Here is a 56887-nt window from a genome sequence, read left to right on the forward strand (position 1 = left end):
CGCCGTCCCCGCCGGCGTTGCCGGGCCACCCGAATACGCCCGGTATGAGGGCGGCCCGGCTGCCTTGCCGGGAACGACGTGGATCACCGGGCCCGGCGGCGCCGGATTGAGAGACACGGCCTAGGCTCGGCGGGCCTTGCGGGCGCCGATCGCCTGCAGGACGGGCGCGGCGCGCAGCAGTGGGCCGGGGGCCAGCGCGGACAGCCGCATCATCGCGCCGCGCCAGCCAGGGACCGTCTTGTAGACGCGCCCGGTGCCGAACAGGCCGACCAGCTCGGTGGCCACCCGGTCCGGGGTGAGCAGCACACCCGAGCGGACGAGGGCCCGCGCCCGCGGTTCCATGGCGTCGAGCAGGGCCGTCGCGACGCCGTCGGGGTTGAGTGCGTGCACCCGGATCCCGTCCGCCCGCACCTCGGCCGAGAGCGCGGAGGCGAGGGAGAGCACGGCCGCCTTCGTCGCGGCGTAGAGGGAGAGGCCGGGTACCGGGCCGAGCCCGGACAGCGAGGCGGTGATCGCGAGGTCGCCCCCGCCGCCCTGCTCCCGGAAGGCGGCGATCGCCGCGCGGGAGCCCCACACCGGGCCCAGCAGGTTGATCTCGACGAGCGCCCGGGCCTCCGCGTCCGTCAGCTCGGCGAGCGGGCCGCCGGTGCCGACGCCGGCGTTGCTCACCCACGCGCCCAGCGGGGCCAGCTCGCGGGCGCGCGCGGCGATCGCGTGCGCCGCGGCCGGGTCGGTCACGTCGTAGGCGGCGGACTCCCCGCCGAGGTCCGCGGCCGTGACCTTCGCCGCCGTCGCGTCGACGTCGGTCACCAGGACGCGGTAGCCGCGCCCGGCGAGCTCGCGCGCGATCGCGGCCCCGATGCCGCGCGCACCCCCGGTGACGACGGCCGAGCGGGAGCCGGTGGGAACCGAGTGGGCGACACGGCGACGGATCACGGGGGTGACCCTACCCGCGGGTAGCCCTCGGGGGAGCCCCGAACGCCGGCCCCGTGATCGTGGCCGCGGTGGTCCGCCGGCGCGCCCTCCGCCGGAAGGGGTGCGCCGGCGTAACCGCTCAGCCGTTGGCGGCGATGTCCTCGAGGAGCGCGACGAGGGTGCGCACCGGCACGCCCGTGCCGCCCTTGGGCGTGTAGCCCCACGGGCCGCCGGTGTTGAACGACGGGCCGGCGATGTCGATGTGCGCCCACGGCAGCCCGTCGGCGACGAACTCGCGCAGGAAGATCCCGGCCGCGAGCATGCCGCCGAAGCGGTTGCCCGTGACGTTGGCCAGGTCGGCGATGCGGGAGTCGAGCTCGCCGCGCAAATGCTCGGGCAGCGGCATCGCCCAGGCGTCCTCGCCCACCGACCGGCCGAGCGCCGCGACCCGGTCGCGGAAGTCGTCGCTGCCCATCACGCCCGCCGTGCGGGTGCCCAGCGCGACCATCTGCGCGCCGGTGAGGGTCGAGGTCTCGACGAGGTAGTCCGGCTCGTCCTCGGCCGCGCGGACCATGGCGTCGGCCAGGATCAGCCGGCCCTCCGCGTCCGTGTTCAGCACCTCGACGGTCTTACCGCCGTACATCGACAGCACGTCGCCCGGCCGGTACGCGGTGTCCGACGGCATGTTCTCGGCCATCGGCACCGTCGCGGTCACGGCGACCGGCAGGCCCAGCCGCGCGGCCAGCACCGTGGTCGCGATCACGGCGGCGGCCCCGGACATGTCCGAGGTCATGTGGTCCATGCCGGCCGCGGGCTTGATCGAGATGCCGCCCGTGTCGAAGGTGATGCCCTTGCCGATCAGGGCGACCTTCTTCACCGGGTTCTCCCCGCCCGACCAGCGCAGCCGGACCAGCCGCGGCAGCCGCGACGACCCCTGCCCGACCCCGAGGACGCCCCCGTACCCGCCGGCGGCCAGCGCCTCGTGGTCGAGCACCTCGACCTCCAGCCCGGCGGCCTCGCCGAGCTCGCGGGCGCGGGCGGCGAAGGTCTCGGGGTAGAGCGCGTTGGGCGGGGTGTTGACGAGGTCGCGCGCGGTGCTCACCGCCTGGGCCACGGCGAAGGCGTGCTCCAGCACGTCGGCGTCCGCCCGGGGGAACTCGACGGACTCGATCGGCTTCTTCCCGGCCGTCGGGTCACCCTTGAACGCGGTGAACCGGTAGGCGCCGAGCAGGACGCCCTCCGCGGCGGCGGCCAGGTCGACCGCGCCGAGCGTGCTGACCACCCGGCCGCTGCCCGCCAGCGCCCGGGCCACCGCGCCCGACGCGCGGCGCACCTGGTCGGCGGGGATCGCGCCGGACCCGTCGGGCTTGCCGAGCCCGACGCCGACGACGAGCGGGGAGCCGACCGCCCCGCGCGAGGGCAGCTTCACGACCTCCTCGACCTTGCCGGTGGCGCCGGCCAGCGCGAGCAGCCCGGCCAGGGTGCCGTCGAACGCCGCGTCGATCTCCTCGGCGCCCGGCGCGAGGACCGGTTCGGCCTCCTCGCCGTTCCCGCCGTTGCCGTTCGCGCCCGGGAGCACGCCGACGACGAGGACGTCGGCCTCGGCCGCCGCGGCGGGGCCCTCCAGGGCGCCGATGCGGGTGCCGGTCTGCGGGACGGTGGTCGTCAAGGCGGGTCTCCTCGGTCGGGTCGGCACGGTCGGGTCGCACCGCCGCACGGCGGCGTGACCGGGTGGGGCATCGCCGGGCCCGGGCGCCGCACCGCCCGTCGACGGGCGGTCCGAGCGCCCGGCGAGACCTCTTCGAGATGCTAATGACACCGTCGCGGGGCCGTATCGCGCAGGGTCGGATGCGATGGTGGTGCACGTGGCAACGACCCTCGGCCGTCGTCTGGGTACCGCCGACGTGGTGGTGCTCGGGCTCGTCGCCATGCTCGGATCCGGAGTCTTCGTCGTCTTCGCCCCCGCCGGGGCCGCCGCGGGGCCGTGGCTGCTCCTGGCGGTGCTGCTCGCCGCGGTCGTCGCGGGGACCTGCGTGCTGTCCACCGCGGAGCTGGTCCTCGCGGGCGGCGCGGGCGGGGCGGGCTTCTCCGCCGGGTACACGGCCGGCTACGTCGCGGCCCGGGACCGCCTGCACCCGGTCGCGGGCCGGCTCGCCGGCGTCACGCTGCTGATCGGCGGGGTCGCCTCCGCGGCGGCCGCCGCGGGCGTCTTCGGCGCGTACGTGCTGCCGTCGAACCCCCTGGCGGCCGGGATCGTCGTGATCGTCGTGGCCACGGTGCTCAACATCGTCGGGGTCCGGACCACCGCCCGGTCCTCCTGGCTGCTGGCGGGCGGGACGCTGGCGGTGCTGGTCGTGGTGGTCGTCGTCGGGCTGCTCGGGCCGGGCGGGGAGCAGACGGTGTCGGCGTCGGTGACCGCCGCGGGGGAGGCCCGCGGGGTCGCCGTGCCCGTCCCGCAGGCCTCGCCGGGTGCGCTCGGTGTGCTGTCCGCCGCGGGCCTGGTGTTCTTCGCGTTCGTGGGGTTCGCGAACGTCGCGACCTTCCGCGAGGAGGTCCGCACCCCGGCCCGGACGCTGCGCCGCGCCATCCCGATCGCCCTCGCCGTCTGCACGCTGACCTACGTCGCCGTCGCGGGGGCGCTGCTGATGGGCCTGGGCACCGACCGGATCGGCGAGGAGCACGCGCCGCTGGTCGCGCTGGTCGACACCGGCCAGGCCCCGGCGCTCGGCGTGCTCGTCCGCATCGGCGCGGCCGCGGCCGCCGGCTCCACACTGCTCGCCGTCCTGATCGGGATCAGCCGCACGGCCAGGGAGATGGGGGTCCGGGAGGACCTGCCGCGGTCGTTCGCGAAGGTGTGCGGCAGCGGCGCCCCCTGGCGGTCCGACGTCCTCGGCGCGGCCCTGGCCATCCTCGTCGCCGTGCTGGCGGGGCCGGTGGCCTCGATCGCGCTGTCGGCCTGCGCCATGCTGCTGCACTACGCGTTCGTGCACGCCGCGGCGCTGCGGGTGCCGACGCGGCGCACCCCCGCCTGGGTGGCCGCGGTCGGGCTGGTGCTGTGCCTCGGACTGGCCGCCCTGCTGCCGCGGACGACGGTGCTGATCACCCTCGGCCTCCTGGCCGTCGGCTGGGGGCTGGCCGAGCTGTCGGCACTGCGGGGCCGCCGGAGACCGCCCGCACAGCAGGAGGAGCCGCCGGGGGAGCAGGCGGCCTGATCCGGCCTGGTCCTCGGTACGGTTCCCGGCGTGGACGAGCTGATCACCGGGCCCCTGCACGACCGACACGTCGCGCTCGGGGCGACCCTGGGCGCCTTCGGCGGCTGGTCCATGCCGATCGCCTACCCGGCCGGCACGGTGGCCGAGCACACCGCGGTCCGCGGGGCCGTCGGCGTCTTCGACGTCAGCCACCTCGGCAAGCTCCTGGTCCGGGGCCCCGGCGCGGCGGACTTCGTCAACGCCTGCCTCACCGCGGACCTCGGGAGGATCACGCCGGGGAAGGCGCAGTACACGCTGTGCTGCACGGAGTCCGGGGGCGTGGTCGACGACCTCATCGCCTACCTCGACGGCCCGGACGAGGTCCTCCTCGTCCCCAACGCCGCCAACGCCGCCCGGGTCGCCGCGCTGCTGAGGGCCGCCGCCCCGGCCGGGATCGAGATCGTCGACCGGCACCGCGAGCTCGCCGTGCTCGCGGTGCAGGGGCCGCGCTCGGCCGAGCTGTTCGCGACGATGTTCGCGGGGTTCTCCGGCGTCGCGGGGCTGGACTACATGGCCTTCGCCGACGCCGGTGCCGTCCGCGTCTGCCGCACCGGCTACACCGGCGAGCACGGTTACGAGCTGCTCGTGCCGGCCGCGCAGGCCCCGGCGGTCTGGGACGCCCTGCTCGCGGGGGCGGAGCCGCTCGGCGGGCGCCCGTGCGGGCTGGGCGCGCGGGACACGTTGCGCACCGAGATGGGCTACCCGCTGCACGGCCAGGACCTCAGCGAGGAGATCACGCCGGTGCAGGCGGGCAGCTCGTGGGCGGTCGGCTGGTCGAAGCCGGCGTTCTGGGGCCGCGAGGCGCTGCTGGCCGAGCGGGAGTCCGGGCCGGCGCGCCGCCTGCGCGGGTTGCGGGCCACCGGACGCGGGATCCCGCGCGCCGGGATGACCGTGCTCTCCGGCGGCGAGCCGGTCGGGGTGACCACCTCGGGCACCTTCTCGCCGACGTTGCGGACCGGCATCGCGCTGGCGCTGATCGACACCGCGGCGGGGGTGTCGACGGACGACGTCGTGACCGTGGACGTGCGGGGCCGCGCGCTGGAGACGCAGGTGGTGAAGCCGCCGTTCGTCCCCTCGCACGTCCGATGATCGGACACCCGACCGGCTGACGCTCACCTTGCCCGGCGGGTTACCGTTCATGCATGAACGCGCCGCTGTTCACCCGCATCCCGAACCCCGCGCCGGCCTCTGACCAGCGGCGCAGCGAGATCCTGGCCGCGCCGGGGTTCGGCCGCCACTTCACCGACCACATGGTCACGATCCGCTGGACGTCGGCGGAGGGCTGGCACGACTTCCAGGTCGAGCCGTACGGCCCGATCGCGCTCGACCCGGCGACCATGGTCCTGCACTACGGCCAGGAGATCTTCGAGGGCCTCAAGGCCTACACCCAGCCGGACGGCACGGTCGCGTCGTTCCGGCCGGAGGAGAACGCGGCGCGGTTCCGCCGGTCCGCGGTGCGCCTGGGCATGCCCGAGCTGCCCGACGAGCTGTTCCTGGCCGCGCTGCGCGAGCTGGTCGACGTCGACCGCGCCTGGGTGCCCCCGGCCGGCGGCGAGGAGTCGCTGTACCTGCGCCCGTTCATGATCGCCACCGAGGTCGGGCTGGGCGTGAAGCCCGCCGACTCGTACCTCTTCCTGCTCATCGCCTCGCCCGCCGGCGCGTACTTCCCGGGCGGGGTCAAGCCCGTCGACGTCTGGCTGTGCACGGACTTCACCCGCGCCGCGGTCGGCGGGACCGGCACCGCGAAGTGCGGCGGGAACTACGCCGCCTCGCTCCTCCCGCAGGCCCAGGCCGCGCAGCACGGGTGCGCGCAGGTCGCCTACCTCGACGCCGCGGAGAAGCGGTGGGTCGAGGAGATGGGCGGGATGAACCTGTTCTTCGTGTTCGGCTCCGGGGAGTCGGCCGAGCTGGTCACGCCGGAGCTGTCCGGCAGCATCCTCGAGGGCGTCACCCGGCACTCGCTGCTCACGCTGGGCAAGGAGATCGGCTGCCAGGTCACCGAACGCAGGATCTCGGCCCGGGAGTGGCTGGTGGGGTGTGCGGACGGGGCCATCACCGAGGTGTTCGCCTGCGGCACCGCCGCGGTGATCACCCCGGTCGGCAACGTGAAGTTCAGCGAGAACGACGGCGTCGGGTCGGTTCGGGTGGCCGACGGCGAGCCCGGCGCGATCACCATGCGCCTGCGCACCCTGCTCACCGACATCCAGCGCGGCACCACCACGGACACCCACGGCTGGATGACCGCGCTCTGAGCGGACTCCTCCCTGGTCTGCGTCATGGATCCATGACGCTGTCGGGTCGGGGCGTCCAGCGCGTCATGGATCCATAACGCTGTCGGGTCCGGGCGTGGTGCGCGTTGTGGATCCATGACGCGGTCGGGTCCGGGCGTGGTGCGCGTTATGGATCCATGACGCGGTCATGCGGCGAGCAGCAGCAGGGCGGCGGCGGTGCCCAGCTCCGCCGCCGCACCCAGCACGTCGCCGGACATCCCGCCGAAGCGGCGCGCGGTGTGCGCGGACAGCGCCACGACGAGGACGGCCGCGAGCGCGACCCCGGCCGGCCCGCGCCAGCCCGCGACCGCATAGCCCGCGGGGGCCAGCACGACCCACCACAGCGGCGCGACCCACGCCGGCTGCGACTCCGCGACCATCGCGCCGAGCCCGCCCGGCCGCGCCGCGGGCACCCCGCGCCGGGCGACCCAGCAGAACCCCGCCCGGCCGCTCGCGACGGCCACGGCGGCGCCGGCGACGACCTGCCATCCGGACAGGGCCGCCAGCGAGCCCGCCTGGGCGCCGAGCACCACCAGCAGCGTCACGACGGCGAAGGGGCCCGCGCCGCCGTCCTTCATCACCGCCAGCGCCCGCTCCGGCGGGCCGAAGCAGCCCAGGCCGTCGGCGGTGTCGGCGAGCCCGTCGACGTGCATCCCGCGCGTGCCCAGCGCGAGCACCCCGACGGCGAGCAGGCCGGCGACCAGCCCGGGCACGCCGAGCGCGGTGAGGCCCCACACCACCAGCCCGGCGACGGCCCCCAGCGCGGCGCCGACCGGGGGGGCCCAGCGCAACGCCCCGGCCGCGGTCCGTTCCGAGGGGGCGCCGGTCCGCACGGGCAGGACGGTGAGCCAGGTCAACGCGAGGGCGAGCGCACTCATGCCCCGCTCATCCGCTGACCGCGCGCACCGGCGCGATCCCGCTCGCCTCGGCGGTGGCGGTCTCGCCGAGCAGCCGGGCGGCCGCCTGGACGAGCGGGAGCACCGCGACCGCGCCCGTGCCGTCGCCCTGCCGGACCTGCAGGTCCAGCACCGGGACGAGCTGCAGGTGCTGCAGCACGAGCGTCATCGCGGGCTCGGGGGAGTGCTGCGCGGCGAGCCACCACTGGTGTGCACCAGGGGCCAGCTCGTCGGCCAGCAGTCCCGCGGCGCCGACGACCAGCCCGTCGAGCAGCACGGGGGTCCGCCGCAGCGCGGCCTGCACGAGGAACCCCGTCAGGACCGCGAGGTCGGCGCCGCCGGCCGTGCGCAGCAGGGCGTGCGGGTCGCGGACGTGCGGCTTCGCCCGGCGCAGGGCGTCGCGGATGGCGGCGGCCTTGCGCATCCACGCGTCGTCGCCGATGCCGGACCCCCGCCCGACGACGGCGACCGGCTCGGCTCCCGTCACCGCCGAGACCAGCGTCGACGCCGGGGTGGTCGCGGCGACGCCCAGCGAGGCGGGGACGAGCAGGTCGGCGCCGGAGTCGACCTCCTCGTCGGCCAGGGCGCGGCCGATCCGGACCGCGTTCTCCACCTCGGTGGCGGTGAGGGCGTCCTCGCGGTCGATCCGGCCGCTGCCCCGGCGGACCTTGAACCGCTCCTGCCCGGGCAGCATCGCCTCCCGGTCCAGGCCGACGTCGACCACCCGGACCGAGGCCCCGGACACCGACGCCGCCACCGCGACCGGCGCGGACTGCTCCAGCGCGGCCGCGACCTGCCGCGCGGTGACCTCCGGCGGGTACGCCGAGACGCCGGCGTCGGCGATCCCGTGGTCGGCCGCGACCACGACCACCCGCGCCCGGGCGGGCGGCCGCGGCGGGCACACGCCCTGCATCGACGCGAGCCACAGGCCCAGGTCGGCGAGCACGCCCAGACCGCCCGCGGGCACCGCCAGCGCCTCGTACCGGGCGACGGCCTCGCGCCGCGCCTCGAGATGGGGTGCGGGGACGGCGGGGAAGGGACTCTCGCTCACGCGCCCTTCCTACCGTCCGGCCTGGGCAGGCGTCGCGGCAGCCCACCCGTCGGCGCTCCTGCCCGTGATCGCTGTCCGGACCGTCCGCGGCCGTCCGTGGCGCTCGGCGGTCCGGAGTGGCGATCACTCAGCCTGCGGTGGGCTTCAGGCGCAGCGGCAGGCCCGCCACCAGCAGCACCACCTCGTCGCAGACCGCGGCGAGAGCGGCGTTGAGCGCGCCGAGCTCGTCCCGGAAGAGTCGGCCGGCGCGGGTCGCGGGCACCACGCCCAGCCCGACCTCGGCCGAGACCAGCACGCACCGCGCCTCGGCGGACGACGGGGCCCGGCGCACGGCCTCGACCAGCGTCGCGACGGCGTCGTCGACGGCGGGCGGGGTGGTGGGCGCCTCCCAGGCCTCGGTGTCGTCGAGGACGCCGGTGAGCCAGGTGGCGAGGTCGTCGACCAGCAACGGCCCGCCGCGGGCCAGCTCGGCGACCAGGTCGGGTTCCTCGATCGTGGTCCAGCAGGCCGGGCGGCGCGCGGCGTGCCGGGCGATCCGGGCCTCCCACTCGAGGTCGTCCGGCCGGCGTCGGGCGGTGGCGGCGTAGCGGACCGGCGCGTCGGCGGGCAGCAGCGCCTCGGCATGGCCCGACTTGCCCGACCGGGTGCCGCCCAGGACGAGGGTCCTCAGACCTGCGCCCCGCGCTGCACCCGCGGCTTGGGCACCCGCAGCTTGCGGATCTGGCTGGCGCGGGTGAAGGCGTACCAACCGGTACCGAGCCCGCCGATCCGCTCGTTCGGGAACTTGGCCCGCGCCTGCTTCGTGACGCGGATCCCGAGCGTGACGCCCTCGACCACCATCACGAACAGCACGACCAGGCTGAACAGGCTCAGGTACTGCTGCACCGACGGGATCGGCAGCAGCACCGAGATCAACACCACCACGGCGAGCGGCATGAACAGGCCCATGAGGTGCGGGCGCGAGTCCACGACGTCGCGGATGTAGGCCTTGACCGGCCCGCGGTCACGGGGGAGGAGCACCCGCTCGTCGCCGGCGTCCATCCGGGCCCGGCGCTCCGCGGCCTGCGCGCGGCGGTCCTCCTTGTTCGGGCGGTTCGCCTTGGCCAGGCGGGCCGCCTCGCGCTGGGTCTTCGGCGGCGGCGGAGCGGGGCCGCGACGCTTCGTCTCGGCGTCCCGACGCTTCGGCGTGGGCCGGCCCTTGCCCTGCGTCCAGCGCGGATCGAGCGGCTTCTTCTCCTGCGTGCCCCCGGCCTCGTCCGTGTCGACGGACGCGGATGCCGGGGAATCGTCGGAGCGGCGCAGGAACCTCACGGGTCCACAGCGTACGGGCGATAGCGTGCGCGGTGTGCGTGTGGTCGTCGCTCCCGACTCCTTCGGCGGAACCCTGAGCGCGCGGGCCGCGGCCGGCGCCATCGCGGAGGGCTGGCTGCGCGCGGTGCCGGACGCCCGGATCGACCGCCTCCCCCTGGCCGACGGCGGCACCGGCTTCGTCGACGTCCTGCAGGAGCGGCTGGGCGGGACCCTGCACGAACCGCAGGTCACGGGGCCGTTCGGCGACCCGGTGACCGCCCCGTGGCTGCAGGTCGGCACCGTCGCCTACATCGAGTCGGCGGCGGCGTGCGGGCTGCACCACGTGCCCCGCGCGCGGGGCACGCCGGAGGTGGCGGGCCGCGTCACCACCCGCGGGGTCGGCGAACTGCTGCTCGACGCCCGGGCCTCCGGCTGCACCGAGGCCGTCGTCGGGCTGGGCGGGTCGGCCACGACGGACGGGGGCGCGGGCATGTTCGCGGCCCTCGGCGCCGCCCCGCTCGACGCGTCGGGCGCGGAGCTGCCGCCGGGCGGTGCGGACCTGGGGCGGTGCGACCGGCTCTCCGGTGCCCCGGAGGCCGGGATGGCGCTGGTCGCGGCCGCGGACGTCGACAACCCCCTGCTCGGCCCGCACGGCGCCGCCGCGGTGTTCGGCCCGCAGAAGGGGGCCGACGAGGCGGCGGTCGCGGCCCTCGACGCCGCGCTCGCGGTGTGGGCCGGGGTCCTCGCCGGCGCGACGGGCCGGGACGTGCGCGACGAGCCCGCCGCCGGCGCCGCCGGTGGCCTGGGGGCCGCGCTGCTGGCGCTCGGGGCGCGCCGAGAGTCCGGGGCGGGCCTGGTCCGCCGGCTCCTGGGGCTCGACGCGGCGCTCGACGCCGTCGCCGCCGAGGGCGGGCTGGCGGTCACGGGTGAGGGCAGCTTCGACTGGCAGTCGCTGCGCGGGAAGCTCATCACCGCGGTCGCGGGCGCCGCCGCCGAGCGGGGCGTGCCGTGCGTCGTCCTGGCCGGGCAGGTCGGCGTCGGGCGGCGTGAGGCAGCTGCGGCGGGTGTCGACGCCGCGTACTCGGTGTCGGAGCACGCGGGCGGGATCGAGGCCTCGATGGCCGATCCGGCGGGCACGCTGTCGGCACTGGCCGAGCACGTCGCACGCCGGTGGGGCGGGTCCCCGACGAGCCGGTGACCCGGATCACCCGCCCGGTGGACGGCGGATCCCCGCAGGCCCGGGAGGGTGTCGGCGGGAGGGCCTACTATGGGTGGCGGTACGACTCCCGGGTCGCCGGGAACAGTTCCGCCACGTGCGCTGTTGGGAGAGTTCATGACCGTCGAGAACACCGTCGAGGCCGGCGCCGCCGAGGAGACCCACGGCGTCGAGCTGACCGACAACGCCGCCCTCAAGGCGCGCTCCCTGCTCGAGCAGGAGGGCCGCGACGACATGCACCTGCGCATCGCCGTGCAGCCCGGAGGCTGCGCCGGTCTGCGCTACCAGCTCTTCTTCGACGACCGTTCGCTCGACGGTGACCTGTTCCGTGACTTCCACGGCCTCAAGGTCGGTGTGGACCGGATGAGCGCGCCGTACCTGCAGGGCGCGGTCATCGACTTCGTCGACACGATCGAGAAGCAGGGCTTCACCATCGACAACCCGAACGCGGGCGGCTCCTGCGCCTGCGGCGACTCCTTCAACTGAGTCTCGGCGTCGCGGACCCCCGGGTCGAGGAGGATCACCTCTTCCGCACCCGGGGGTCTCGTCATGTCTGACGTAAGGTGTCCCGACGTGCGCATCGCCGTCACCGGATCCCTCGCCACGGACCACCTCATGCACTTCCCGGGGAGGTTCGCCGACCAGCTGGTCGCCGACCAGCTCGACCGGGTGTCGCTGTCGTTCCTGGTCGACGAGCTGACCATCAAGCGCGGCGGCGTCGCCGGCAACATCGCCTACGCGCTCGGCGTGCTCGGGCAGTCCCCGGTACTGGTCGGGGCGGTGGGCGCAGACTTCGCCGACTACCGCTCCTGGCTCGAGCGGCACGGCGTCGACACCAGCGGCGTGCACGTGTTCGACGACGTCCACACGGCCCGGTTCGTCTGCACCACGGACGACGACATGCGCCAGATCGCCTCGTTCTACGCCGGCGCCATGGCCCGGGCCCGGCTCATCGAGCTGCAGCCCGTCGCGGAGCGGGTCGGCGGGGTGGACCTGGTGCTGATCGGCGCCAACGACCCCGAGGCGATGGTCCGGCACACGGACGAGTGCCGGCAGCGCGGCTACGCGTTCGCCGCGGACCCGTCGCAGCAGCTCGCGCGGATGGACGGCCCGGAGATCCGGAGGCTCGTCGAGGGCGCGCAGTACCTGCTGACCAACGACTACGAGTGGGAGCTCCTGCTCAGGAAGACCGGCTGGACGCCCGAGCAGGTCGGGGAGAAGGTCGGCACCCGGATCACCACGCTCGGCGAGAAGGGCGTGCAGATCGTGGGGCGGGACGGGGTCGCCCTCGAGGTCGGGGTGGTGCCGGAGACGGCGAAGGTCGACCCGACCGGCGTGGGCGACGCCTTCCGCGCCGGTTTCCTGGCCGGCACGGGGCGCGGCCTGTCGCTGGAGCGCGCCGCGCAGCTGGGCTCGCTGGTCGCGGTGCTGGTGCTGGAGACGGACGGGCCGCAGGAGTGGCGGTGGGACCGGGGGAGCGCCCTCGAACGCCTGCAGCGGGCCTACGGCCCCGAGGCCGCCGCCGAGATCGCCACCGCCGTCCCCGCCTGAGCTCTTCAGGATCCGCGAGTCGGGCTCTGACCTCCCGCGAGTCGCGAGATCCGGCAGCGCGAGTCGCGAGATCCGGCACCGCGAGTCGCGGGATCCGGCGGCGCGAGTCGCGGGATCCGGCACCGCGAGTCGCGGGATCCGGCACCGCGAGTCGCGAGATCCGGCACCGCGAGTCGGGAGTTCCGAGCGAGCGGTATCGCGGGCCTGCGACGAGGGGTTTCGTCGCGCCAGGGCAGCAGCTCGGAGCGCCGTGTCCGATACCGAGCCGGGGCTCGGCGCTGCAGCGAGTGACTCGGCGCGGGCGTCGGGACCCGGGACCCGGGACCTGTGCAGGGACCCGATGGCGACCCAGGTGCTCGCCGATGCGCGTGAGCGCTCCGGAACTCCCGACTCTCGGTGCCGGATCTCCCGACTCGCGGTGCCGGAAACCGCGACTCGCGGTGCGGAACTCCCGACTCGCGGTGCCGGAACTCCCGACTCGCGGTGCCGGACTCCCGACTCGCGGTGCCGGAACTCCCGACTCGCGGGACGGGGTCAGAGGGTGACGGGGTAGGCGGGCTCGGGGATCTCGGGCGTGATCCGGCGCTCGACGAAGATGCCGTACCAGATCAGGAAGACCAGCAGCGTCCAGATCCGCCGGCTGTGGTCGACCGGGCCTGCGCGGTGGGCGTCGAGCATCGCCCGGACCGCCGGCAGGTCGACGAGGTGGCCGGCTCCGGAGTCGCGGATGATCTCGCGCGCCCAGGCGTACATCTCGTCCCGCAGCCAGTGCCGGATCGGCACCGGGAAGCCCAGCTTGCGCCGGTTGAGCACATGCGACGGCACGATCTGCGACAACGCCCCGCGCAGTGCGTACTTGGTGGTGCCGCTCGCCCCGCCGGTGATCTTCTGCGCGAGCGGCAGCGCCGAGGCGACCCGGAACACCTCCGGGTCGAGGAACGGCACGCGCAGCTCCAGCGAGTTGGCCATGGTCATCTTGTCGGCCTTGACCAGGATGTCCCCGCGCAGCCAGGTGAACAGGTCGACGTGCTGCATCCGCGCCACCGGGTCCCACTTCTCGGACGCCGCGTAGTGCGCAGCGGTGACGTCGGTGTGCGAGACCCGCGGGTCGTACTGGCGCAGGATCTCGTGCAGCTGGTCGTCCCGGAAGATCCGGGCGTTGCCGTAGTAGCGCTCCTCGAGCCGCAGCGAGCCCCGGCGCAGCAGGTCCTTGCCCCGCATGCCCTCCGGCAGCCGGCGCGACGCCCGGCCGAGCAGCGGCCGCAGCGTGCCCGGCACCTTCTCGAAGGGCGCCAGCGACAGCGGCTCACGGTAGATCGTGTAGCCGCCGAACAGCTCGTCGGCCCCCTCGCCGGACAGCACGACCTTGACGTGCTGGCGGGCCTCGCGGGCGATGAACCACAGCGGGACGAGCGCCGGGTCGGCCACCGGGTCGTCGAGGTACCAGACGATGAGGGGCAGGGCCTCCATCATCTCGTCCGGTTTGACGGTGCGGACCACGTGCCGCACGCCGATCGCCGCCGCGGACTCGGCGGCCACGTCGACCTCCGAGTAGCCCTCGCGCTCGAACCCGGTGGTGAAGGTGATGAGGTCCGGGTTGTGCTCCTTGGCCAGCGCCGCGATGGCCGTGGAGTCGATGCCGCCGGAGAGGAAGGCACCCACGGTGACGTCGGCGCGCATGTGCTTGGCCACCGAGTCCCGCAGGACCTCGGTGATCTCGCCGTGCACGATCGCCTCCGCCTCGGCGCTGGCCGGGGCGTGCGAGGGCAGCGACACGAACTGCGGGTGGAAGTAGCGGTGGTGCACGGGCTGCTGCCCGGCCTTGACCGTGACGTAGGTGCCGGACTCGACGCGCCCGATCGCGCGGTGCAGCGTCTCCGGCTCCGGGACGTACTGCAGGATCAGGTAGTGCTGCAGGGCGGCCGGGTCCAACTCGTCCGACCCGGCGATGCCCAGCTCGGGGGCCAGCTCGAGGAGGCTCTTCTTCTCGCTTGCGAACGCGACGCCGGTCGGCCCGGACGCGAGGAACAGCGGCTTGATGCCGAACGGGTCCCGCGCGACGAACAGCTGCCGCTCCCGGGCGTCCCAGATCGCGAAGGCGAACATCCCGCGCAGCCGGGTGACGGCCTCGGCCCCCCAGTGGTGGAAGGCCGCGACGACGGCCTCGGTGTCGCCCTCGGTCGCGAACTCCGCGCCCAGCCCCGCGAGCTCCTCGCGCAGCTCCAGGTAGTTGTAGACCTCGCCGTTGAAGACGATGGTGTAGCGCCCGGCGTCCTCGGCCGGGGCCGGCGGCCAGTGCAGCGGCTGGTGGGAGCCCGCCACGTCGATGATCGAGAGGCGGTTGAAGCCCAGCACCACGTCGTCGTCGTTCCAGGTGCCGCTCTCGTCCGGCCCGCGGTGCCGAGCGCACCTCAGGGCGCCGGCGATGGCCTCGGTCCGGTCGGCCGCGTCAGCGCCGGCGGTCAGCAGTCCCAGCAGTCCGCACACAGCGAGCAAGTATGGCGGTTCCGGACCGGGGACCCCCGGACGGGTCATGCAGCGCTGGCCCGACCCCGGGGGCGCGTCGGACGGATCTGCTCGGCTAGTCTCTACGCGTGGTCGAAGGTCCGCCCCGTCCCGGGCGTCCGGACCCTCGGCCTGGCCGGCCGGGCCCGATCGGGTTTGCGCTGGTCGGAACGAGGAAAGGGTGTGGTGGGAACACCACGCGGACGAGGGGAAGGCGGCGGGCAGTGAGCCGATCGGAGCGCGGCGGCACGACCGTGCGTGGCCGTACCGGGTACGTCCGGGCGGTGAAGCTCGCCGGTCTCGGGCTGCTGACGATTCCGCTCCTGGCCGGGTGCTCGGTCCAGGACGTCATCCGCTTCGGGTGGCCGGTGGGCGTCACGCCCGAGGCCGAGCAGATGCGCCACCTGTGGACCTGGGCGGCGATCGCCGCCCTCTGCGTCGGCGTGATCACCTGGGGCGCGATGTTCTGGGCGGTGGCGTTCCACCGCAAGAAGAAGGGCGACGACGAGTCGGTCCCGCGCCAGACGCAGTACAACCTGCCGGTCGAGATCGTCTTCACCGTGATCCCGACGATCATCGTGGCGGTGCTCTTCGGCTTCACGGTCGCCGTGCAGCAGTACGTCGACAAGGACAAGCCGGCCGACGTCGCCGTCGACGTCACCGGCTTCCAGTGGAACTGGGCGTTCAGCTACCCCGACCAGGTCGCGGCCGACGGCAAGCCCGTCCAGACGATCGGGACGTCGAACACCATCCCGCTGCTGGTCCTGCCGACGCAGCGGTCGATCGAGTTCACCATCGCGTCCAACGACGTGATCCACAGCTTCTACGTGCCGGAGTTCCTCTTCAAGCGGGACGTCTTCCCGATGCCGGAGAAGAACGACACGGACAACACCTTCGTGATCGACCGGATCGACCGGGAGGGCGCGTTCGTCGGCCGCTGCGCCGAGCTCTGCGGCACCTACCACGCGTCGATGAACTTCGAGGTCCGCGCGCTCGCCCCGGACCTGTACGACCGGTACATCGGGCTCCGCAAGGCGAACAACCCGGCCACGGGCGTGCCGTACACCGCCCAGGAGGCGCTGGCCACCCTGAACTGCGGCCAGTGGTGCGCCCCCGAGGCCATCACGACCCGTCCGTTCACCGACCGCGGGCAGCGCGCCCAGGCCGAGGCCCAGCCCGTCGCGGCCGGGAACTGAGGGAGGACCAGCCATGAAGGTCGAATCCCGGATCTTCGAGATCTGCACCGCCTTCTTCTTCGTCGCCGCGATCGTCTACACGATCCTGACGCACGAGGCCGTGGGCATCGCCGCGCTGTTCCTCACCGGCGGGCTGTCGCTGATCATCGGCACGTACTTCCGGTTCGTGTCCCGCCGGCTCGAGGAGCGGCCCGAGGACAACCCGGAGGCCGAGGTCTCCGACGGCGCCGGCGAGGTCGGCTTCTTCTCGCCCGGCAGCTACTGGCCGATCGCCGTGGCGGGTTGCGCCGCGCTGGTCGGCGTCGGCCTGGCGTTCTTCTTCTGGTGGCTGATCGTGATCGCCGGCGTGATGCTGCTGATCGCGGTCGGCGGGCTGGTCTTCGAGTACCACATCCGCCCCGCGGACCACTGAGCTCCCGCTCGACGTTCCCGCTCGACGGCGCCGCACCCCTCGGGGTCCGGCGCCGTCGGCGTTCTCGGGTCTCGGCGTCCTCGGGGGGCTCAGAGGGTGCGGTGCATGATGTGCAGCCCGACCAGCCCGTCCCGCGGGTGGCGGAAGGCCTCGGGGACGGTGCCGACGATCGCGAAGCCGAGGGACTCCCACAGCCCGACGGCCCGGACGTTCGACGCGACGACCGCCGAGAACTGCATCGCCCGGTAGCCGCGGCGCCGGGCCTCGTCGAGGGTGAACTCGGCGAGCGCACGGCCGATGCCGCCGCCGGCCCGGTCGGGGTCGACCATGAACCCGGCGTTAGCGACGTGGTCGCCGAGCCCGGGCTGCACGGGCTTGAGCAGGGCGGTCCCCACGACGGCCGCGTCCCGCTCGGCGACGATCGTGACGGCGGGCGGCGGGGGCATCCAGAGGACCCGGGCCTGCTCCTCGGAGGTCGCAGGGTCCCACGTGTAGGTGTCGCCGGCCGCGACGACGCGGTGCCAGATCGGCCAGATCGCGGGCCAGTCCTCCCGGCCCGCGATCCGGAACGTCACGTCAGCCACGGGCCGCCGGGCCGAGCGCGTCGCGCGCGATGATGACCTGCTGGATCTGGCTGGTGCCCTCGTAGATCCGGAAGAGCCGCACGTCGCGGTAGAAGCGCTCCACCGGCACCCCGCGCATGTACCCGGCGCCGCCGTGCACCTGCACCGCCCGGTCGGCCACCCGGCCCACCATCTCCGAGCAGAAGTACTTGGCGGCGGCGGGCCCGGCGATCCGGTCCGTGCCGGCGTCGAAGGCCTTGGCGGTCTCGAGCACCAGCGCCCGGCCGGCGTAGTGGTCCGTGACCGAGTCGGCCACCAGGCCCTGGATCAGCTGGAAGCGCGCGATCGGGGCACCGCCCTGCTCGCGGGTCCTCGCGAACTCGGTGGTCTCGTGGACCAGCCGGGCCGCCATGCCCGCGCACACCGCGGCGATGTGCAGCCGGCCGTGGGCCAGGCACTTCGCGGCGATCCGGAAGCCCTGGTCCACCCCCTCCTCGCCGCCGACGACGGCGTCGGCCGGGACACGGACGTCGTCGAGGTGCACGTCGGCGGTCCAGGCGCCGGACTGCCCCATCTTCTTGTCCTTGGGCCCGATCGAGAGCCCCGGCGTGCCCTTGGGCACCAGGAAGGTGGAGATGCCGCGGTTGCCCTTGGCCTCGGGGTTGGTCCGCGCGAAGACCATGATCACGTCGGCGACGGGCGAGTTGGTGATGTACCGCTTCGAGCCGTTGAGCACCCAGTGGTCGCCGTCGCGCTTCGCGGTGGTGGCCAGCGCGGACGGGTCGGAGCCGGCATCGGCCTCCGTGAGCCCGAACGACGCCGTGACCTCGCCCGACGCCAGCCGCGGCAGCCAGGTCTTCTTCTGCTCCTCGGTGGCGCCCTCGAGCAGCACGTGCCCGGCGATGCCGTTGTTGGTGCCGAACAGCGACCGCAGCGCCGGGGTGGTCCAGCCGAGCTCCATGGCCAGCTGCACCTCCTCGTACGCCGAGAGCCCCAGCCCGCCGTACTGCTCGGGGATGGTGAAGCCGTAGAGGCCCATCTCCTTGCACTGCGTGACGATCCGCTCCGGGATGACGTCCTGCTCGTCGATCTGCTCCTCGAGCGGCACGACCTCGGTGCGGATGAAATCCCGCACCGACTCCAGCACGTGTGTCAGGTCGTCGGCGTCCACCCCTGCTCCTTTCGTTCCTTCCCCACCGACGCTAGCTCAGCGCACCCGGGCGACGACGAACCCGTCGTACCCCTTGGCCCCGACCGTCTGCAGCGCGGTCGCCTCGACACGGTCCTCCTGCTCCAGGGCCGCGAACATCCGCCGCGTGCCGTCCGTGGCCGGGTCGCCGCCGGCGAGGACCCGGCCGCCGCGCACCACGTTGTCGACGACGATCACCGTGCCCGGACGGCCGAGCCGGATCGCGTGGTCGAGGTAGGCGGCGTTGTTCTGCTTGTCCGCGTCGACGAACACGAGGTCGAAGGGGCCCGCGACCCTCGGCAGGGTGTCGAGCGCCGCCCCGACCCGGATCTCGACGCGGTCGGCGAGGCCCGCCTGCTCGAGGTTGGCCCGCGCGACCGCCGCGTGCTCGGGCGAGTACTCGCAGGTCACGAGCGTGCCGTCGGCGGGGAGGGCACGGGCGAGCTCGATCGTGGAGTAGCCGCCGAGCGTGCCGATCTCGAGGATCCGGCGGGCGCCCGCGATCCGGGCGAGCAGGTGGAGGAAGCGGCCCTGGACGGGGGAGACGTCGATCGCCGGCAGCCCGGCCTCGGCGTTGCGGGCGAGTGCCGCGGCGAGCACCGGGTCCTCGGGCAGGAGGGCGGCCTCCAGGTAGTCGTCGACCCGGCCCCAGACGTCGCCGTCCCGCGCGCCGTCCTGCGCACTCTCGCTCATGCCTCCAGCCTGGCCCTCCGATGCGCAGCGGGCCAACGGGACGGGCGGCCACGGGCACCGAACGTGTCGGGTCGGACACGCCTCCCGTCGACGGGCGGCGGAGCGCCTAGGGTGCGTTGCATGGCGGAAGCGAACGATCCGGGGTCGGCGGGACGGGTCGCGGGCGGTGAGCGGGTGGTGTTCGACGGCGCCGCCGGCAAGCTGGTCGGCGACCGGTGGCCCGCGGTCGGGGAGCGTCGCGGGCCCGCCCTGCTGCTGCACGGCGGGGGCCAGACGCGGCACTCCTGGTTCCGGACGGCCGCCGCGCTGGCCGAGGCCGGCTGGGAGGCGATCGCGCTCGACGCCCGCGGGCACGGCGACAGCGACTGGGCGCCCGACGGCGACTACGGCACCGACGCCCTCAACGCGGACCTGCTCGCGGTCGCGGAGCAGGTGGGCGAACCCGCGCTGCTGCTCGGGGCCTCCATGGGCGGGATGACCGCACTGGTGACCGAGGGCGAGCACGGTGGTGTGGCCCGCGCCCTGGTGCTGGTGGACATCGTCCCGAAGGTCGAACCCGACGGCGTCGCCCGGATCATGGCGTTCATGGGCGCGAACCCCGACGGCTTCGGCTCGCTCGAGGAGGTCGCCGAGGCGGTCCGCGCCTACAACCCGCACCGCAAGCGCCCGCCGAACCCGGAGGGCCTGCGCAAGAACGTCCGGCTCGGGGAGAACGGGCGCTGGTACTGGCACTGGGATCCCGCCTTCCTCCGGGTCGGGGACGAGCCGCGCCGCTCGGCGACCCACGAGCGGGCGGCGGCGGCCGCCGCCCGGGTCACCGTGCCGACGCTGCTGGTCCGCGGCGCGCAGTCCGACATCGTGAGCTCCGACGGCGTGCAGGAGCTGCTGGAGCTCATCCCCGGCGCCGTCCACGTCGACGTCTCGGCGACCGGCCACATGGTCGCGGGCGACGACAACGACGTGTTCACCGGCACCGTGCTCGGCTTCCTGGCCGACCACCAGGTGTAGCCGGGCGGCGGCCCCGAGGCTGCCGCGTGCGGGGCCGCTGGGGCCCGGCGGCCGCTGGTGCCGCGTCAGAGATTGCCGAGCGCGACCCGGGCGACGGCGGTGGCCGTGTCCCGGGTCCGCTGCTCGCCGCCCGAGCCCTGCAACGAGATGTCGATCGTGGCACCGCCGCTGAGGATCAACAGCCCGCCGAGCCCCTCCGGGAAGTCCCGGTCGCTGTAGAAGAACAGCGCCTGGTCCCCGAGCCCCGGCACCTCGGCGCCCGGCACCCCCACCGAGCTGCGGGAGGCCGCGGCCTTGGCGTCGAACCGCGCGCCCGGCTCGACACCCACGCTCAGCCCGGGCACCGAGCCCGTGGCCGGGTAGGCGCACACGCTGCGCGTGGTGCCCGCGGTGGGCGCGGGCGTGCCGAACGCGAGGCCGGTGGCCTGCGCGACCTCCTGCTGCGGCGCGAGGTCGCAGGCCTGCGGCAGCACCCCGCCCGCACCCGCCGGGTTCGGCTCGCCGGGCGCGACCCCGGCCGACGGTGCCGGGGACAGCGGTGCCGCCGGCTCCGAGGCCGCGGGCGCGGTCGGCGCCGACGACGGCGACGCCGTCTGCTCCGTGCTCGCGCAGCCGCCCAGCACGAGGACCCCGAGGAGCGCGCCGAGCAGCGCGAACGCGGTGATCGGACCACGGTGCCGACGGGGCTGCGGGAACCGGACGGATCGGACGCGCATCCGCCGAGGGTAGCGACGGGTGGTGAACGGCCGACGACCGGGAGTGACCCGGCGCGACGCGGGTGCCGGTGCCCGTCGGGGAGACGTCCCCGGCGCCTCCGCCGGGGACGCCCCACCCCTCACCCGATCAACGCCAGCGGTTCGGTCCGCGGACGCCGCGCCCGGGGCACCCGGGCCGCGGGGACCGGCTCCGGTACCACGGCCATCTCCGGCAGCCGGCGGCCCGCGGCGCGGATCAGTACCGCGGTCCAGGTGCGGAAGGGCCGCCAGGCCTCGGCGATCCGGGCCAGGTCCTCGGCCCCGGCCGGGCCGCCGGGCCCGTAGGCCGCTCCGACCAGGGCGGCGAGCCGGGGCTCGTCGGCCACCAGCGCGTCCTGTACCCCGGAGGCCCGCAGGTGGATCAGGCTCGCCGCGAACGCGCCGATCCCCGGCACGGTGCGCAGCCGCGCACGGACCTGGTCCGGATCGCCCTCGCGCAGCGCCACGGGATCGAGCAGCCCGGCCTCGGCCGTCTGTGCCACGGCGCGCAGCCGCTCCTGCTTGAGCTCGGGCAGGCCCGGCAGGCGACCGGCGGCCAGCAGCTGCGCGGGCGTGGGGACCGCCGCGATCTCCTGCCCGGCGACCTCCAGCACCCGGCCGAACCCGCGGGCGAGCCGCTCCCGTGCCGCGAGGGACTGGCGCCGCCCCCAGCGCTGGGACAGCACGCACCACAGGGCGGCCTCCCAGGGCGAGGCGAACAGCACCGGCCGTAGGCCCGGCGCGGCCGCCATGACCCGGCCGACCAGCGGGTCCCGGGCGCCGACCGCGGCGAAGGCGGTGCCGTCGCCGTCGAGCGACAGCATCCGGGCCACCTGGTCCCGCACGGGATCGAGCGGTTCCCCGGGATCGAGGCCGCCGACCACGCCGTGCACGCCCCCGGCGTCCTGGGTGAGGGCCACGCCGACCTGCCCGCGCAGGTCGTCCCGGCAGAAGGCCAGTCGCAGCACGCCGCCGGCGAGGGTGCCGCCGCCGGGCCAGTCCCCGGCCGGCTCGGCGCCCCGGCCGAAGGCGCCCGCCTCGACGAGGGAGAACGCGCCGCGGGGTCGGATCGTGAAGGTCGGTTCGGACACCGTCGAAGTGGTCATGGCCGCAGCATGCCCGCCACCACCGACAGTTCCCGGCGCCCGCACGGGTCGCCCACGGCCCGTTGCTCCGGTCGGTGATGATGCATCTGCATGACTTCCGCTCCGGGCCCGGCGTGGGATATCCAGGGAGGACCGACCGCGACGGAGGGGACGGCATGACACCCTCTGTGTCAACCTCAAGATCGTCTGGCGGCGGTTGGTGGGGTGAGTTGGCGGTTGGCGCCGCCGTGTCGGGTGGGGTCGTAGGGCTGCCCGTCGTTCCAGCAGCGCCAGATCACGCGGACCCAGGCGCGGGCGAGGATCCGGATGGCGTGGGGGTGGTCCTTGCCCGAGGTGATGGCTCGCCGGTAGACCTCGGCGGCCCAGGGGCTCTGGTGGCGGGAGTTGTCGGCGAAGGTGGTCAGCGCGACGCGCAGTCGCTTGTTGCAGGCCCAGCGGAAGCTGACGGCGTGGTGTTTGCCGGATGTTCGGGTGACCGGGACCAGTCCGGCGAGAGCGGCGATGGCGTCGGGGCCGGTGTAGGCGTCGGGTTCGGCGAGCTCGGCGCGGATCTGGGCGGCGTTGACCAGCCCGGCGCGGGGGAAGCTGGTGAACACCTTCCCGTCGGGGTGGGCGTGCAGGTGCGCGGCGTTGGAGCGGTCCAGGTCACGGATCGCGGTGTTGAGCGCGGCGAGGACGGTGACGAGGGCGAGGACGGCGTCGCGCAGCGCGTCGGACACAGACGCGCCGGTGACACCGGCCGGGGCGGCGCGCAGGCGGGTGAGCAGCTCGGCCGGGGTGCGGCGCCCGGAGTGGCCGTGCTTGATGCAGAACGCGGCCATCCGTTTCTCGCCCAGGGCCGCGGCATGGGCCGGGGTGGGGTAGCGCTGGAGGAACGCCAGGCTGATCGCCGAGGTCACGTCGGCGAAGATCTCCTTCGCCCCTGGCCAGGCGTGCTCGAGCAGCGCGGCGAGTTGGTTGCCCGCCGCGACCCGGGCGGTGACCAGGTCCGAGCGGGTGCGCGAGACCAGGCGCAGCGCGGCCGTGTCCTCGGTCAGCGGGGTCGCCGGGCGCAGCCGGTGCGCGCGCAGGCGCAGGTACTCGGCGATCACGTGGGCGTCTCCGGGGTCGGACTTCGCCCCGGAGATCACCTCGCCCTCACGCCAGGTCTTGATCGCGTTCGGCTTCACCGCCACCACCGGATGCCCGGCCGCGAGCAGCGCGTCGACCAGCCGCCCGTCCGGGCGCTCGATCGCCACCGGCACCCGGGCCGGCTCCCCGAGCTTGGCCAGCCGGCGGATCAAGCCGGTGAACCCGGCCGCGGTGTGCTCCACGGCGAACGCGGCCTTCTGCCGGCCGGTCGAGTCGAGCACGCAGACCGCATGGGTCTTCGCAGCCCAGTCGATCCCGACGAAGAACTCCGCCTCCACCAACGAGGGGGCACCTACCAGCGACACGTTCGTCGCCTTCCTGTCCGCCGCAGGCAGGAACCGGGCGGGAGCCCGGCCAGGAGTCGAGTGGTCACTGACCGGCGCTCGGCACCGCAGCAGCCCTCTGTAGTCGATCTACGGCCAGGCAGGAACCGGGGGCGGCAGTGTCATGCCAGCCCTCGAAGGGCGACCGACTCGGGCCGTCACCCCGGCTCCCATCCGCTTCCTACCACAGAGGCACTCATGACCCCTGCAACGAAGAGGGTGGACCAGTGACCGAGTTCGACCTGGTGGTCCGGGGTGGATCCGTGCTCGACGGGAACGGGGGCGCGGCCCGCACGGCGGACGTCGGGATCGTCGGCGACCGGATCGCGGAGGTGGGCCGGGTCGACGGCACGGGCCGCCGCGAGATCGACGCGGACGGCGCGGTCGTCGCCCCCGGGTTCGTCGACGTCCACACCCACTACGACGGGCAGGCGACCTGGGAGTCCCGGCTGCAGCCGTCGTCGTGGCACGGGGTCACCACGGTGGTCGCCGGCAACTGCGGGGTCGGCTTCGCCCCCGCCCGCCCGGAGCACCGCGACCGGCTGATCGACCTGATGGAGGGCGTCGAGGACATCCCGGGCATCGCCCTGCACGAGGGCCTGCCCTGGACCTGGCTGACCTTCCCCGAGTACCTCGACGTGCTGGCGGCCCGCCCCTACGACGTCGACCTCGCCACCCAGGTCCCGCACGCGGCCCTGCGGGTGCACGCGATGGGCGAGCGGGCCGCCGCGCACGAGGAGGCCACCGCGGACGAGGTCGCGCTGATGGCCAAGCTCGCGGCCGAGGCCGTCCGGGCCGGGGCACTGGGCTTCTCCACCTCGCGGACCCTCAACCACAAGAGCATCGACGGCGAGCTCACCCCCTCCTACGGGCTGGGCGCCGCCGAGCTCGTCGCGATCGCGAAGGCCGTCGGCGAGACCGGCACCGGGGTGTTGCAGCTGGTCAGCGACTTCCCCGACGCCGAGGAGGAGTTCGCCCTGATCCGCGAGATGGTCGCGGCGTCCGGGCGGCCGCTGTCGTTCTCGCTGGTCCAGTTCCCGCAGGAGCCGGACAAGCACCGCGCCGTCCTGGCCATGGTCGACCGGGCCTGGGCGGACGGGCTGGAGATCCGCGCACAGGTCGCGGCCCGGCCCGTCGGGCTGATCCTGGGCCTGGAGAACACGCTGAACCCGTTCATGACGAACCCGGTGTGGCGTCGGCTGGTCGACCTGACCCCCGGCGAGCAGGCGGCCCGGATGCGTGAGCCCGGGCTCCGCGCGGAGATCCTCGCCGCGCAGACCCGGGAGAAGGAGCGCGGGCGGCTCGGCGGCAACCTGATCCACAAGTACGAGCTGATGTACGAGCTCACCGACCCGCCGAACTACGAGCCGCCGGCGTCGGCGTCGATCGCCGACCGGGCCGCGGCCGAGGGCCGGGACCCGGTGGAGCTGGCCTACGACGTCGTGGCCGGCGGCGGGATGCTCTACCTGGTCAGCGCGAACTACGTCGAGGGCAACCTCGACGCCGTCGGCGAGATGCTGCGCCACCCGCACGCGCTGCCCGGGCTGTCCGACGGCGGCGCGCACGTCGGCACGATCTGCGACGGCAGCTTCCCGACGACACTGGTCCAGCACTGGACCCGGGACCGGGCGGGGGAGAAGCTCGACCTCGCCTACGTCGTGCAGCGGCAGGCCCGGGACACCGCCCGGGCGGTCGGGCTGTGCGACCGCGGCGTGCTCGAGCCGGGGTACCGCGCCGACCTGAACGTGATCGACGTCGCCGGGATGCGCCTGCACCGGCCCGAGATGCGCCACGACCTGCCCGCGGGCGGGAGCCGGCTGCTGCAGCGGGTGGACGGGTACCGGCACACCGTCGTCGCGGGCCAGGAGACCTACACCGACGGCGTCGAGACCGACGCCCTGCCGGGCCGCCTGGTCCGGGGCGCACGGCCCGCGCCCCGGTAGCCCCCGGCCGCCCGCGCCCCGGGCACCCGCTCGGCACCGGGTGGGGCTGGCCCTACTGTGCACCCGGGAGTGTGCCGGGTGGGGGGCGCTGTGCGGGTGGGCTTGGGTGGGGGCATGAGCGAGGAGGGGGTCCCGGCCGCCGTCGTCACGCCCGGGCCCGACGTCGGGTCGGTGAGGCGCGGCCTGCGCTACCTGGTGACGGGGCTGCCGCTCGGGGTGGTGGCCTTCGTGGTCGCCGTCGCCGGGTTCGCGGCCGGGATCAGCACGGTCGTCGTGTGGGTGGGGCTGCCGATCATGGCGGGCACGTTCGCGCTGTCCCGGCGGCTGGCCGACGTCGAGCGGCGGGCCACGGAGGCCGCGAGCGGCCGGCCGCTGCCGCCGCACCACTACCGCGCGCGTCGCGGCCGCGGCGTGATCGGGATGCTGGGCCGGTTCGCCGACCCGCAGTGCTGGCGTGACCTGCTGCACGCCGTCGTCGCGTTCCCCGTGCGGCTGGCCTGCTTCGTGATCGGGGTCGTCTGGGTCGTCACCGGCATCGGGGCCTCCCTCTACGTGCTGTGGGAGTGGTCCCTGCCGCGCGGCGACCGCACCGGGCTGGTCGACGTGATCACCGGCGTCGCGTCCCGGGCGCTCGACGTCGCCATCACCACCCTGATCGGCCTGGTCCTGCTGATCACGACGCCGTGGGTGGTGCGGGCGCTGGTGGCCGTGCGCGCGGGCCTGGCCCGGGCCCTGCTCACCAACCGGACCGCCGCGCTGCGCGCCCGCGCCGAGCAGCTCGCCGCGGGCCGCAGGGCCGCGGTGGCGGCCGAGGCCGCGACCCTGCGGCGGCTCGAGCGGGACATCCACGACGGCCCGCAGCAGCGGCTCGTCCGGCTCACCATGGACCTCGAGGCGGCCGGCCGTCGGCTCGACGACGACCCCGAGCGGGCCCGGCCGCTGATCGCCGAGGCCCTCACCCAGACCCGGGAGGCGTTGGCCGAGCTGCGGGCCCTCTCCCGCGGCATCGCGCCGCCGATCCTGGCCGACCGCGGGCTCGCCGCCGCCCTGGCCGCCGTGGCGGCACGGTCGACGGTGCCGGTCGCCGTCGAGGTCGCGTCGCCCGCGGGCGAGCGGCCGGCGGCGGCGGTGGAGAACACGGCCTACTTCGTGGTCACCGAGGCGCTCGCGAACGTCGCGAAGCACTCCGGGGCGACGCACGCGACCGTCGACGTCCGGCCGCACCGCGCCGACCTCGTCGTCCGGGTGACCGACGACGGCGTCGGCGGCGCCCACCCGGCGAAGGGTCACGGACTGTCGGGGCTGTCGGAGAGACTGTCGGCCGTGGAGGGGCGCCTGGAGGTCGAGAGCCCCCGGGGTGGGCCGACGGTGATCACCGCGTGGATCCCGCTGGCCGGGTTGGAGGAAGTGTGAGGGTGGTGGTGGCCGAGGACTCGCTGCTGCTGCGCGAGGGCCTCGTGCGGCTGCTCGACGAGGCGGGCGCCGAGGTGGTGGCGGCGGTCGGCGACGGGCGTGCACTGGTCACGGCGGTGCAGGAACACCGGCCGGCGGTCGCCGTCGTGGACGTGCGGATGCCGCCGAGCTTCACCGACGAGGGGCTCCGCGCGGCGCTGGAGATCCGCCGCGAGTGGCCGGGCACCGCGATCCTGGTGCTGTCGCAGTACGTCGAGGAGTCCTACGCGGCGGACCTGCTGGCCGCGGGCGGGGGAGTGGGCTACCTGCTGAAGGACCGGGTCTCCCGGCTCGCGGAGCTGTCCGACGCGCTGGAGCGGGTCGTGGCGGGCGGCACCGTGCTCGATCCCGAGGTCGTGTCCGCCCTGCTGACCCACCGGCGCCGCGACCCGGTGGATTCGCTCACGCCCCGTGAGCGCGAGGTCCTCGGGCTGATGGCCGAGGGGCGCACCAACACGGCGATCGGCCGGGACCTCGTGATCACCCAGGGCGCCGTGGAGAAGCACATCTCGTCCATCTTCACCAAGCTGGGGCTCGCACCGTCGGGTGACGACCACCGGCGGGTGATGGCGGTTCTCGCCTGGCTGCGAGCCTGAGCTACCCCTGAGCGCCGGATCCCGCCCGTCCGTGTGATGGCGGATGCGGCGCGTGTCCGCCAAGCTCTCGCCGGTTCAGTCGGGGCGACCGGTCGGGGGAAGAGTCGATGGCGCTGCGCGAGCGTGTACCGGCAACGGGGACACGGTCCGTCACGAAGCGGGCGGGCCGGCATCGGGCCGGGTCGCACCGGCCCGCGGTCGTGGTGCCGGAGCAGCGCGGGACCTCCCACCGGTGGGCCACGGCCGAGGACGAGGGCCGGGAGCGTCGCCGCCCCGTGCGGCGGGTCGCGCCGCCCGGTCACGATCGCGCGGTCGACGGGCCCGACGCCGGCGCCGAGAGCCGCTCGGTGCGGGCGGAGGCGGCGCGCAGGGCGGCCGCCGGCCTCGCCGGGGCGCGGCTGGCCACGGCGCTGGTGGGCCGGGTCGTCGCCGACTGCCGCCGGGAGGCCGCCACCCGGATCGCCGACCGGATGGCCACCGCGCGGACCCCGCTGCCCCCGCCCGGTGTCGTCGACCGCGAGCCGGATCCGGGCGCCACCCGGACCCTGCCGGTCCGGTACCGGGGCGTGCCGGCGCCGCGCCGGCCGCGGTTCGCCGCCGGGGTGTGGGTGTTGCTCGGGTTGCTGCTGGTCGTCGCGGTGGCGGTGCCGTCGGCCGTGCGGCACGCCGGGAACACGTCGTTGGCCGGTACCGCGGCCGAGCGCTTCCCCGGGGTGTTCCCGGAGAACACCGAGCCGGGAGCGGGAGGGGGCGGCCCCGTCGCCCCGGCACCCGCGGAGTTCACGACCGCGCTGCCCGACGGGCGCGCGCAGGTCGCCGTCGACTCCGCCCTCTCGCAGGTGGGCGTGCCCTACCAGTGGGGCGGCAACGGGCCGGCCGCGGGCGACCAGGGCTTCGACTGCTCGGGGCTGACCGTGTTCGCCTACGGCGCCGCCGGGATCACCCTGCCGCGCACCGCGCACCGCCAGTACGTCGCGGGGCCGCACGTCCCCGCCGACGCCCCGCTGCAGCCCGGCGACCTGGTCTTCTACGGCACCCCGTCCGCGGTGCACCACGTCGGCGTCTACCTCGGCGACGGCCGCATGGTGAACGCCCCGACCTACGGCGAGCCCGTCCGGACCTCGTACTACCGCTGGCGCGGCGACGACTACCTCGGTGCCACCCGGCCCGCCGCGCCCGGCCCGCGCACCAGCGGGATGCTGCAGGTTCTGCCCGAGCCCCGCGTCACCTCGCCGAACGACTGGCCGCGGACCTTCGACGCTCCGGCCGCGCCGGCCCCGGCCGCCGCGATCGCCCCGAGCGAGAGCCTGCCGCCGGAGTCCGTCACCGCGGCCGCCGCACTGGCCGCCTCGGCCGGCCCGCTCAGCGTGGTGGACGGGGCCGTGCCGCGCGGAACCGCGTCGGCAACCGGCGGTGCGGTGGTCGGCGAGCCCGCGGCGGCGCCTGCCACCGGCCCGGCGCCGGCGGGGCAGGCGTGGCGCCCCGCCGCCGCGACGTGGCGGCTGCCCGCGGCCGGCGCCGGCCCGGGGGGTGCGGCCGCACCGACCGGTACGGCTCCGGCGGCCGGTTCCGCGGACCCGGCCGGTACGGAACCGGCAGCCGGTGCGGCTGCTCCGGCGGCTGATCCCGCGGGTTCGGCAGCGGTCGCCCCGGCGGTCCGTGCCGCACCGGCCCCGGCTGCTCCTGCTGCCGGGCCCGGACCGGCGCTGGCGGCCGGTCCCGGCGCCGCCCCGGCCCCCGCCCCGACCGTCGGCACCCTGACCCTGCCCGGCGGGGAGCTCCCGCTGGTGGCGGCCCGGCTCGACCGGGCCGGCGTGCCCGTGGTGCCGGACCCGGGGACCGCCGCGCTGCTCGACGAGGGCGACGCCCAGCTCGTGGTGCTGCACTCGGCCGGCGAGCTCCCGCTCGACCAGCAGCTCACGGTCGCCGTCGACGGTGCCGAGCCCCGGTCGCGCACGGTGGTGGAGGCGGCGTCGATGTCGGTCGCGGAGCTGGCGGAGCACATCCGTGCGCTCCCGGCGGGCGAGTTCCAGGTCGCCGCCCCCGCCGCCGACTGCACCTGGACGGTCGCGGAGCTGGAGTGAGACCCGGCCGGGCTCAGCGCCCGTCGACCGCCCGCAGGTCGAGCACGAGCTCGGCCGGGCCAGTGCCGTCGCCGCCCTCCACCACCCGCACCGGGACGCCCCAGTCCTGCTGGTACCGGTGACAGGCGGCGAAGACGGCGTCGCCCTCGTCGCACGCCGCGGCGGTGACGCTCACCGACAGCACGCCCTCGCCGGGCGCCAGCCGCAGCGCGCGGGCCAGCCCGGGCGCGGTCCCGCCGCCCTCCACCAGCAGGGACGACGGCGACGCCGCGACGGTCAGCATCGTCGGGTCGCCGAAGCGGGTGTCGAGGTGCTGCCCGGTCGGCGGGGTGAAGTCGACCGTGAGCGCCACGGGCCCGGCCGCGAGGGCGGTCCGCGGCCGGCGGACGGTGTGGGCGCCGGCGTCGACCAGCGCGCCGGCCGGGATCGGCAGCCGCACCAGCCGGTGCGCCGCCGACTCGACGACGACCAGCGTGTCGCCGTCGACGAGGACGTCGCTGGGCTCGGCGAGGCCCTGGGCCAGCGTGGTCACCTGCCCGGCGGCGATCCGCCGGACCGCGCCGTTGTAGGTGTCCGCCACCGCGACCGACCCGTCGGGCAGCACCCCCACGCCGAGGGGGTGCTGCAGCAGCGCCTCGGCGGCGGGACCGTCGCGGAACCCGAAGTCGAACAGCCCGAGCCCGACCGCGGTACTGACCTGCGGGGTCGCGTCGAGGTCCAGGGCGCGCACGGCGGAGGTCTCGGCGTCGACGATCCACAGCACGTCGCCCGCCACGGCCAGGCCGGACGGCTGCGCGAAGAACGCGTCGGTCACCGGCCCGTCCCGCAGCCCCTCCGTCGTCGTGCCCGCGAGCACGGCGAGCTCCCCGGAGACCGGCGCGAAGGTCCACAGCTGGTGCCATCCGGCCATCGCGATCACGATCCGCTCCCGCCACCACGCCACGTCCCAGGGCGTCGACAGCTCGGCGGCCGTGCCGCCCGGCTCCACCCGCTCCCGCAGCGGTGATCCGGTGCCCGCCACCGTCGAGACGTGGCCGTCGGCGAGCCGCAGCCCGCGCAGGGCGTGGTTCACCGAGTCGGCGACGACGACGTCGTACCCCACCTGCGCGGCGACCTCGGCCGGCAGCACGGCCAGGCCCTGCGGCTCGGAGAACTCCGCCGCGGACCCGTCGCGCAACCCGCGCACACCCGTGCCGAACCGCCTGACCTCGACGAACTCCGCGTCGACCTGCACCACCTGGTGGTGTGCGGTGTCGGAGACGAGGAACCCGTCCGGCACGGCCACGACCTTCCCCGGGAACCGCAGCGCCGTCGCCGGCGGCGGGGGAGCGACGTACGGCCGGTCGCCCCGCCGCAGGGTCCCCTTCGCCGTGTGCTCCTCGACGAGCTCGCGGATCAGCACGGCCAGCCCGTGCGCGTGTCCCTCGCCGGCCATCTGCGCGACGACGTACCCCTCCGGGTCCACCACCGCGAGCGTCGGCCAGGCGCGGGCGGCGTAGGCGTCCCACATGGCGAGGTCGGGGTCGTCGAGCACCGGGTGGTGCACGCCGTACCGCTCGACGGCCCCGTCCACCGCCGCCGGCTGCCTCTCGTGCGCGAACTTCGGCGAGTGCACCCCGACGACCACGAGGACGTCGGTGAACTCCTCCTCCAGCGGCCGCAGCTCGTCGAGCACGTGCAGGCAGTTGACGCAGCAGAAGGTCCAGAAGTCGAGCAGCACGATCTTGCCGCGCAGGTCCGGGGCCCGCCCGCCGGTGTTCAACCATCGTCGTCCGCGCAGCTCCGGCGCCCGCACCCGCATCACGGTCCGGATCAACGCGCGGGACGGGCGCGGCTGTTCCAGACTGGTCGGCGTGCCGGAACTGCCCGAGGTGGAGACCGCGCGGAAGGTGCTCGAACACGCCCTGGACCGCGAGATCCGCAGCGTCGACGACAACGACGAGTGGGTGTGCCGGCCCCATCCACCGGGCGAGATCGCGAAGGCGCTGGTCGGCGGTCGGCTGACCGCGGCGCACCGGCGCGGCAAGACGATGTGGTGCGAGACGGTCAACCGGGACGGCGCGGAGGGCCCCACCCTCGGCGTGCACCTCGGCATGGGCGGCCGCGTGATCGTCACCGACGAGCACGGCGACCGGGTCGGCGGCGGCCCCGAGCGCCCGGACCGCCGGCCGCGCAAGCCCGAGTGGGACCGGTTCACCGTGAACTTCGCCGACGGCGGCCGCCTCCGCCTGTTCGACAAGCGCCGGCTCGGGCGGATCCGCCTGGAGCCGGACCTCTCCGGCCTCGGGCCCGACGCCGAGGAGATCTCGGCCGCCGACTTCCGCACGCGGATCGCACGCAGCCGCTCCGCGGTCAAGGCGCGGCTGCTGGACCAGTCGGTGATCGCGGGCGTCGGGAACCTGCTCGCCGACGAGACCCTGTGGCGGGCGAAGATCAACCCGGCCGCGCCCGCGGACGAGCTGGAGCGCACCGACCTCGACCGGCTGTACCGCAGCCTCGAGAAGGCGCTGAAGGCCGCGATCGCCAACGGGGGCGTGCACACCGGCGAGGTCATCGAGCACCGCCACGTCGGCGGCCACTGTCCGCGCTGCGGCGCCGAGATGCGGCACGGGACCGTCGGCGGGCGCAGCACGTGGTGGTGCACGAAGGAGCAGCAGTAGGCCCCTGGGAAGGTGCGTCCCCGACGGTCGGGTTCCTAGACGGGAACGGTCGGCTCGGGGTGCCGGGCGCGCCACCAGAGCAGCACCCCGGTGCAGACCGCGAGCCAGGCGGCACCGGTGGCCCAGCCGGCCACGACGTCGCTGAACCAGTGCACGCCCAGGTAGATGCGCGAGTAGCCGATGCCGCCGATCCACGCCGCGGCGACCAGCAGTGCGCCGAGCCGCAGCGGGCCGGTGAGGTGCGGCCAGGCCAGCACGACGAGCGCCCCGACGACGGTCATGGACATCGTCGCGTGCCCGGAGGGCAACGACTCGTTCCCGGCCTGGACCAGGTGCACCGGCACCGGCGGCCGCGGCCGGTCGAGCGTGCGCTTGATCAGCGTGAACACCAGGCTCGCACCGGCCATCGTGGCGATCAGCCATACGCCGTCGACCCGGTGCCCGCGGACGAACAGCACGACCCCCGTCACCACGGCGAGCACCGCCATCGCCGCGGTGCTGCCGAGGTTGGTGAACACGACCAGGACCGCGGTGACCCCGACCGACCGGCTGTCGATCGCCCCGGCGAGGGCCGAGCGGTCCTCGCCGGCCGGGCCGACGCCGGTGAACGCGGCCCAGATCAGCCCCGCCGCCACGGCGGCGAGGACGACGGCGCAGGTCGCGGTGAGCGCGAGGACGCGGCGGCCGGGCACCTCACCACTCTGCCCACACCGGACCGCCCGTGCCCGTCGAGCGGCCGGATCCTCAGCCGCCGCTCAGCCGGGGCGGCGCAGCGCAGGTGCCCTCCCGCGGCTGTCGGCGCTCGGGCGTCAGCCGCGACCGCGGAGGGTGCGGTAGCGGCGGATGAGCGCGGCGGTGGAGGCGTCGAGTGCGGAGTAGTCCGGGTCGTCGCCGTAGAGGGCGGGGCCGAACTGGCGGGCCATCACCTTGCCCAGTTCGACGCCCCATTGGTCGAAGCTGTCGATGCCCCAGATCGTGCCCTCGACGAAGGTCTGGTGCTCGTAGAAGGCGATGATCTGGCCCAACGTGGACGGCGTGAGCTTGGGCGCGAGGATCGTCGACGTCGGCCGGTTGCCCGGCATGACCTTGTGCGGCACCACGTCGGCCGGCGTGCCCTCGGCCTCGATCTCCTCCTTCGTCCTGCCGAAGGCGAGCGCGGCCGTCTGCGCGAACAGGTTGGACATGAACAGGTCGTGCATGTCCGCCCCACCCTCGCCCGGCAGGTCGTGGTTCGGCTCGGCGAAGCCGATGAAGTCCGCGGGCACGAGCCGGGTTCCCTGGTGGAGCAGCTGGTAGAAGGCGTGCTGGCCGTTCGTGCCGGGCTCGCCCCAGAAGATCTCGCCGGTGTCGTAGCCGACCACGGGGGTGCCGTCGGCGCGGACCGACTTGCCGTTGCTCTCCATGGTGAGCTGCTGCAGGTAGGCGGGCAGCCGGTGCAGGTACTGGGAGTACGGCAGCACCGCGTGGGTCTGGGCGCCGAAGAAGTCCGTGTACCAGACGTTGAGCAGGCCGCTGATCACCGGGAGGTTCTCGGTCAGCGGGGCCGTGCGGAAGTGCTCGTCCATCGCGTGCATTCCGGCGAGGAACTCCGAGAAGCCCTCCTGGCCGATCGCGACCATGAGGGAGAGCCCGATCGCGGAGTCGACGGAGTAGCGGCCGCCGACCCAGTCCCAGAAGCCGAACATGTTGGCCTCGTCGATGCCGAACTCGCGGACCTTCTGCGCGTTCGTCGACACGGCCACGAAGTGCCGCGGGATCGCCTTCTCGGCGGGGACGTCTCCCGGCAGGCCGTCGACCAGCCAGGTCCGCGCGTTGCGGGCGTTGGTCAGCGTCTCCAGCGTGGTGAAGGTCTTGGACGAGACGATGAACAGCGTGGTCGCCGGGTCGAGGTCGCGGGTGGTCTCGACGAGGTCGGTCGGGTCGATGTTCGAGACGAACCGGCACTCGATCCCCCGGTCCGAGTAGTCCTTGAGCGCCTCGTACGCCATGACGGGGCCGAGGTCCGAGCCGCCGATCCCGATGTTCACGACGGTGCGGATGGGCTCGCCGGTGGCCCCGGTCCACTCGCCGTCGCGGACGCGGGTGCTGAACTCGCCCATCCGGCGGAGCACGGCGTGCACGTCGGCGACGACGTCCTGACCGTCGACGGTCAGCGAGGCGTCCACGGGCAGCCGCAGCGCGGTGTGCAGCACCGCCCGGTCCTCGCTGGTGTTGATGTGCTCGCCGGAGAACATCGCGGCGATCCGGTCCGGCAGGCCGGCGGCCTCGGCCAGCGCGACCAGCTTCGGCAGCGTCTCGGCGGTGATCCGGTGCTTCGAGTAGTCGAGGACGAGGTCGGCGCCCTGGACGGTCATCGCCTCCACCCGGGCGGGGTCGGCGTCGAACAGCTCGCGCAGGTGCGCCGGCTCGACGGCCGCGTGGTGCTCGGTCAGGGCCGCCCACTCCGCGGTCGCGGTGATGTCTCGGGGGATGTCCACGCCGGACATCATGCCCGCGACGGGCGTGCCTGACACGTCCCGAGGACGGCGGCGCGGCGGGCGGTGCGGCCTGCCGCGCGGGGGCGGTGCCGAGGCGGTTTCGGGGTGCCGCGGGGTGTGATCGCAGCGTGGTCGCGGTGTGGCTAGCACGAGGCCGGGTGTGGTGGCGGCGTGCTGTCCGGCGCGGGTCCGCCCGCGATCTCCTGGGACCCGTCAGCGAGACCCGCACTGCGCACCCCCGAAACTGCACACCCCCGAAGGAGCATCCCGTGAGCGAGCAGCCCGTCCCCGCCGCCGGCGACACCGGTTCCGCCGTCCTCGCCAGCCCCGCCTGGGTCATCGGCGGCCTGCGCAACCGTCCCGGCTACCTGGTGACCGCCGCCGGCCGGATCGCCTTCACCGACGGCGAGGAGACCCTGTTCGACGTCCCGCTCGCCGAGGTCTCCGGCGTCACCTACCCCTGGTACTGGTTCGGCGGTGGCTTCAAGGCCAGGATCGCGGGCCGGACCGTGAAGATCACCTTCGTGAAGCCGAACGGCATGCCGAGCCCGGACCCGTCGGCGCTCGAGCTCGGCCTCTCCGCGCTCGGCGTCGCGGCCGCGTTCGAGGGCGTCGGGCACGTCGGTGACCTGGCCGGGCTGGCCTGGATCGCGCCGGGTCGGCGGGCCACCGCACAGTGGCGGGAGGTCCTGCCGACCTGACGAGGCGGACCCCTCCGGCCCCTCCCGTCCACGGGTGTTCCCCCGCTCGCCGACGCCGATCCACCCGGGTGGGTGGCCGCGGCGCGCCGACCAGCGGGGGAGTCGCAGAGACGAACGGTCCGTAACCATGCGCGCCGGGTTTCGTTACACGGACGAGTGGTTCGCACGTGCTGTTCATCGCGTGCGGACGACGGACCACCGCAGGAACCGCTGTTCGGCCTACACCTCGCCGCACTCCGGTCTAACTTCGTCACTCACCGCGGTATGCCGACGACCCGTAGTCAGGAGAGGTCCCGATGTTGACCCGTTCGCTCCCCGAACCCGCGAGGCACGTGCTCATCCTGATCGCGCGGCTCACGGTGTCCTTCATCATGCTGGCGCACGTCTGGCAGAGCTTCTTCCAGGCGGGGTTCGGGACGGCCACCGACCAGTTCACGAACTTCGGCATCCCGCTGGCCATCGTCGCGACGGCGTTCACCCTGGTCGTGGAGCTCATCGGGTCGATCCTCATCGCGGTCGGACTCTTCGTGCCCTGGGCCGCGGCGGGCATGGCGTTCGTGATGTACGGCGCCATCTGGTTCGTGCACGGCGCGCACGGCGTGTTCGTGAAGAACAACGGCTTCGAGCTCGTCGCCCTCATCGCGGGCATCGTGCTGGCGATCGCCGCCTTCGGCCCCGGCCGCTACAGCCTCGACCACCTGATCTTCGAGCGGAAGCGGCAGGCGGACGTGCCCGCGCCGGTCGACGTGAGCTCCGACCCCAACGGGGTGCCGATCGCCCCCGCCCCCGCCGCGTTCGCCGCCCGCCCGGCCCCGCGGTGGGACGCGCCGCAGCAGTGGACGGACGAGCACCGGCAGGCCGCGCCCGCCCCGCGCTGGGACGCCGAGGCGTCCGGGCAGGCCCCGCACCAGCCGGCGCGGGTCTCGGCCGCCCGCTCCTTCTCCCTGTGGGACGACGGCCGGGCCGGCCACCCCGCCGAGGCCCCGGCCCCGCGTCGGATGCCCACGGCGTACACCAACTCGTCCGGCCAGCCCGGCGCCCGGCACGCCGTGCACCCCGCGGCCCCGTCCGTCGACTACGCGGACTACGCCGACCCGCACACCGGCCCACAGGCCCACCTCGACGCCGCGCCGCGCGAGCAGCACTGACCCGGCGCTGCTCCGGCACCGTCACCGGAGCAGCTCGACCCCTCCCGACCAGGGCCCCGCGGCCCGGTCCGCCCCGCCGCCCGCGACCGCGGCGGGACGCCCGGCCGCGGGGCCCTCGTCGTTCCGGCAGGTCGGGGCGACGACCGCAGGCGCTGCGGGGGATCATGGGCAGCGGAACGAGGAGGGATCGCGTGCTGCGCCACGTCACGGCGACCCGCTACGTCACGCCGCTGCGTGAGGGCGGCTCGCTGCCAGGCCTGATGGAGGCCGACGACCTGGGCACCTACGTCGTGAAGTACCACGGCGCGGGGCAGGGCCGGAAGGTCCTGGTCGCCGAGATCGTCGCCGGCGAGCTGGCCCGGGAGCTGGGCCTGCCGGTGCCGGAGCTGGTCACGGTGGACCTGGACCCCGAGCTGGGGCTCGCCGAGCCGGACCAGGAGGTGCAGGACCTGCTGCACCGCTCCGCCGGGCTGAACCTTGGCCTGGACTACCTGCCCGGCGCGCTGGACTTCGACCCGCTCGCCTTCGACCCGGGCCCGGAGTTCGCCGGCCGGGTGCTGTGGTTCGACGCGCTCGTCGGCAACGTCGACCGTTCCTGGCGCAACGCGAACATGCTGCTCTGGCACCGGGCCCCGTACCTGATCGACCACGGGGCCACGCTGACCTTCCACCACGGCTGGGCGCGGACGCTGGCCGACCCGGCCGCGGTCGCCGCCCGCCCGTTCGACGCCGGCGACCACGTCCTGCTCGGCTCCTCGCCGGACCTCGAGGTCGCCGACGCCGCCCTCGCGCCGCTGGTCACCGCGCCGGCGGTCGAGCGCGCCGCCGCGGCGGTGCCGGACGAGTGGCTGGCCGACGAGCCCGGGTTCGCGGGTCCGGCGGAGGTGCGCGCCGCCTACGCCGAGATCCTCACCGCGCGCGTCGCGGCCCGGGAGGCCTGGCTGCCGGCCGTGCGGGCGGAGGCCGCGACCGGCCGTCCGCGCCCGATCACCCGCACCGGCCGCCCGCCGGCGTGGCTGGCCGCACGGCTGCCGAAGGTGGACCGGTGAGCAGGGCGAACGGCCTCGAGGTCTACGAGTACGCGGTGCTGCAGGTCGTGCCGCGGCCCGAGCGCGGCGAGACGATGAACGCCGGCGTGCTCGTCTACTGCCGGGCGAAGGACTTCCTGGGGGGCCGGGTGCACCTGGACCGGGAGCGGCTGCGTGCCCTCGACCCGAATGCCGACGCCGAGGCGATCGCCGACGCCCTCGAGGTCGCCGCCGCCGTCTGCGCCCTACCCACTCCGCCCCGCGCCGACCGGCGGACGGAGGGGGCGCTGGCCGCGTCGGGCCCCGGCGCGGGGGAGGACCTCGGCCGCCGCTTCCGCCGGCTCACCGCCCCGCGCAGCACGGTCGTGCGGCCCGGCCCCGTGCACAGCGGGCTCACGGCGGACCCGGCCGCCGAGCCGGCCCGCCTGCTCGCTGCCCTGGTCCTGCCCCTGTGAGGCACGGGAGTGGCGATCGTCGCAATGGCGTTGATCGCCGGTCACAGGGCAAGGTGACGGGCATGAGCGGATCGACGCCGATCGCCACCGACCCCGTCCCCGCCGCGGCGCTCACCGCGTGGCTGCGCGCCGAAGTCCCCGACATCGCGACCGGACCGGAGCCCGTCGAGGTCACGCGGATCTCCGGTGGGCACTCGAACCTGACCTACCGGGTCGTCGACGCCGCCGGCACGCCGTGGGCCCTGCGCCGCCCGCCCACCGGCGGGGTGCTCGCCACCGCGCACGACATGAGCCGCGAGTGGCGGTTCATCGCCGCGCTGGCCGACACACCCGTGCCGGTCCCGCGGGCCGTCGCGTTCTGCTCGGACCACTCCGTGATAGGCGCCGACTTCTACCTCATGGGATTCGTGGACGGCGTCGTGCCCGGCGACGTGGAGGCCGGCGCCGTCATGCCCGTCGAGAGCCGCCACGCCGCCGGCCTGGCGGTCGCCGACGTGCTCGCCGAGCTGCACGCGGTCGACCCCGACGCCGTCGGCCTGGGGGAGCTGCGCCGGCCCGGCAGCTACCTGGAGCGGCAGCTGCGCCGCTGGCACCGGCAGGCGCACGACTCGGCCGTCGAGGACCTGTCCGTGGTCGACGAGGGGCACCGGCTGCTCGTCGAACGCCGCCCGGTCGACGAGGAGCTGACCATCGCGCACGGCGACTACCGGCCCGGGAACCTGTCCTTCGGCCCGGACGGGCGCATCGGCGCGATCTTCGACTGGGAGCTCGCGACGCTCGGCGAGCCGCTCGCCGACCTCGGCTACCTGCTCGCCTCGTGGGGGCGCCCGGGCGACACCGTCAGGGAGATCACCTCGGGCCCGACCACCCTCGAGGGCTGGCCGGAGCGCGAGGAGATCCTGGCGCGCTACGCCGAGCGCTCGGGCCGCGGCGACCGGATCGCCGGGCAGGCGGACTACTTCGAGGCCTTCGCCCGGTGGCGCTCGGCGTGTATCGGCGCGGGCGTCTACACCCGGTACGCCGCCGGGCACATGGGCGACGCCACGGAGGACCCGGAGACGGCGCGGTCGCGGCTGGCGAACCTGCAGGAACAGGCCACCGCGGCCGTACAGATCCTGCACCGGAGCGCGGGTTAGGGTCGGCGGGTGACCTGGGGTTCCTACGGCGCCTACCTGGGCATCGCCGTTCTGCTCGTGCTCGCCCCGGGGCCGGACACGCTCGTCCTGCTCCGCAACGCCCTGGCCGGTGGCCGGCGCGGCGGGCTGCTCGCGTGCGCGGGGATCCTCGCCGGGAACCTGCTGCAGGGCAGCGCGGCGGCCTTCGGGCTCGGCGTGCTCGTCGCGAGCTCCCGCCCGCTGTTCGAGACGCTGCGCTGGGCGGGCGTGGCGTACCTGCTGTTCCTCGCCGTGCAGGCGCTGCGCGGGGCGTGGCGCGGGGACTACGCGGCGCTCACCGAGTTCGTCGAGAAGCGCCGAGGGCAGGGATTCCGCCGCTTCCGCGAGGGCTTCCTGTCCAACGTGACCAACCCGAAGGTGCTGGTCATGTACCTGTCCGTGCTGCCCCAGTTCCTGGTCCCGGGCGTCACGACCACGGCCGACGCGTTGCTGCTCGCCTACACCGTCGGCGTGCTGGGCGCGGTGTGGCTCCTCGGGCTGGTGTTCGTGGTGCACCGGGTGCGGGCGTGGCTGAGCAAGCGGCGGGTACGCCGCGCGATCGACGCGGTGACCGGGACGGCGCTGGTCGGGTTCGGGCTGGCGCTGGCCGCCGAATAGCCCCTGGCTACCGAGCAGGGCGCCGGCCCCCGCGGAGCGCGCTACCGGACCACCGGCTTCCCCGTGCCGTGTGCGAAGGTCGCCGACTCCGGGCCGCGCTGCGGGGCGCTCTGCTTGCTCAGCTGCTCGAGGGAGCGCCGCAGGTCGTCGAACAGCAGGCTCGCCAGGTCGTGGCTGAACCCGTTGCGCACCACGATCCGCAGCGCCGCGATGTCCTCGCGTTCGGGCGGGAAGGTGTAGGCCGGGACGAGCCAGCCGCGCTCGCGCAGGGCCGCCGACACGTCGAACGCCGAGAAGGGCTGTCCTTCGGCCACGGTGAAGGCGAAGACCGGCAGCTGCGACCCGTCCGAGAGCAGACGGAACGGGCCCAGCCCGGCGATCGCCGACGACAGCGTGGTCGCGACGTCGCGACAAGTCTGCTGGACGCGCGCGAAGCCGGCCTGGCCCAGCCGCACGAACTGGAAGTACTGCGCGATCACCTGGCCGGCGGGCCGGGAGAAGTTCAGCGCGAAGGTCGGCATGTCGCCGCCCAGGTAGTTGACCCGGAACACGAGGTCCTCGGGAAGCGCGTCCTCGTCGCGCCACAGCGCCCAGCCGACGCCCGGGTAGACCAGGCCGTACTTGTGCCCCGAGGTGTTGATCGACGCCACCCGCGGCAGCCGGAAGTCCCACACCAGCTCCGGGTCGCAGAAGGGCGCGATCATCGCGCCGGAGGCGCCGTCGACGTGGACGGGGATGCTCAGCCCGGTGCGGGCCTGCAGGTCGTCGAGCGCGGCGCAGACCTCCTCGACCGGTTCGTAGCTGCCGTCGAAGGTCGAGCCCAGCACCACGACCACGCCGATCGTGTTCTCGTCGCAGAGCGCCACGGCCTCGGCCGCGCCCAGGTGCAGCCGGTCGCCCTCCATGGGGACGAGCCGCGGCTCGACCTCGAAGTAGTTGGCGAACTTCTCCCAGCAGATCTGGACGTTGATGCCCATGACGATGTTGGGGCGCGCGGTGTCCTTGCCCTCCGACCGCCGCCGGGCCTGCCAACGCCGCTTGAGCGCGAGCCCGCCGAGCATGCACGCCTCGCTGGACCCCGTCGTCGAGCAGCCGATCGCGCGGGCCGGGTCCGGCGCGTTCCACAGGTCGGCGAGCATCCGCACGCAGCGCTGCTCGATGTCGGCGGTCCGCGGGTACTCGTCCTTGTCGATGATGTTCTTGTCGAACGACTCGGACATCAGCCGCTGGGCGGCCTCCTCCTCCCACGTGGTGACGAACGTGGCGAGGTTGAGCCGCGCGTTGCCGTCGAGCATCAGCTCGTCGTGCACGATCTGGTACGCGACCTGGGGATCGAGCCCGGACTCCGGCAGCTCGTAGCGGGGTACGGTGATGGGCTCCGCGCCGAGGACCGGGTTCGCGACGACCGGCTCGTCGCCGGGCTCGCGGCGTCGATGTGTGGGCATCCCCACGACCCTAGGGGAAGTCGGTGACATAGCCCTGGGAGCGAAGCCGGGGAAGCAACCGGTCCAACGCCTCCACCGTCCGGGCGCGGCTCCCCCCGCCGTCGTGCAGGAGGACGACGGCACCGGGGTGCAGGTGCTTCTCGACGTTCGCCACGATCTCGTCGGCCGCCGGCCGCGTCCAGTCCCGCGGGTCGATCGCCCACCCCAGCGGCTGCATCCCCTGCGCGACGGCGGAGTCGAGGATCTCCTCGTCCCAGTTGCCGCCGGGTGCGCGGAAGTAGGTGACCGGCGTGCCCGGCACGCGGGCGGCGACGTCGGCGATCTCCGCGGTGATCGTCCCGGCGTCCCGGTTCGGGAGTCCCTCGTCGTGGGTGTGCGAGTGGGAGCAGATCCGCATCCCCGCGTCGACGACCTTCGCCACCACCTCGGGATGCCGCTCCATCTGCGTCCCGACCATGCAGAAGGTCGCCTTCGCGCCGTGGCGGATCAGCACGTCGAGGATCTGCGGGGTCCACTGCGGGTCCGGCCCGTCGTCGAAGGTGAGCGCGACCCGCCGGTCCTGCGGGCCCGCCACGGGGAGGTCGGTGAGCACCACCGGCCGGGCGGTCGGCGCAGGGGGCGCGACGACGGCCGGTGCGGGCGCGGGCTCGGGCGCGGCCACCTGCGTGCCGAGCGGCGCGACCAGGCCGAGCGCCAGCGCCCCGAGCAGCGCCGGCACCCGATCCGCCGCCCTGCCGCGGAACAGCCCGTCGGTCGTGCGGGGGTCGGGGTGGGCCGGCCGGGTCAGGAGGCCCGGTCCGCCGCGTCGGATCGGTGATAGGCCCATGGACGCCCCACCCACCTCTCCCGTCACAGGCGTTCGTACCCGAAGGAGCGACTCAAGGACGGCGGACACGCCGGGGGAAGCGTGGGCAGCTCCGCGATCGGGAGGCCTAGATGACGATCGGCCCTTCGATCGGGGTCGCGTGAGGCCCCTGCATCGGCGCTAGAACAGGGGCGCTACTCCGCCCTTCTTCTCGCGTAGTGTCCGCCTGACCGCCCTGATCAGCCGGTCGATACCAAATTCTTGCAGGAGGAGTTTCACCTCCGGGCGCTCATCGTCGAAGATGTCGACCGTGATATTGCTCCGATCCCCACTGGAAACGATGACCTCGAACTCTCGTTTCATTGGCCTAAGGGGAATCTTCCCGAATATCTCCGAATCGAACACTAAATCAAGGCTGTCGTCCGCCTCGAGGTTGCGTGTCGAGACCGCAACCACGTCAGCGTAGTGGTACTCGTGCGTCTCCTCGCGTTTGCGCTTGCCGGTATCGAACTGTAGTACGCATTCATATATGGCGAGATGGTGGAAGGTCGGGCATATGGCCATGACTCTGTACGACGTGAAACGCCAAACTCGGTCCCGACCTGCTCGTCCTCGCGACCTGGATGCGGGGCCGAAGACGATGAGCGGGCCTCGGCCCTGTTCGCCTATGCGTGTCTTCCCTTGGCGGAGGGCCCCGACATCCTCGCTGTGTAGTTCGAGTTCGTCGATGGTGATACCGAGTCGAAGCATCGCTCGAGCTGCCAGGTCCTGGAGGTCGGAGCGCAATGTTTGATCCATGTCCGAATCTGCGCATTTTGGCTCGGCGCTGGCGTACTTCCGCTTGTAGTCGGCCAGGAGACGCCATCCTTGTATTGCTGTCACTATGGCAATCAGCGCGATGGTTCCGGCAAGTAGTGCGGGAAGTCCTGCAGTCAATGTGGCGAGAGCGGCGACGAAGATGCCTGCTCCCAGGCGGATAAGGCGCCGCGCGTATATCTCGTCGGCTCGTGGCGGAGCCTTTCTGAAGTACTTCCGCACGTGATCACGGCGCTCGCGCGAACCCGGCTTTCCGAGTGGCCATCGATCGATGTCAGCCATGAAGGGCCTCGACTGCCTGCCACGTGTGCGCCTCGGGTGCTGGAACGTGTCGAAGTATCAAGGTTGCGTGATCATCGCTCAAGCTCGCCGCCGCGCGTAGGACCTTCGTGCTGAGGGTTCGCCCCGGCCGCGTCCACCAGGCCAGATAGTCCTCGGTGACAAGTTCTGTCAGGACTACTGCCTCAGCTCGATCTCCTAGTACGCCTAGGTGTTGCAAGCACTCCTCTACTCGTTGGCGGCTTTGACGGCTGGGACGCCAGCCCTGCAAGATGGCGAGTGCCCGAAGAAAGTTGAGAGTCGGATCTCGAGGAGATTGGTGCAATCCGCGGCCAAGTACGCTCGCCGCTGGCACGTAGCTGTGCGAGTCGAGGAGTTCGCGGCCAGCGTGCGCATGGTTGATAGGGGCGTCTCCGATATAAATGTTCTCGCCGATGTTGACGGTATCGGAGTGGATGTCGCGGAACGAGTAGTCGTTCATCTCAGGTGGTGAGTGTTGTGATGACGGCATCGACCGCTCCAACGACTGAGGCAGTGGCCGTGGCAGCGCTTGCCAGGTCCTTCAGATGCTTCAGTCTCCCGACCAGACGGCCTCGATCAGGGTGTGGCGAGTCGAGCTCCTTCTGCGTTGCACGGGTTGACTCGACGAGTTCGTGAACTTCGCGACCCGGGTCGGCTTGCTCCTCGTTGACACGGCGCCGCAGCTCGTCGACAACGGCCTGTGCTGCTTCGAGGTCTGCCGGGACAAGCGCTCGATTGCCGACGTAGATGTTTTCGCCTTGATTAACGACGTTTGCGTGCACATCGCGCATGCGGATCTTCATGGGGGTCAGTGATCTCCGAGTCGAGTTGTGGCAACTAGCTCGTCTCGAAGACCTGACAGGTTTCGTCGGACGTACTTCTTGCACACGTTTGGAGCGGCCGAGTACGCCCAGACGGACTAGCCGTGCTCCAAGGTGAATGCGCGGATGCAGTGCTAGGGCGACAGGCTTCTCCTGGACGGGTGGCACCGGCCAGAAGGAGCTAAGGCTTCTGGCAGTTGCCGAACAATCGCCTCTTGCTCTGCAAGATCCATTCGAGTGTCTTCGATCGGAGAAGGCCGGTGTCCACCGTCGCGAGAGCCGCAGCGTCAAGACCCGCAGGTGTGACGGCCGTTTGAATCGACTGCAGCTTCAGGGGCCGCCGACCGCGACCGCCAGACCGGTGGATCCGCGGTCGCCCCGGAAGAGCCGACTGGACCCGACGGCGATCCGGCCGACCAGCCCGTACTTGCGGGCGACGGCGCGGCGGACCCGGCGGGTGCCCTCGCCGTCGAGCAGCTCGGCGGTCCCGCGGACGGCCGGGCCGAGGGGCTTCCCGCGGCGGTCGCACTCGGCCACCTCGACGGTCCCGGACCGGCGGATCCGCTTGACCTTGCCGGACTCGGTGACCGTCCAGACGCCGAGCCGGCCGTCGTCCAGCGCCGCGGCCCACACCGGGGTCGGGACCGGCGTCCCGTCCCTGCGGAAGGTCGTGAGCAGCAGGTACTGCGCCTCGGCGAGGTGCTGTGCCGAGGGCGGGTCCGCCGGCTCGCTCACGCGGGCACGCTCGCCCGGTTCAGCTCCACCGGCACGCTCTCCCAGCCGCGCAGCAGCTTGGTGCGGCGGCGGACGGGGGAGCCGGCGGGGCGCACGTCCGGGAAGCGGTCGACCAGCGCACGCAGCGCGACCTCGCCCTCCATCCGGGCCAGGGCGGCGCCGAGGCAGAAGTGGATGCCCTGCGAGAAGGCCAGGTGCTTGTGCGCCTCCTCCCGGCTGACGTCGAAGCGGTGCGGGTCGGGGAACACCGCCGGGTCGCGGTTCGCCCCGCCGAGGTGCGTGATCACGAACGTGCCGCGCTTCACCGGGACGCCGGCGACCTCGGTGTCCCGCACGGCCACCCGGCCGGTCCGCTGCACCGGTGACTCGAAGCGCAGCATCTCGTCGATCGCGGCGGGCCACCGCTCCGGCTCGGCGTGCAGGAGCTTCAGCTGGTCGGGGTGGTCGAGCAGGAGCGCGGCGCCGCTCCCGATGAGGTTCACGGTGGTCTCGAAGCCGGCGGCGAGCAGCAGCATGGCGATGCTGGACAGCTCGTCCTCGCTCAGCGCGCCGTCCTCGTCGTGCGCGGTGACGAGCGCGGAGAGGATGTCCTCGCCCGGCTCGCGGCGGATCCGCTCGAAGTGGCCGAGCATCCAGGCGTGCAGGGCGTCGATGTCGCGCTCGGAGCGCCGGAAGTCGGCGTAGGAGAGCCCCGCGTCGAGCGACAGCGCCGCGCCCTCGCCCCACTCCAGGAACTGTCCGCGCATCGACAGGGGCGCGCCGAGCATCTCCGCGATCACCGTGGCCGGCAGCAGCGCCGCGAAGTCCTTCACGAGGTCCGCCCGCTCGCCCTTCGCCGCCATCGCGTCGAGCAGCTCGGTGGCGATCTCCTCGGTGCGCGAGCGCAGCGCCGCGACCTTCTTGGCGCTGAAAGCCCTGGTCACGAGCTTGCGGTAGCGGGTGTGGTCCGGGGGGTCCGAGGCCAGCATCGACGGCGACTGGGCCGGGCCGAGCGCCCACGAACCACCGAGCGCCACGGCCGCCTTCACCACGCCGGGCAGGTTCTCGGGCATCCGGCCACCGACGCCGAAGTCCGTGCTCCGCAGCACCTGCGTGCACACGTCGTGGTCGACGGTCGCGTGCATCAGGCCGGTGTCGACGAGCTTCCCCCGCGAGCGCAGCTCGTCGTAGAACGGGTACGGGTTCGCGACGACCTCGGGATCGGTCATCAGCCGCGCGCCCAGCTCCCCGGCCCGCACCTGGCGGCGGACCATGCGCCGCATCATCCCGTGCCGGAGTCCCCATCGGACCACCCGGCGCACGCCCCGTGTACCCGCCATGCCGACCTCCTCGCCGTGTCGGCCTCAACTTACCGCCGGTAACTTGTGCTGCCCAGGGGCGCGGCTCAGCGGATCCTCAGCGCCGGCGTCCGCTCCGCGCTCCGCGCTCTCCCGGGCGGATCTGCTAGATCTGTGGGGTGTCCCGCCTGCTCGCCGTCAGCGACCTGCACGTGCGCTATCCCGAGAACCGGGCGGTCGTCGAGGGGCTGGGCGGGGACCCGGGTGACTGGCTCATCGTCGCCGGCGACGTCGCGGAGCAGGTCGGCGACACCGTCGCGACGCTCGCCGAGCTGGCCGCGCGGTTCGCGAAGGTGATCTGGGTGCCCGGCAACCACGAGTTGTGGACGCGCACGAAGGACCCCGTCGACCTGCGGGGCGAGCACCGCTACCGGCACCTGGTGGAGCGCTGCCGGCAGCTCGGCGTGGTGACGCCCGAGGACCCGTTCCCGGTGTGGGAGGGGGCGGGTGGCCCGGCCGTCGTCGCCCCGCTGTTCCTGCTCTACGACTACTCGTTCCTGCCCCTGGGCACGACCACGAGCGAGGAGGGCCTCGCCGCGGCGTACAGCGCAGGCGTGGTCTGCACGGACGAGCACCTGCTCCACCCGGAGCCGCACCCCTCGCGCGAGGCGTGGTGCGCCGCCCGGGTGGCGGAGACGCGCCGCCGGCTCGACGCCCTCGACCCGGGCCTGCCGACGATCCTGGTCAACCACTGGCCGCTCACCCGCCGGCCCACCGAGATCCTGCGCTACCCGGAGTTCGCGCTCTGGTGCGGCACCACCGCGACGGCCGACTGGCACGTCCGCTACCGCGCGCAGGCCGTCGTCTACGGGCACCTGCACATCCCGCGCGTCATCTACGAGGACGGCGTCCGCTTCGTGGAGGCCTCGCTCGGCTACCCGCGCGAATGGCGGCCGCGGGAGGAGCGGTTCGGTCATCCCGTCGACGTCCTGCCCCGCCAGGTCCTGCCCGTCCCGGCCGAGGACTTCGGCGTCCGCCGCTGAGGGATGCGGACCGGGACCCCGGACGGCCGAGAACGCGCACGGCACCCCCGCTCCCGCGAGGGTGCCGTGACGTGGCCGTGACGTGGGCGGTCAGCGCCGGCGGCCGTAGCGCCGGTTGAACTTCTCGACCTGACCCGCCGAGTCGAGGACCCGGGTCGCGCCCGTCCAGAACGGGTGCGAGTAGGAGCTCATGTCGACCCGCAGCAGCGGGTAGGTCCGCCCGTCGCTCCACTCGATCGTCTCCCGCGAGGTGGCGGTCGAGCGGGTGAGGAACGCGTCGCCCGTGCTCCGGTCCTGGTACACGACGGGCTGGTACGTGGGGTGGATGTTCGGTCGCACGGTGTCCTCCTGGGAATGTCCTGCTACGTTCACTGATGATAACGGTTGTCGTGTGCAGGAGATTCCCATGGCTCGATCCGGGTTCGTCGCCGTCCGCTGCCCGCGCACCTGATCGGCCTGCCCGCCGCATCGGTCGACTGAGCGTCGGTCCACCGGACGCCGGCCCCGGTCCGTCACAGCCGGCGCACAGCGGCCCGACAGAGACGCGACAGCGGGCCGACGAATCCTCGTGGGGACAGATCCACGACCACGAGGAGACCCCGTGAGCACCGCGACCCCGGTCCGCCCGCCGCGCCCGCCGCGCGCGCCCGACCCCGGCCGGCACCGCGCCGCGCACACCGCACCGCCCGGCGTCCCCGGCCGGTTCCGACGGCTGGTGCGGGGCCCGGAGGGCGACCCCCGCTGGTCCCGGCCGGCGCTGCTCGTCCTGCTGGCCGGCTCGGCGGTCCTCTACCTGTGGAACCTGTCCGCCTCGGGCTGGGCCAACGACTTCTACGCGGCCGCCGTGGAGGCGGGCACGCAGTCCTGGAAGGCCTGGCTGTTCGGGTCGCTGGACTCCGGCAACGCGATCACGGTCGACAAGCCGCCCGCCGCGCTGTGGGTCATGGTCGCCTCGGCGCGGATCTTCGGCTTCTCCTCGTGGAGCCTGCTGGTGCCGCAGGCGCTGATGGGCGTCGCGTCCGTCGGGCTGCTGTACGCGACGGTGCGGCGCTGGGCCGGGCCGCTCGCCGGCCTGCTCGCGGGGGCGACCCTGGCCCTCACGCCGGCCGCGGTGCTGATGTTCCGCTTCGACAACCCCGACGCGCTGCTGGTCCTGCTCCTGGTCGCGGCCGCGTGGGCGGTCACACGGGCGGTCGACGCGGGAACGGTGAAGGCGTCGAGCTGGTGGCTGGTCGTGGCCGGGTCGGCGATCGGGTTCGCCTTCCTCACGAAGATGGGGCAGGCGCTGCTGGTCGTCCCGGCCCTCGGACTGGTCCACCTGGTCGCCGGCGCCCCGCGGCTGCGGATCCGGAGCGCGCAGCTGCTCGGCGCCCTCGCGGCGATGGTGGTGTCGGCGGGCTGGTTCGTCGCGCTCGTCGAGCTGTGGCCGACGGACAGCCGCCCGTACGTCGGCGGTTCCACCACGAACTCGCTGCTCGAGCTCGCCCTGGGCTACAACGGCCTGGGCCGGCTGCTCGGCGGGAGCGGCAACGGCGGCGGCGGCGCTGCCGGCGCTGGCAACACCGGCTTCGGCGGGTCGGCCGGGATCGCCCGGCTGTTCACCGGCGAGATCGCCTACGAGGTCTCCTGGCTGCTCCCGGCCGCGCTGATCCTGTTGGCCGCGGGCCTGTGGGTGACCCGCCGCGCGCCGCGGACCGACCGCACCCGGGCGGGCCTGCTGCTCTGGGGCGGCTGGATGCTGGTCACCGGCCTGGTGCTCAGCTCCATGAGCGGCACGATGCACCCCTACTACACGGTGGCGCTGGCGCCGGGGATCGCCGGCGTGCTGGTGGTCGGCGCGGGGGCGCTGTGGCAGCGGCGGGCGTCGGGGTGGGCGCGGGCCACGCTCGCCCTCGCCGCGGTCGCCACCGGCGTGTGGACGTTCGCGCTGTTCGCGGCGGGTTCGGAGGCATTCACCTGGCTGCGCTGGCCGGTCGCGGCGCTGGCCCTGGCCGGCGCGGTCGCCCTGGTCGCGGGCGGCACGGGACGGCGGGTGCTGCTGGTCGGTGTCACGGCGGCGGTGCTCGCGGGCCTTGCCGGGACGAGCGCCTACGCCGTGGCGACGGCCTCGGCCGCCCACACGGGCAGTATCCCGTCCGTCGGGACGACGTCCAGCGCGTTCGGCTCCTCGGGCGCCGGGGGATCGGGCGGCTTCGGTGGCACGGGCGGGCCGGGCGGTATGGGAGGCGGTCCGGTCGGCGGGGCGAGCGCGGAGCTCACCGCGCTGCTCGGGTCGACCGACTCGACCTGGTCGGCGGCGGTCCCGGCCTCCCAGACCGCGGCCGCCCTGGAGCTGGCCTCGGGCACCGCGGTGATGTCGACCGGCGGGTGGGGCGGCTCCGACTCGGCGGTCACGCCGGCGCAGTTCCAGCAGTACGTCGCCGAGGGGCGGATCCACTACTACGTCGGCGGCGGCCGGGGCAGCGGGCCCGGCGGCTCGGACTCCACCAGCAGCCAGATCGCGGCATGGGTGGCGGCGAACTTCACCGCCGCCACCACGGTCGGCGGCCAGACGGTCTACGACCTCACCACCTGATCGGCGCCCGCCCCGGCCGGCCCTCCCGCGAGCGCGCGGGAGGGCCGGTGGCGTCAAGCCCCCGTCGGCGTGCGTCTCCCCACCGCACGTCGCCTGTTCGCAGTATGGGCACCCGCGGTGCCGCGCCCGCATCATCTTGATCGGTACACGGCACCGGACGAGGGGGAGCCCGCCGATGGTGGTCACCACCGCACGGACGAACGCCCGCCCGGGCGGGCGCGGCGGCCGGTTCCGCGCCCTGGTCCGCGAGGCCCGCTCCTGGCCGACGGTCCTGATGATCGGGCTGTGCCTGCTCGCCGGCATCCCGTTGTCGATCGCGCTGACCCCGGACCAGGACCTGACGATCCTCGGCCAGCACATCGCCGTCGGCGCCCGCACCCCCGACCTCTCGGTCGAGGGCCCGGCCCGGCTCGTCCAGATCGGCAACACCGAGCTCGACATCCCGCGGCTGCAGGTCGTCGGGCCGCTGCGCCCCCAGCTCGAGATGGGCCCGGTGCAGCGCAACGAGGACGCGGCCAAGGTGTTCAACCCGGACACCACCGCCGAGGTGACCGCCCAGGCCGTCGACCAGCTGCGGACCGGGTTCGTGAACTGGTACCTGCTCGCGACGCTCGGGGTGGTGGGCACGGCCCTCGCCGCAGCCGCACTGGTCGGCTGCGCACGGGTGCTCGGGATCCTGCGGCGGGAGAAGGCGCGCGAGCACGTCACCGTGGCCGACGTCTGGCACCGTTGCGCCGGCACGATCGGCCGGATGTCGCTGCTCGCGGTGACCGTCTCCCTGGTGGCCTGGGGCGCGTGCGGCGCGCTCGCCTACACCGGCACCATGCGCGGGCTCGCGCAGGTGAGCTCGTTGTCCGATCTGGTCGGCAGCGCCCGCGTCACGCCGGCGCCGGTCGGCCCGCCCGTGTACGGCTACGCGGGCGCGGTGGTCGGCGACTCGCGCGCAGCCCGGGTCGGCGGCCCGCCGGTGGCCGAGCCCGAGGGCGACGACGTCGCGTGCCAGCGCAGCGCCGACTCGCTCGCCGCCGAACTGGGCACCATGGTCCCCGGGCGGGTCCGCAACCTCGCCTGCCCCGGCGCGACCGTGGCCCAGGGGCTGCGCGGCCCGCAGCAGCGCGGCAACGTCCAGGTCCCGGCGCAGGTCGCGCTGCTCAAGCGGATGCAGGACCTGCGGTTCGTGGTGGTCGCGATCGGGCCCAACGACGTCGGCTGGTCCGACCTGATCAAGTACTGCTACGGCGTCGAGACCTGCGACGACAACCTCACCCGCGGCGAGTTCGACTACCGGATGGCCGCCTTCGACCGCGACTACGCGGCCCTGCTCGAGGACCTCGCGGCGCTACCGAGCAAGCCGAAGGTCGTCGTCATGACCTCGTACGACGCCTTCCCCCGCGACACCGACCCGGCCTGCCCCGACGCACGCGGCCCGTCCTCCGCGGTCGGCCTCACCCAGGACAAGATCGACCTGCTCACGGACCGCAACGACCAGCTCAACGCCGTGCTCCACGCCGGGGCCGAGAAGTACGGGTTCGCCGTGGCCGACCCCGACCTGACCCTGCTGTGCAGCACCGGGACCGACGGGCTGGGCCCGGACCTGCAGGGCCTCGCCACCCCGTTCGCCTTCCATCCGACGGCCGTCGGGTCGCTGCGGTTGGCGGCGACCGTGGCCCGCGCCGTGGGCCCGCTCGCCGACTGAAGCCGGGCCGGCCCCGACCGTCCGGCGGCGGGTCCTGGGACGATGGCGGCATGGCCTCGCCGATCGACCTGTCCCCGGAGGACCACGCGCGCCCCGGCGCCGTCACCGACCCGCGCGAGGTGCTGCGCCTCGGCGGGGCACCGCTGCCGCTGACCGTCCCGGCGCGGCTCTACGTCTGCGGGATCACCCCGTACGACGTGACGCACCTCGGCCATGCCGCCGCCTTCGTCTGGGCGGACACGGCGGCACGGGTGATCCGGATGACCGGGGTCGAGACCGTGGTGTCCCGCAACGTCACCGACGTCGACGACGTCCTCACCCGGGTCGCGGCCGAACGCGGCCGCGCCTTCGACGAGTTCGGGCTGACGCAGGAGTACTACGTCGAGCGGGACATGGCCGCCCTGCACGTCCGCCCGCCGACGCACTCGCCGCACGCGCGCCACCACGTCGCGCACGTGGTGCGGCTGGCGATCGCGCTGCTGGCGGCGGGGGCGGCCTACGAGCGCGACGGGTCCGTGTACTTCCGCGGCGCCGCCGTCGCCGCGGGGCGGGACCGCGAGGAGGCCCTGGCGCTGCTGGCCGAGAACGGCGACGACCCGGCCGACCCGCGCCGCGACGACCCGTTCGACGTCCCGGTCTGGCGGCCCTCCGGCGAGGGCGACCCGGCCTGGCCGAGCCCCTGGGGTCCCGGCCGCCCGGGTTGGCACGCCGAGTGCGCGGCGATGGCGCTGGCCACCCTCGGCGGGGTGGTCGACGTCCTGGCCGGCGGCGCCGACCTGGCCTTCCCGCACCACGCCTACCAGGTCGCGATGGCCTCGGCCGCCACCGGCAGCGCCCCCTTCGCCCGGCGCGCGCTGCGGGCCGGGACGGTCGGGACCGACGGCGCCAAGATGGCCAAGTCGACCGGGAACCTGGTGCTGGTCCACGACCTGCTGCGCGAGGCGCCCGGGCCCGCCGTGCGGCTGATGCTGCTCGACCGGGCGTGGGCGAAGCCGTGGGACTACCGGCCGGAGGCGCTCGACGACGCGGCCGCGCTGCTCGAGCGGCTGTACGTGGCGGCGGGCCGGCGGGGCGACTCGCCCGCGGCGGTCGGCGAGGTGCGGGCGGCGCTGCTCGCGGAGCTGGACGTCCCGCGCGCGCTGCGGGCCGCGGTGGAGGCCGGCGGCGATGCCGCCCGCCAGGTGCTGCGCACGCTCGCCCTGCAGTAGCGGTCCCGTTCAGCCCACCTCGACGACGGGATGGTGGTGGACGGGGAAGTCGACCGAGTTGGCGATGAAGCAGGTCTCCGCCGCCTCGTGGTGCAGCGACTCGGCCTTGTGCCGCATCGCCTCGTCGGCGACCCGCACCCGCGGGCGCAGCACGACCCCGGTGAAGTGGCCGCCGTGGGTCGCCGACTCCTCCATCGTCCCCTCGGCGGCGTCGCTGTAGCCGGTCACCACCACGCCCTGCCGTGCGCACAGCGCCAGGTAGCTCAGCATGTGGCACTGCGCGAGCGCGGCGACGAGCAGTTCCTCCGGGTTCCACCGTGCGGGGTCGCCGAGGAAGGCCGGGTCGGCGCTGCCCGCCAGCACCGGCTTCCCGCCGGCGACGACGTCGTGGGCGCGCGAGTAGGAGCGGTAGCCGGCCGTACCCGAGCCCTCGTCGCCGGTCCACCGCACGGTGACCGCGTAGTCGTGTGTCCGTGCCATCCGTCCACTCCTCCCGTCGACCGAGGACCAGACCGTAGGACGGCGACCCTTCGACCGGGACCGGAATTCGCGGTCTCGACCGATGCGCGGGATGTCCGGCCGCGGCGTCTACTTCCTCGACCCGGCCGGCCACGGCAGGGAGGTGCTCACCGCGCCGTACGACACCCCGCCTGAGAACGACAGAGGCCCCCGGGTCCCCCAGGGGCCTTCTCGGACGAGCGGCGGTGCCTCCCGCCACCACCAAGCTATAGCGCACCAGGGGGCTTGCGGCAAGGGCCGGGGTGTACCGCAGAATCGCCGTCCGACGCCGCGACCTGCGCAAACAGGACGGGCGCGGCGGGAGACGACCTCGGGGGGTCCATGTTCGACGTGATCATCGTGGGTGGCGGGCCGACCGGCATGATGCTGGCGGCGGAGCTGCGCCTGCACCGCGTCCACGTGCTCGTGCTGGAGAAGGAGGAGGAGCCGCCGCCGTTCGTCCGCTCGCTCGGGCTGCACGTGCGCAGCATCGAGGTGATGGACCAGCGCGGGCTGCTGGAGCGGTTCCTCGCGCACGGGAAGAAACACGAGGTCGGCGGGTTCTTCGCCGGCATTCCGGCGCCATGGCCCCGGCTCGACAGCGCGCACGGCTACGTCCTCGGCATCCCGCAGACCGTCACCGACCGGTTGCTGGGGGAGCACGCCGCCGAGGTCGGCGCGGAGATCCGCCGCGGCGCCGAGGTCGTCGGGCTGTCGCAGGACGCCGACGGGGTGACCGCCGAGCTGGCCGACGGCGCCACCGTGCGCGCCCGGTACCTCGTCGGCTGCGACGGCGGCCGCAGCACCGTACGCACGCTGCTCGGCATCGGCTTCCCCGGCGAGCCCACCACCGTCGAGACACTCCTGGGTGAGATGGAGGTGACCGCTCCGCCGGAGACCGTGACCGCCGTGGTGGCCGAGGTCCGCACGACGCAGCAGCGGTTCGGTCTGGGGCCGCTGGGCGGCGGGGCGTACCGGGTCGTGGTGCCCGCCGAGGGGGTGTCCGAGGATCGCACGGTCCCGCCGACCCTCGAGGACTTCCGACGGCAGCTGCGGGCGGTGGCCGGCACCGACTTCGGTGTGCACTCGCCGCGGTGGCTGTCCCGGTTCGGCAACGCCACCCGGCAGGCGGAGCGGTACCGGGAGGGCCGCGCGTTCCTGGCGGGCGACGCGGCGCACGTCCACCCGCCGACCGGTGGTCAGGGCCTCAACCTCGGCATCCAGGACGCCGTCAACCTCGGTTGGAAGCTCGCCGCGGCGATCGCGGGCTGGGCGCCGGCGGGACTGCTCGACAGCTACGGGTCCGAGCGGCACCCGGTGGCGGCGGACGTGCTCGACACCACCCGCGCCCAGATGGAGCTGATGGGGACGAGTGCCGGGGCGCGGGCCGTCCGGCGGCTGGTCGCGGAGCTGATGGACTTCGAGGAGGTGAACCGGCGCCTGATCGAGAAGATCACGGCGATCGGCATTCGGTACGACCTCGGCGAGGGGCCCGATCTCGTCGGGCGCCGGATGCGGGACCTGCCGCTCGAGAAGGGCCGCCTCTACGAGCTGATGCGCACGGGCCGCGGGCTGCTGCTGGACCAGACCGGCCTGCTGTGGGTGCCGGGCTGGGCGGACCGGGTCGACCACGTCGTGGACGTCAGCGAGGAACTGGACGTCCCGGCCGTCCTGCTGCGCCCGGACGGGCACGTGGCCTGGGTGGGGGAGGGCCGGGCGGAGTTGCTCGACAGGCTGCCCCGGTGGTTCGGCCCGCCCCGGGAAGCCTGAGGACGAAGAATCCCGAGAACGCCGAAGGCCCCCTGTTTCCAGGGGGCCTTCTCGGGTGGTGGGCGATACTGGGATTGAACCAGTGACCTCTTCCGTGTCAAGGAAGCGCTCTCCCACTGAGCTAATCGCCCGAGGCGGAGGCGGGAATCGAACCCGCGTACAGGGCTTTGCAGGCCCTTGCCTAAGCCACTCGGCCACTCCGCCCGACGCCCCCCGGATGGTTTCGCGGGGATCGGACCTGGAGGCCCAGGCAGTGAATACGTGGTTTCCTCCGAGCGGACGACGGGACTCGAACCCGCGACCCTCACCTTGGCAAGGTGATGCGCTACCAGCTGCGCTACGTCCGCATGCACTCGGTTTCCCGGTGCTTGTCGGGGCTGCTCGCTCCGACGTGAAGAACATTAGCGCAGGGTCCCCAGGGGCTCCAAACCGACCCCCCTGTTACCCCGCGCCGAGCCTTTGACCTGCACGAACGGGCCGCAGGGAGTGCTGCGGCCCGACGGGCGCGCCTCGGCTCAGTCGCGGGCGCCGTCGCTGGAGTTGGGGGCGAGGAGCTGGTCCAGGGCGGCGTCGAAGTCGAGCCAGGAGTACTCGGTCGCCGGGGGCACGCACTCGAAGGTGCGGTCGAGGAACGCGGCGAGCGTCGCGGCGCACGTGGTGAACACCGCGTGACCCGACGGGGAGGCGAGCTCGACCTCGATCCGGGTGGGCTCGTGCAGGACCGGCTGCACGCGGACGTCACCGGTGCCGGCGGGCCCGAGCAGGCCGTCGGCCAGCAGGTCGCGGGCGAACACCCAGTCCACCGGGCTTCCCTGGCCGGTCCGGAACGACGCCTGGACCGCGTACGGGTCCCGGCTGGAGTACGAGAGCTCGACCCGCACCGGGACCGGCGCCGAGTCCGGGGTGATGAGCTCGAACGTGGCCGGTTCGCGGATGATCGTGGGCTCGTCGCGCATCCTTGGTCCTCTTCCTCGTGCCGCGTGGTCCGTCGTGCGGAAGAACGAGCGGATCGCCAAGATGTGACGGGTCGGGGGACGTTCTCCGAGGACCGGATCGGTCGCTTTCACACGGACGGGTTAGTGGTGTTCCCGTGTCGGGTGTGCCCGACCTGCAAGGACGGGTGATCGCCCGGTCGGCTGTGATCCACGTTTCAGGTGCCCCGTCCGAACCGGCCGCGGGCCGGGACCGAACACGAGGTCGTGAGGGACGCACTGGTGGCGGATGTCGCCGACGGAGCGGGGCCGCCGCGGGGCCGTCCGCGGGCCCGTCCGCAGGGCCCACCCGGCGGGCGGGCCGGGGCCGACGCGGCCCTCGTCGCCCGGCTCGCCGCGGGGGACGATCGCGCCCTCGCCGAGGTCTACGACCGCTACGGTCGCCCGGCCTGGTCCCTGGCGCGGCGCATCTGCGCCGACGACGGGCTGGCCGAGGACGTCGTCCAGGAGGTGTTCCTCACGCTCTGGCGGGACCCCGCGCGTTTCGACGCCGGTCGTGGTGCCTTCGCGACCTGGCTGCTGACGCTCGTGCACCACAAAGCCGTCGACGCCGTCCGGCGCGAGGCCATGGTCCGCCGCCGGACCGTGGCGGTCGAGGACGTCGAGGCGGCGCCGACGCCGGCCGGGCCGGGCGCGGACCAGGAGGCGCTGGGCGCGGTCGTCGCCGGGCAGGTGCGCGACGCCCTCGGTGGGCTGCCGGCCGAGCAGCGACAGGCCCTGGCGCTCGCCTACTACGGCGGCTACACCCAGCGGGAGGTCGCGACGCTGACCGGCGTCCCGCTCGGGACGGTGAAGTCGCGGATGTTCACCGGGCTGGCGCGGCTGCGGGCGGTACTGGGCCCGACGGCCGGCGAGGTCCGCCTCACGGACGGGAGTGCGTGATGACCGGGTCGCACTCGCGGGGCTGCCCCTCGGAGGAGCAGGTGGTGGCCTGGGTGCTGCGGGCGGCCGAGCCCGGGGAGGAGGCGGAGGTCGAGCGGCACCTGTCGACCTGCGCCTCGTGCCGCGCGCTCGTCAGGGAGACCGAGGAGACGCTCGCTGTGCTCGGCGGTGCGGTCGAGGCGGACGAGCCGCCACCGCACCTGCGTGACCGCATCCTCGACGCCGCAGCGCAGACCCCGCAGGAGCGTCCGGCTCCCCGCCCGTCCGCCCCCACGCCGCGCGGGGCGGGGGAGACCGGAGACACCGGGCGGGCGGCGGGCACCGCACCGTCGGGCGGCGCCGGGTCCGGCCCGGGCCGGGGCGGGCGCCCGGGGGGCCGCCGCGGGGTCCGCGGGCGGGTGGTGGGCG

Annotated in this window: 51 protein-coding genes, 3 tRNA genes and 1 pseudogene; 27 read left to right on the forward strand and 28 right to left on the reverse strand. The window is 74.4% G+C overall.

Annotation, left to right across the window (positions count from 1 at the left end; all coding sequences use genetic code 11):
* Positions 1 to 120 precede the first annotated feature (120 nt).
* Both LWC35_RS27145 and LWC35_RS27150 read right to left on the reverse strand, forming a co-directional pair.
* The gene (locus LWC35_RS27145) at positions 121 to 936 is read right to left on the reverse strand and encodes an SDR family NAD(P)-dependent oxidoreductase (protein WP_232873103.1); all 816 of its coding nucleotides are present in this window, start codon (positions 934 to 936) and stop codon (positions 121 to 123) included.
* 118 nt (positions 937 to 1054) lie between these two features.
* On the reverse strand, positions 1055 to 2584 hold the full coding sequence (locus LWC35_RS27150; protein ID WP_372463108.1) for a leucyl aminopeptidase: 1530 nt from the start codon (positions 2582 to 2584) through the stop codon (positions 1055 to 1057).
* Positions 2585 to 2780: 196 nt separating this feature from the next.
* On the opposite strand from LWC35_RS27150, the gene LWC35_RS27155 reads away from it, so the two are divergent.
* From LWC35_RS27155 to LWC35_RS27165, 3 genes are read left to right on the forward strand one after another with little or no spacing between them, the layout of a single operon-like run.
* The gene (locus tag LWC35_RS27155) at positions 2781 to 4127 is read left to right on the forward strand and encodes an APC family permease (protein ID WP_232873104.1); all 1347 of its coding nucleotides are present in this window, start codon (positions 2781 to 2783) and stop codon (positions 4125 to 4127) included.
* A 30-nt stretch (positions 4128 to 4157) separates the two neighbouring features.
* Positions 4158 to 5255 (forward strand): glycine cleavage system aminomethyltransferase GcvT, encoded by a 1098-nt coding sequence (gene gcvT / locus LWC35_RS27160; protein WP_232873105.1) that lies wholly within the window; start codon positions 4158 to 4160, stop codon positions 5253 to 5255.
* Positions 5256 to 5308: 53 nt separating this feature from the next.
* Positions 5309 to 6418, forward strand: a complete 1110-nt coding sequence (locus LWC35_RS27165) for a branched-chain amino acid aminotransferase (RefSeq protein ID WP_232873106.1) — start codon at positions 5309 to 5311, stop codon at positions 6416 to 6418.
* Positions 6419 to 6582: 164 nt separating this feature from the next.
* On the opposite strand, the gene LWC35_RS27170 is transcribed toward LWC35_RS27165, so the two are convergent.
* The 4 genes from LWC35_RS27170 to LWC35_RS27185 all read right to left on the reverse strand — a co-directional run bounded on the left by LWC35_RS27170 (position 6583) and on the right by LWC35_RS27185 (position 9694).
* On the reverse strand, positions 6583 to 7314 hold the full coding sequence (locus LWC35_RS27170) for an adenosylcobinamide-GDP ribazoletransferase (RefSeq protein WP_232873107.1): 732 nt from the start codon (positions 7312 to 7314) through the stop codon (positions 6583 to 6585).
* A gap of 7 nt (positions 7315 to 7321) precedes the next feature.
* Positions 7322 to 8383, reverse strand: a complete 1062-nt coding sequence (locus LWC35_RS27175) for a nicotinate-nucleotide--dimethylbenzimidazole phosphoribosyltransferase (protein ID WP_232873108.1) — start codon at positions 8381 to 8383, stop codon at positions 7322 to 7324.
* 127 nt (positions 8384 to 8510) lie between these two features.
* Positions 8511 to 9131 carry a bifunctional adenosylcobinamide kinase/adenosylcobinamide-phosphate guanylyltransferase gene (locus LWC35_RS27180; RefSeq protein ID WP_308194682.1) on the reverse strand — a complete coding sequence of 207 codons (621 nt, stop codon included), beginning with the start codon at positions 9129 to 9131 and terminating at the stop codon, positions 8511 to 8513.
* Positions 9050 to 9694 carry a DUF3043 domain-containing protein gene (locus LWC35_RS27185; RefSeq protein WP_232873109.1) on the reverse strand — a complete coding sequence of 215 codons (645 nt, stop codon included), beginning with the start codon at positions 9692 to 9694 and terminating at the stop codon, positions 9050 to 9052. Before LWC35_RS27185 ends, LWC35_RS27180 begins: the two co-directional genes overlap by 82 nt.
* A gap of 34 nt (positions 9695 to 9728) precedes the next feature.
* Between LWC35_RS27185 and LWC35_RS27190 the strand changes: the two genes are divergently transcribed.
* The 3 genes from LWC35_RS27190 (at position 9729) to LWC35_RS27200 (ending at position 12440) form a co-directional block, all read left to right on the forward strand.
* Positions 9729 to 10871, forward strand: a complete 1143-nt coding sequence (locus tag LWC35_RS27190; RefSeq protein WP_232873110.1) for a glycerate kinase family protein — start codon at positions 9729 to 9731, stop codon at positions 10869 to 10871.
* Positions 10872 to 11006: 135 nt separating this feature from the next.
* Entirely contained in the window at positions 11007 to 11375 is a 369-nt protein-coding gene (locus tag LWC35_RS27195) for a HesB/IscA family protein (protein ID WP_037040814.1), read from the forward strand.
* A 63-nt stretch (positions 11376 to 11438) separates the two neighbouring features.
* Positions 11439 to 12440, forward strand: coding sequence for a carbohydrate kinase family protein (locus LWC35_RS27200; protein ID WP_232873111.1), 1002 nt, complete (start codon positions 11439 to 11441; stop codon positions 12438 to 12440).
* A 534-nt stretch (positions 12441 to 12974) separates the two neighbouring features.
* On the opposite strand, the gene asnB is transcribed toward LWC35_RS27200, so the two are convergent.
* Complete coding sequence (gene asnB, locus LWC35_RS27205) at positions 12975 to 14927, reverse strand: asparagine synthase (glutamine-hydrolyzing) (RefSeq protein WP_232873112.1); 1953 nt, start codon at positions 14925 to 14927, stop codon at positions 12975 to 12977.
* A gap of 242 nt (positions 14928 to 15169) precedes the next feature.
* On the opposite strand from asnB, the gene ctaC reads away from it, so the two are divergent.
* Together ctaC and LWC35_RS27215 are read left to right on the forward strand one after the other, a co-directional pair.
* Positions 15170 to 16141: an aa3-type cytochrome oxidase subunit II gene (gene ctaC, locus LWC35_RS27210; protein WP_372463110.1), complete on the forward strand. Its 972-nt coding sequence runs from the start codon at positions 15170 to 15172 to the stop codon at positions 16139 to 16141.
* A 13-nt stretch (positions 16142 to 16154) separates the two neighbouring features.
* Entirely contained in the window at positions 16155 to 16553 is a 399-nt protein-coding gene (locus LWC35_RS27215; protein ID WP_232873113.1) for a cytochrome c oxidase subunit 4, read from the forward strand.
* An 89-nt stretch (positions 16554 to 16642) separates the two neighbouring features.
* Here the strand turns inward: LWC35_RS27215 and LWC35_RS27220 are convergent, their stop codons facing one another.
* Genes LWC35_RS27220 through LWC35_RS27230 form a run of 3 tightly spaced genes read right to left on the reverse strand, consistent with a single transcriptional unit; the run spans position 16643 to position 18998 of the window.
* The gene (locus tag LWC35_RS27220; protein WP_232873114.1) at positions 16643 to 17128 is read right to left on the reverse strand and encodes a GNAT family N-acetyltransferase; all 486 of its coding nucleotides are present in this window, start codon (positions 17126 to 17128) and stop codon (positions 16643 to 16645) included.
* A 1-nt stretch (position 17129) separates the two neighbouring features.
* On the reverse strand, positions 17130 to 18287 hold the full coding sequence (locus LWC35_RS27225) for an acyl-CoA dehydrogenase family protein (RefSeq protein ID WP_232873115.1): 1158 nt from the start codon (positions 18285 to 18287) through the stop codon (positions 17130 to 17132).
* 36 nt (positions 18288 to 18323) lie between these two features.
* The gene (locus LWC35_RS27230; RefSeq protein WP_232873116.1) at positions 18324 to 18998 is read right to left on the reverse strand and encodes an O-methyltransferase; all 675 of its coding nucleotides are present in this window, start codon (positions 18996 to 18998) and stop codon (positions 18324 to 18326) included.
* 120 nt (positions 18999 to 19118) lie between these two features.
* On the opposite strand from LWC35_RS27230, the gene LWC35_RS27235 reads away from it, so the two are divergent.
* Positions 19119 to 20006, forward strand: a complete 888-nt coding sequence (locus LWC35_RS27235) for an alpha/beta fold hydrolase (protein WP_232873117.1) — start codon at positions 19119 to 19121, stop codon at positions 20004 to 20006.
* Between the two features lie 65 nt (positions 20007 to 20071).
* Here LWC35_RS27235 and LWC35_RS27240 read toward each other — a convergent pair whose 3' ends face one another.
* The 3 genes from LWC35_RS27240 to LWC35_RS27250 form a co-directional block, all read right to left on the reverse strand.
* Complete coding sequence (locus LWC35_RS27240) at positions 20072 to 20722, reverse strand: DUF3558 family protein (protein WP_232873118.1); 651 nt, start codon at positions 20720 to 20722, stop codon at positions 20072 to 20074.
* 119 nt (positions 20723 to 20841) lie between these two features.
* The gene (locus tag LWC35_RS27245; protein ID WP_232873119.1) at positions 20842 to 21846 is read right to left on the reverse strand and encodes a DNA-3-methyladenine glycosylase family protein; all 1005 of its coding nucleotides are present in this window, start codon (positions 21844 to 21846) and stop codon (positions 20842 to 20844) included.
* Positions 21847 to 22022: 176 nt separating this feature from the next.
* Entirely contained in the window at positions 22023 to 23282 is a 1260-nt protein-coding gene (locus LWC35_RS27250; protein ID WP_232873120.1) for an IS110 family RNA-guided transposase, read from the reverse strand.
* A gap of 245 nt (positions 23283 to 23527) precedes the next feature.
* Between LWC35_RS27250 and LWC35_RS27255 the strand changes: the two genes are divergently transcribed.
* The 4 genes and pseudogenes from LWC35_RS27255 to LWC35_RS41245 form a co-directional block, all read left to right on the forward strand.
* Positions 23528 to 25243: an N-acyl-D-amino-acid deacylase family protein gene (locus tag LWC35_RS27255; RefSeq protein ID WP_232873121.1), complete on the forward strand. Its 1716-nt coding sequence runs from the start codon at positions 23528 to 23530 to the stop codon at positions 25241 to 25243.
* Positions 25244 to 25357: 114 nt separating this feature from the next.
* Positions 25358 to 26656, forward strand: a complete 1299-nt coding sequence (locus LWC35_RS27260) for a sensor histidine kinase (RefSeq protein WP_232873122.1) — start codon at positions 25358 to 25360, stop codon at positions 26654 to 26656.
* The gene (locus tag LWC35_RS27265; RefSeq protein ID WP_232873123.1) at positions 26653 to 27291 is read left to right on the forward strand and encodes a response regulator; all 639 of its coding nucleotides are present in this window, start codon (positions 26653 to 26655) and stop codon (positions 27289 to 27291) included. The genes LWC35_RS27260 and LWC35_RS27265 overlap by 4 nt, the downstream gene beginning before the upstream one ends.
* An 833-nt stretch (positions 27292 to 28124) precedes the next feature.
* A pseudogene (locus LWC35_RS41245) lies at positions 28125 to 28463 on the forward strand (C40 family peptidase); the annotation flags it as partial.
* A 925-nt stretch (positions 28464 to 29388) separates the two neighbouring features.
* Here the strand turns inward: LWC35_RS41245 and LWC35_RS27275 are convergent.
* Positions 29389 to 31176, reverse strand: a complete 1788-nt coding sequence (locus LWC35_RS27275; RefSeq protein ID WP_232873150.1) for an NHL domain-containing thioredoxin family protein — start codon at positions 31174 to 31176, stop codon at positions 29389 to 29391.
* A 52-nt stretch (positions 31177 to 31228) separates the two neighbouring features.
* Here LWC35_RS27275 and LWC35_RS27280 point away from each other — a divergent pair, with 52 nt between their 5' ends.
* A complete protein-coding gene (locus LWC35_RS27280; RefSeq protein WP_232873124.1) occupies positions 31229 to 32035 on the forward strand; it encodes an Fpg/Nei family DNA glycosylase in 807 nt (268 codons plus the stop codon).
* A 35-nt stretch (positions 32036 to 32070) separates the two neighbouring features.
* Here LWC35_RS27280 and LWC35_RS27285 read toward each other — a convergent pair whose 3' ends face one another.
* Both LWC35_RS27285 and pgi read right to left on the reverse strand, forming a co-directional pair.
* Positions 32071 to 32727, reverse strand: coding sequence for a phosphatase PAP2 family protein (locus tag LWC35_RS27285; RefSeq protein ID WP_232873125.1), 657 nt, complete (start codon positions 32725 to 32727; stop codon positions 32071 to 32073).
* A 117-nt stretch (positions 32728 to 32844) separates the two neighbouring features.
* Positions 32845 to 34512, reverse strand: coding sequence for a glucose-6-phosphate isomerase (gene pgi, locus LWC35_RS27290; RefSeq protein WP_372463111.1), 1668 nt, complete (start codon positions 34510 to 34512; stop codon positions 32845 to 32847).
* Positions 34513 to 34781: 269 nt separating this feature from the next.
* Between pgi and LWC35_RS27295 the strand changes: the two genes are divergently transcribed.
* The 6 genes from LWC35_RS27295 to LWC35_RS27320 all read left to right on the forward strand — a co-directional run bounded on the left by LWC35_RS27295 (position 34782) and on the right by LWC35_RS27320 (position 39616).
* Positions 34782 to 35213: a hypothetical protein gene (locus LWC35_RS27295; protein ID WP_232873126.1), complete on the forward strand. Its 432-nt coding sequence runs from the start codon at positions 34782 to 34784 to the stop codon at positions 35211 to 35213.
* Between the two features lie 296 nt (positions 35214 to 35509).
* Entirely contained in the window at positions 35510 to 36361 is an 852-nt protein-coding gene (locus tag LWC35_RS27300) for a DoxX family protein (RefSeq protein ID WP_232873127.1), read from the forward strand.
* Positions 36362 to 36552: 191 nt separating this feature from the next.
* Positions 36553 to 37410 carry a HipA family kinase gene (locus LWC35_RS27305; RefSeq protein WP_232873128.1) on the forward strand — a complete coding sequence of 286 codons (858 nt, stop codon included), beginning with the start codon at positions 36553 to 36555 and terminating at the stop codon, positions 37408 to 37410.
* Positions 37407 to 37844 carry a DUF3037 domain-containing protein gene (locus LWC35_RS27310; RefSeq protein WP_232873129.1) on the forward strand — a complete coding sequence of 146 codons (438 nt, stop codon included), beginning with the start codon at positions 37407 to 37409 and terminating at the stop codon, positions 37842 to 37844. Before LWC35_RS27305 ends, LWC35_RS27310 begins: the two co-directional genes overlap by 4 nt.
* A gap of 62 nt (positions 37845 to 37906) precedes the next feature.
* Positions 37907 to 38980: a phosphotransferase family protein gene (locus tag LWC35_RS27315; RefSeq protein WP_232873130.1), complete on the forward strand. Its 1074-nt coding sequence runs from the start codon at positions 37907 to 37909 to the stop codon at positions 38978 to 38980.
* Between the two features lie 9 nt (positions 38981 to 38989).
* Positions 38990 to 39616 (forward strand): LysE family translocator, encoded by a 627-nt coding sequence (locus tag LWC35_RS27320; RefSeq protein WP_232873131.1) that lies wholly within the window; start codon positions 38990 to 38992, stop codon positions 39614 to 39616.
* A gap of 41 nt (positions 39617 to 39657) precedes the next feature.
* Here the strand turns inward: LWC35_RS27320 and gad are convergent, their stop codons facing one another.
* The 6 genes from gad to LWC35_RS27350 all read right to left on the reverse strand — a co-directional run bounded on the left by gad (position 39658) and on the right by LWC35_RS27350 (position 45857).
* On the reverse strand, positions 39658 to 41061 hold the full coding sequence (gene gad, locus LWC35_RS27325; RefSeq protein WP_232873132.1) for a glutamate decarboxylase: 1404 nt from the start codon (positions 41059 to 41061) through the stop codon (positions 39658 to 39660).
* Positions 41062 to 41071: 10 nt separating this feature from the next.
* Positions 41072 to 41887, reverse strand: coding sequence for a polysaccharide deacetylase family protein (locus LWC35_RS27330; RefSeq protein ID WP_232873133.1), 816 nt, complete (start codon positions 41885 to 41887; stop codon positions 41072 to 41074).
* Between the two features lie 159 nt (positions 41888 to 42046).
* Positions 42047 to 42964 carry a DUF4231 domain-containing protein gene (locus LWC35_RS27335; RefSeq protein ID WP_232873134.1) on the reverse strand — a complete coding sequence of 306 codons (918 nt, stop codon included), beginning with the start codon at positions 42962 to 42964 and terminating at the stop codon, positions 42047 to 42049.
* Between the two features lie 479 nt (positions 42965 to 43443).
* Positions 43444 to 43785: a hypothetical protein gene (locus LWC35_RS27340; protein WP_232873135.1), complete on the reverse strand. Its 342-nt coding sequence runs from the start codon at positions 43783 to 43785 to the stop codon at positions 43444 to 43446.
* 348 nt (positions 43786 to 44133) lie between these two features.
* Entirely contained in the window at positions 44134 to 44538 is a 405-nt protein-coding gene (locus LWC35_RS27345) for a PPOX class F420-dependent oxidoreductase (protein ID WP_232873136.1), read from the reverse strand.
* Positions 44535 to 45857: a cytochrome P450 gene (locus LWC35_RS27350; RefSeq protein WP_232873137.1), complete on the reverse strand. Its 1323-nt coding sequence runs from the start codon at positions 45855 to 45857 to the stop codon at positions 44535 to 44537. Before LWC35_RS27350 ends, LWC35_RS27345 begins: the two co-directional genes overlap by 4 nt.
* A 128-nt stretch (positions 45858 to 45985) precedes the next feature.
* On the opposite strand from LWC35_RS27350, the gene LWC35_RS27355 reads away from it, so the two are divergent.
* On the forward strand, positions 45986 to 46858 hold the full coding sequence (locus LWC35_RS27355; RefSeq protein ID WP_372463115.1) for a metallophosphoesterase family protein: 873 nt from the start codon (positions 45986 to 45988) through the stop codon (positions 46856 to 46858).
* Between the two features lie 90 nt (positions 46859 to 46948).
* Here LWC35_RS27355 and LWC35_RS27360 read toward each other — a convergent pair whose 3' ends face one another.
* On the reverse strand, positions 46949 to 47197 hold the full coding sequence (locus LWC35_RS27360; RefSeq protein ID WP_232873139.1) for a type B 50S ribosomal protein L31: 249 nt from the start codon (positions 47195 to 47197) through the stop codon (positions 46949 to 46951).
* Between the two features lie 376 nt (positions 47198 to 47573).
* Between LWC35_RS27360 and LWC35_RS27365 the strand changes: the two genes are divergently transcribed.
* From LWC35_RS27365 to LWC35_RS27375, 3 genes are all read left to right on the forward strand, one after another.
* Positions 47574 to 49433 carry an ArnT family glycosyltransferase gene (locus tag LWC35_RS27365; RefSeq protein WP_232873152.1) on the forward strand — a complete coding sequence of 620 codons (1860 nt, stop codon included), beginning with the start codon at positions 47574 to 47576 and terminating at the stop codon, positions 49431 to 49433.
* 175 nt (positions 49434 to 49608) lie between these two features.
* On the forward strand, positions 49609 to 51129 hold the full coding sequence (locus LWC35_RS27370) for a GDSL-type esterase/lipase family protein (protein ID WP_232873140.1): 1521 nt from the start codon (positions 49609 to 49611) through the stop codon (positions 51127 to 51129).
* A 50-nt stretch (positions 51130 to 51179) separates the two neighbouring features.
* Positions 51180 to 52337: a cysteine--tRNA ligase gene (locus LWC35_RS27375; RefSeq protein ID WP_232873141.1), complete on the forward strand. Its 1158-nt coding sequence runs from the start codon at positions 51180 to 51182 to the stop codon at positions 52335 to 52337.
* Between the two features lie 9 nt (positions 52338 to 52346).
* On the opposite strand, the gene LWC35_RS27380 is transcribed toward LWC35_RS27375, so the two are convergent.
* A complete protein-coding gene (locus LWC35_RS27380) occupies positions 52347 to 52817 on the reverse strand; it encodes an OsmC family protein (protein WP_232873142.1) in 471 nt (156 codons plus the stop codon).
* A gap of 360 nt (positions 52818 to 53177) precedes the next feature.
* Between LWC35_RS27380 and rox the strand changes: the two genes are divergently transcribed.
* Positions 53178 to 54605 carry a rifampin monooxygenase gene (gene rox / locus LWC35_RS27385; protein WP_232873143.1) on the forward strand — a complete coding sequence of 476 codons (1428 nt, stop codon included), beginning with the start codon at positions 53178 to 53180 and terminating at the stop codon, positions 54603 to 54605.
* 56 nt (positions 54606 to 54661) lie between these two features.
* On the opposite strand, the gene LWC35_RS27390 is transcribed toward rox, so the two are convergent.
* From LWC35_RS27390 to LWC35_RS27405, 4 genes are all read right to left on the reverse strand, one after another.
* Positions 54662 to 54736: transfer RNA gene (locus tag LWC35_RS27390), tRNA-Val, on the reverse strand.
* 1 nt (position 54737) lies between these two features.
* Positions 54738 to 54809, reverse strand: a tRNA-Cys gene (locus tag LWC35_RS27395).
* 70 nt (positions 54810 to 54879) lie between these two features.
* A tRNA-Gly gene (locus LWC35_RS27400) sits at positions 54880 to 54952 on the reverse strand.
* Positions 54953 to 55120: 168 nt separating this feature from the next.
* The gene (locus LWC35_RS27405; RefSeq protein WP_232873144.1) at positions 55121 to 55561 is read right to left on the reverse strand and encodes an SsgA family sporulation/cell division regulator; all 441 of its coding nucleotides are present in this window, start codon (positions 55559 to 55561) and stop codon (positions 55121 to 55123) included.
* A gap of 258 nt (positions 55562 to 55819) precedes the next feature.
* On the opposite strand from LWC35_RS27405, the gene LWC35_RS27410 reads away from it, so the two are divergent.
* Entirely contained in the window at positions 55820 to 56479 is a 660-nt protein-coding gene (locus tag LWC35_RS27410; RefSeq protein ID WP_232873145.1) for an RNA polymerase sigma factor, read from the forward strand.
* The coding region (locus LWC35_RS27415) for a zf-HC2 domain-containing protein (protein WP_232873146.1) at positions 56479 to 56887 on the forward strand (409 nt) is incomplete at its 3' end. The genes LWC35_RS27410 and LWC35_RS27415, both read left to right, overlap by 1 nt.

It is taken from the genome of Pseudonocardia kujensis, from assembly GCF_021283305.1.
Lineage (GTDB): Bacteria > Actinomycetota > Actinomycetes > Mycobacteriales > Pseudonocardiaceae > Pseudonocardia > Pseudonocardia kujensis.

What these genes read in the sequence shown, in the direction of transcription:
- LWC35_RS27165 (WP_232873106.1), top strand. Translation starts at nt 5,309, where the DNA reads ATGAACGCGCCGCTGTTCACCCGCATCCCGAACCCCGCGCCGGCCTCT.
- LWC35_RS27170 (WP_232873107.1), bottom strand. Translation starts at nt 7,314, where the DNA reads ATGAGTGCGCTCGCCCTCGCGTTGACCTGGCTCACCGTCCTGCCCGTG.
- LWC35_RS27195 (WP_037040814.1), top strand. Translation starts at nt 11,007, where the DNA reads ATGACCGTCGAGAACACCGTCGAGGCCGGCGCCGCCGAGGAGACCCAC.
- LWC35_RS27200 (WP_232873111.1), top strand. Translation starts at nt 11,439, where the DNA reads ATGTCTGACGTAAGGTGTCCCGACGTGCGCATCGCCGTCACCGGATCC.
- LWC35_RS27215 (WP_232873113.1), top strand. Translation starts at nt 16,155, where the DNA reads ATGAAGGTCGAATCCCGGATCTTCGAGATCTGCACCGCCTTCTTCTTC.
- LWC35_RS27230 (WP_232873116.1), bottom strand. Translation starts at nt 18,998, where the DNA reads ATGAGCGAGAGTGCGCAGGACGGCGCGCGGGACGGCGACGTCTGGGGC.
- LWC35_RS27235 (WP_232873117.1), top strand. Translation starts at nt 19,119, where the DNA reads ATGGCGGAAGCGAACGATCCGGGGTCGGCGGGACGGGTCGCGGGCGGT.
- LWC35_RS27240 (WP_232873118.1), bottom strand. Translation starts at nt 20,722, where the DNA reads ATGCGCGTCCGATCCGTCCGGTTCCCGCAGCCCCGTCGGCACCGTGGT.
- LWC35_RS27245 (WP_232873119.1), bottom strand. Translation starts at nt 21,846, where the DNA reads ATGACCACTTCGACGGTGTCCGAACCGACCTTCACGATCCGACCCCGC.
- LWC35_RS27260 (WP_232873122.1), top strand. Translation starts at nt 25,358, where the DNA reads ATGAGCGAGGAGGGGGTCCCGGCCGCCGTCGTCACGCCCGGGCCCGAC.
- LWC35_RS27275 (WP_232873150.1), bottom strand. Translation starts at nt 31,176, where the DNA reads ATGCGGGTGCGGGCGCCGGAGCTGCGCGGACGACGATGGTTGAACACC.
- LWC35_RS27300 (WP_232873127.1), top strand. Translation starts at nt 35,510, where the DNA reads ATGTTGACCCGTTCGCTCCCCGAACCCGCGAGGCACGTGCTCATCCTG.
- LWC35_RS27315 (WP_232873130.1), top strand. Translation starts at nt 37,907, where the DNA reads ATGAGCGGATCGACGCCGATCGCCACCGACCCCGTCCCCGCCGCGGCG.
- gad (WP_232873132.1), bottom strand. Translation starts at nt 41,061, where the DNA reads ATGCCCACACATCGACGCCGCGAGCCCGGCGACGAGCCGGTCGTCGCG.
- LWC35_RS27330 (WP_232873133.1), bottom strand. Translation starts at nt 41,887, where the DNA reads ATGGGCCTATCACCGATCCGACGCGGCGGACCGGGCCTCCTGACCCGG.
- LWC35_RS27335 (WP_232873134.1), bottom strand. Translation starts at nt 42,964, where the DNA reads ATGGCTGACATCGATCGATGGCCACTCGGAAAGCCGGGTTCGCGCGAG.
- LWC35_RS27340 (WP_232873135.1), bottom strand. Translation starts at nt 43,785, where the DNA reads ATGAAGATCCGCATGCGCGATGTGCACGCAAACGTCGTTAATCAAGGC.
- LWC35_RS27350 (WP_232873137.1), bottom strand. Translation starts at nt 45,857, where the DNA reads ATGGCGGGTACACGGGGCGTGCGCCGGGTGGTCCGATGGGGACTCCGG.
- LWC35_RS27370 (WP_232873140.1), top strand. Translation starts at nt 49,609, where the DNA reads ATGGTGGTCACCACCGCACGGACGAACGCCCGCCCGGGCGGGCGCGGC.
- LWC35_RS27375 (WP_232873141.1), top strand. Translation starts at nt 51,180, where the DNA reads ATGGCCTCGCCGATCGACCTGTCCCCGGAGGACCACGCGCGCCCCGGC.
- LWC35_RS27380 (WP_232873142.1), bottom strand. Translation starts at nt 52,817, where the DNA reads ATGGCACGGACACACGACTACGCGGTCACCGTGCGGTGGACCGGCGAC.
- rox (WP_232873143.1), top strand. Translation starts at nt 53,178, where the DNA reads ATGTTCGACGTGATCATCGTGGGTGGCGGGCCGACCGGCATGATGCTG.
- LWC35_RS27405 (WP_232873144.1), bottom strand. Translation starts at nt 55,561, where the DNA reads ATGCGCGACGAGCCCACGATCATCCGCGAACCGGCCACGTTCGAGCTC.